A 40571-nucleotide genomic window follows, 5' to 3' on the forward strand; every position below is an offset into this window, starting at 1 on the left:
GCCTTCGTCGGCCTGGAGCAAGAGGCAGCTCGCCATGTGGGCGTTGAAGTTGCCGGTGAGGTAGCGCGGATCGTCGATCAGGAAGAAGTGGCTCTCGAACAGCTTGCCGACGATCTCGCCCACCAGCGTCTTGCCGGTGCCCATCTTCCCGCGCAGCACCAGCGCGGTGCCGAGCCGCTCGCGAGGCCGCTGCACGATGTGCGCGAACCACCCGAACACCCAGGCGTAGAGGGGCTTCGAGCCGCTGCAGACGTTGTTGAGCAGGTGGTCGCGGAACACCGCGTAGCCGTTCGTCTTCGCCCGCGGCGTGACGGTGAAGCCCTGCCACAGGTTGAAATAGCCTTCCGTGTTCGGCGCACTGCCCGGATCGGGGAAGAACTCGATGCCGCGATACTGGCGCCGCTCGCGCGACACCAGCCAGCGAGCCGCCCAGGTGACGCGCTTGATCTTGCCGTCGCGGTCGAGGATCTCGGTCGGCCGGTTCATCATCCACGCCTTGAAGGCGTCGATCGTGAGCATCTTGACCCGGTCCTCGATCGGACCTTCCGACTGCTGCTGCAGGATCGCGGCCTTCGAGCCCATCAGGACGAGCGCGAACTCCCGGTTCATGCGGCCGATGTCGTAACCGAGCGGCCGAGGCTCGCGGGGGCCTTCGCCGTCGCCAGTCTCGGTCGCGTCGCCGGCCTCGGCCGAGAGGTCGGCATCCGCCTCCGCGCCGTCGTCGACCGCCCCGTCAAAGGCGGCGCCTTCCGCCTCCTCGAGGTCGGCGGGCTCGGCCGCGCTCTCGATGGCAGCGGCGATGCGGGCCTTGGGATCGTCGATGCTCACGGCGTTACTCACACGAGGAGAGGCTGGATCGAACCGTCGGGGAAGACGGCATCGAGCGGCGTGTCGGCGGTCGGCTCGTCGCCGTCCCAGCGGTCCGGCCAGGTACCGGCGGCGATGAGGTGGCGGATGCGGGCTTCCTCCTCGGCGTTGAGGAGGTTGAGGCGGGGTCGGCCCTGCGCGTCGGCCGCGGCGTTCACCTCGGCCTGGATCGCCAGGATCTCGCCGAGGGCCCAAAGCCGGGCCTCGAAAGTGAGTGGGCCCATGCGCTGCTGGTTCTTCACCAGAACCCGCTCGCCCTTGCGCTTGCCCTTCCGGGTCTCGCCACCGGGCTTGCGCAGACGGTTCCGGGGCAGGCGCAGCGCGCGGTAGATCGGCTTGAGACGCTTCAGCGGCGCGAGGTAGGCCCACGCCGGCATCGCCAGCACGATGTCGAGGGCGACGTCCTTCGAGGCGAGCGGGCAGCCGATGCAGCCGGTGCGCGAGTTCAGGTCCTCGGCATCATCACCGCCGTAGGCGTCGGCGATGCCCCTGGTCGCCCAGCCGCCGTAGGCCGGCATCGGCGCGAAGATCTTCAGCCAGTCCCAGACGTTGCAGACCCGCCAGTGCAGGATCGGCGCGAGCGTCGCGATCCGGCCGCGGATCCCGCGCGCCTCGGGCAGCACCCTCTGATACCAGCCCTGGCCGCACTCGGCGCCGTCCTTCGAGCAGCTCATCTCGATGCGCCGGTCGCGCATCGCGCTCTCGCCCTGGCGCACGCCCGTGATCATCAGGACGGGGCCGTCCAGCTCACGCTCGGCCAGATCCGCCTCGATCGCGGCCGCCATCGGGTCGACCTTGATCTGGCGGGTGCACCAGCGGAGCGTGTTGTTGTTGGGCGGCGGCACGCCCCGGCCGAGAATGTAGACCAGGAAGCGCTTGTCGAGCGGCGCGGTCACCACCCGCAGGCGGATCCAGGGGAAGCGCGCGAGCTGCGCCATGATCTCGGCCGCGGCGAGCGCGAGCGGCGTCAGCTCCTGGCGTGTGTCGGCGTAGTAGACCGTCAGCGTCTCCGGCCGGGCGAGCTGTCCGGTCTCGATCAGGTGGATCACGAGCGTCAGCGTCGCCGTGCTGTCCTTGCCCCCCGACCACGCGATGCACCAGTGCGGGTGCGTCGGGCCGTAGGACTGGAGCGAGGCGAGCGTGAAGGCGACCGCGTCGTCGTAGACGAGGCGCTGGGCGCCGGCCGCGAAGAGGTCGGGGCGCATCGCCTCACTCCGCCGCGATCGGGGCAGGCTCGGCCGCGAGGACGTCGAAGAGGGAGGGCGTCGGGACGCCCTCGGCCTGAGCGCGGACGTAGGCGAGCCCGTCGCGGAAGTAGCCGTGCGCCAGCTCGATCCCGATCCCGGCTCGGCCGAGCTTCAGCGCCCGCAGCGGCACGGTCATCAGGCCGGCGAAGGGGTCGAGCACCGTCTCGCCGGGCTGCGACAGTTGCGCGATGGCGCGATCGACGAAGTCGAACTGCAAGGGACAGAGATGTGCCTCGCGCCCAGCCTGCGCCTGCAGCGTGTTCATCGTCTGCATGCGCGTGATGTCCGTCCACACGTCCGGATGCCAGGAATGGGGCGGCAGGAGCATGAAGGTGGGCGGCAGGCGGCCGATCGCGTCGAGGTCTTCGGCGATCCGCACGTGGTGCTCGAAATCGTAGATCGCTTGGAGGCTCTCGGCCTTCCAGACCTTGTAGATCCGCTCGGCCGAGAAGCTCGCCATCTCGGCCTGCGTCATCAGGCGGTTGCCGGCCGAGCGCGCGAAGCCGTGCGCGTCGAGCTGCCAGCGCCCGCGCGAGTAGCCGGTGCCGGGCACGGGGCGGCGCCGCTCGTCCTGACCCTTGCGCACGCCCGCGCCCCAGGCGACCGGGCCGGCGTCGAGGTCGAGGACGTCGGGCTTACCCTTCACCACCGGCACGTCGGCGTAGCCGTCGGACAGGTCGGACGGGGGCTTGCGGAACAGGAGCCCGTACTCGGGCAGGCCGCAGCCCATGCGGCTCCCGTCCTTGCACTGTTCCGACCAGCCGAGCCGGTAGGTCTGGTTGTTCTCCCGCACCACATCGGTGGTGACGGTCTTGCGGGCCAGGAAGGCGAAGCCGTGGGCCTGGAACGCCCGGACGCAGTCGTCGGAGAAGGGGTAGACCGTCTGGAAGCCGAGCTTGTTGATGCCGCCCGGCACGATCCGATCCTTGACGTGGATCATCGCGCAGCGGCCGGGTTTAAGCACCCGCAGGAGCTGCGGGACCAGATAGTCCATCTGGCGCCAGAAGTGGGCCGCGTTGTCGGTGTGGCCGAAATCTGCGTAGTTCGGCGAATACTCGTACTGCTCCCCGAACGGGATCGAGGTGACGATCAGATCGACGCTGTTCTCGGCGTGCGATTCCAGCTCCTTCACGCAGTCGTTGTTGATGCAGCGATAGCGCTCGCCCGCGACCTCGATCCGCTCGACGCCGATGGCGCGCGTCAGCATCGCGGCCATGGCGGCATCCGTCAGGCCGTACTCCCGGATCAGCGCGGTCATCGTGGCGACAAGCTCCTCGTGCTGGGCCCACTTGCGTTCCAGGGCCGCGCGCACGTCGCGCTCGGCCTCGGAGTAGATCAGGTCGATGCGGACAGTGTCTTTCGGCTGTCCGAACCGGCGCGTGCGGTGGATTGCTTGGATGAAGTCCGCGAACTTAAAGCCGATGCCGAGGAAGACTTCCCAGGCGCAGTAGGGCTGTAGATTCGTCCCGGCCCCCAGCATCACGGGCTTGGCGGCCAGATCGTTGATCTTGCCCTCCGCGAAATCGGCGACGGCCGCCTCCCGCGCGTCGAGGTCCTGGGCGCCGTAGACGCTGACCGCGGAGGGGAGCGCCGCCTCGATCGCGCGGCGCTCATCCTCCAGGTCGTGCCAGATCAGCCGGTTGGCGGCGGGGTCCTCGGCGCGGATCTCCAGCATCTTGGCGACGCGGTCACCGAGGCTGTCCCGCTTGACCTGCGCGGCCTGCGACACGCCGATCGCGGCGCTGGCGAAGAGCCGCCCTTGCCCGTCGCGCTCGGGCGCGACCGCGACGCGGGTGGCCGGCAGTTCGTGCCAGCGCACGTCGAGCGCCGGCAGATCGTAGCCAGCGTCCCAGATTTCACATTGCTGACACGAGATCTCCGAACATGCGCTCGACAGGCCATCCGTATTTGTAGCGTGAGTACAATTTCCAGTAGCTGACGCCGAACTCTTCTGCCCAGGCGGCAAGGGATTGCTGCCGTCCGTCAAAGGAGAGGACGACATTGCGCCGGGTGTTGCGGGCTTGTTGCTTTCGGTCTGCCCACTGACAATTGCCGGGCTCATAGCCGCGGTCGTTTTCAATCCGGTCGAGTGTGTATCCGGGCTCGGGCTGGCCCATGTCGGCGAGGAAGTTCGTGAAGGATTTCCAGCGCTCGCAGACGGTGATGCCGCGGTCCGAATAGTTGCGCTGATCGCGGTCGATCCTGTCGAGCATGCAGCGCCACGCTCTGTACGCAAGGGTGTGCTTTTGTCCGTGACGGGGGCGGAGGCATCCGCAGCTTCGAATGCGGCCGGCGAGCAGGTGATTAGATGTCGCGAGCCGCTCGTTTCCGCAATCGCATCGGCACATCCAGGCGCCACCACGTTGGGCGCCGGGGATCCACTCGACAGCTTCGAGTGATCCGAAGCGAATTCCCTGAATCTCTTTCCGACGTGGCATTGGCAGTCGCAGATGTCGCTCGGTTTCTGAATAAACAACGCCCAAGAAGCGACCCAGAGCCAAAATTCTTTCTGCTTGTGCGGGTGGAGCGTGAGGGTGTCAGCCTTCTCGGAGTTGCGCTTGAAGAACCGGGTCTTGGCCTGCCCCACGTCCATCACACCGAGGAAGGCGGCGTAGGCCAACAGCTCGATATGCTCGTTGGGTGAGGGGGTCGCGGTCGCCACGAACCGGAAGGGCACGCGCCCCCCGCCCGTGTCGGCATCGAACAGGCGCATGAACTCGCGGAAGGTCTTCGAGCCGCCGAAGCCGCGCAGGCAGGCCGCCTCGTCGAGCGACACGCCCGCGAACAGGCCCGGGTCGAGCTTGCCGTCGCGGATCGTCTCGTAGTTCGTCAGGTGGATCGTGCCGGGCTCGATCTCGTCGGCGCGCCGGATGAAGCGGGTACGCACCGCGTGCGGGCCGTGAAAGCGCCGCTCGGCCTCCCGGGTGAATTCCTGGCGCACGCCAAGCGGCAGGATGATCAGCGTCGGGCCGCCCGTCTCCGTGCCAACGAGGCGCATGGCCTCAAGCTGCGTCGCGGTCTTGTGGAGCCCGAAGCTCGCGAACCACGCGCGCCGACCGCCCTTCAGGCCCCAGCGCACCATCAGACGAGTGTGGGGCTTGAGCGCCGGGTTGAGTGCGGCCGGATCGACGTCGAAGCCGAGGCTCGGCGCGACGCAGGCCTTGGCCTCAAGGAAGGCCTGATAGGAGAGCGGCTCAGACACCGGCGCCCTCCGTCAGGACGGTCTCAAGCGCGACCTCGCGCCCGATCAGGGCGAGCAGCAGGTCGGCGATGGCGCCGGCCCGCTCGGCCCGCGCCCGCGCCTCGGGCAGGAAGCGGGCGGCAAAGTCCGCGGGCGTCAGGCCGTAGAGGTCCGGATCGCCGTAGGAGCGGCCGGCGGCCAGCCCCTCGATGTGGTCGCGCATGTCGGCGGCCTCGGCGGCGACGCGTAATGCGTCGATGCGCAACTCGGAGAGCAGGAAGGCGCGGGTGACCCGGGCGAGCCTCGGGCAGGCCGGCAGAGACGCCACTGCCACGGGCTCGCACTGCGGCAGAACGGGCGCGACGGGGGCAAGAGTGGCCAAGCGCTTGGCGTCGAGGGCGGCGCGGGCCTGCCGGATCGCGTCGGCGGCGACGAGGCGGATCGGCACGCCATCGACGGAGAAGGGGGGCGGAGCGGGCATCGGGAGGGCGGCCATCATCAGGCAGCTCCGCGCAGGGCCGGCGCGGCGGCAGGCAGATCGGCCGGGGACGCGGAGGCGCCCCGCAGCATGTCGTTGAAGTCCTGACCCCGCTCCGCCCAGGCGATGCGGACGGTGCGGCCGGGGACGCGGTAGCGGGCCTGCGCCCGGCGCAGCGCAACTTCCGTCTCGAACGGGTCGGAATCGCCGTCGCCGAGGAGCCAGAGTTCGGTGACGCTCTCCGGGATCGGGAGCGCGACGCTCGCCGGATCCGGCTGCGTGCCCGGCACGAGCTTGCGGCGGACCCGGTTGAGGCTGTCCGTGATGGTGATCGTCGGGTGGCGCACCCGGTCGAGCGCGCGCCCGCACAGGTTGCCGAGCGACACGCTCGACCACACCGCCATGCCGTCCACCAGCGGCGAGTTCGCCCAGACGAGGGCGAGGTAGGCGGAGAGGCACGTCTCGATGCCCTCGCCGACGATCATTCGGGTCGGGTGCTCGACGCGCACCAGCTCGATCCGGCCGCCGTGGACGGAGCCGCGCACCTTCTTGGCCGGCACGATCTCGCCCGTCTTCGGGTCGGCGACGCGCGCCTTGCCGCCCGGATCGGAGAGGTCGATCCAGGTCTGATGCACGCCCGCGAAGTGGCCGTCGGGCGCGATGATGCCGGCGATGAGTGCCGGGCCGGAATGGGCGCTGACGTAGCGCTTGCGCCCCGAGGCATCGTGCTCGGTGCGCCAGAGCGTGTGGTCGGCGCGGAAGCGCAGGTGCGCGCCGCGGGGCGCGGCGAGCCCGCGCAGGCGCAGGTAGGCATCGGCCGGGGTGCCGGCGATCTCGCGGCGGGCCTTGTCCCAGATCTGCCACGCCGCGTTCCGCTCGGTGCGGCGATAGTCGGCCTCGACGCGGGCTTGGCGCGCCGCCTCGCGGTTGACGGCATCCGCTCGGGCGGCGAGCCGGCGCTCGCGCTCGGCCCGCTCCTCGGGCGTCTCGTCGGCGTCGTCGCGCCCCGGGGCCGGCCGGCCGGTGAGCCGGGCGCAGGCGGCGATGAAGTCCAAGTCCTCGACGTACTGTACGAGGGCGATGACGTCGCCGCCCCGGCCGGCTTTCCGGCAGTGCCAGACGTTCTTCCGGATGGAGACGGAGAAGCGGTCGTTGCCGCCGCAGGACGGGCAGGGCCCGACCCACTCCGATCCGGTGCAGCGCAGGCGCGGCTGGATCTGGCGCGCGTGGGCGACGAGCGGGACGGCACGGGCGTCGGCGACCCAGGCATCGAAGGCGTGGTTGTGGCGCAGGTCAGCCATGGCGGGCCGCCTCCAGCGCGATGGCGAGGCGGGCGGCGTCGAGGCGGGCGTCGTCGAGCGCCACCTCCAGCGCGGCGATCCGCGCGCGGAGCTTGGCGTTGGCGCCGTCCCGGTCGCGACGCCCGTCGGCGTAGGCCGCCTGCTCGGCCGCGACCTGGGCGGCGCGCGACAGCGGCGCGTCCTCCGGCACGGTCCGGCCGGTCTGCGCGAGGCGCGAGCGGCTGGCGGTGGCGTCGAGGGCCCGCTCGCGGGCGCGCACGACCTCGGGCCGCTCGACGCGCTCGACGTATCCGCTGAAGCCCGATTGCCGGATGCCCATGAGATGTGCCCTCGTGATCGGCGACCTCGGGAGCGGGCCGGGACGCACAGGGACGCCGCCCGCCGGCCGGGAGGGGCCGCGGGGCGCCGCGATGCGCGTCTCTGGGTTCGCCCCCGAGGACATCGACGCTGCGTTGACGTGGCAGCGGACGTCGGCCTGACCGGTGCTCCGGTTCTCACGGCCCGTGGTGTGGGCGGGGGCTCAGTCGCCGTCCGCCGGGAAGCGAGGCGCGGGCGGGCCCGTACCGGGGCGCAGGGTTCGGTCGCGCACGTCCCGGGCGCGGGCGTCGAGGGCGCGGGCCCCCGCGAGGATGGGGCCGGCGATCAGGCCGATGCCGATGAAGGGCAGCGACAGCTTGCGCAGCGCCGCGGCGCCGATCCGGAGCAGGCGATAACGCACCATCACAGGTCGCCCATGGCAGCGGAGAACTGGCGCCGGAACTTGGCGACCTGCGCTTCAAGCCTCGCCTGCGCGACGATGCGGGCGGCCTCGCGCAAGACCTCCGGCGCCGTGTCGGGTGACACGAAGACGGGCAGGTCGGGATACGCCTTGATCAGGCGGTGATAGGCGGCGCCGGACGGGCTCGACGCCCCTTCCAGCCATTTCGCGACCGTCTTGGCCGAGATGTTCGTGTCCGCCTCGACGCAGGTTGCAGTCTTGGCCGGGTGCAACGTGCGCAAGAAATCTGCCACACGCGCTCCGAAGACCAGCGGCGCCAGCACGCTGGATTGGGAAAGATCTCTCCCAATCGATAGGCCGGTCTCCCCAGACTTTCGCATGGCCTTCTCCGATGCTGTGTGCATCGAAGAACGGCGTGTGGCGCCGAGGAGAGGAGAGAGCGGGATGGTGCCGGCGGCCATTTTAAGACAGGCCTCCGGGAACGGGCGCACCGGCCGCACCTTGGCGGGCGAGGGCCGGGGCGCATGGGAACGGGAGGGCGGCGCACTCTGGGGAGAGGGGCGCCGCCCGCTCGCGTTGGAAATCGGTGGTGGCCGTGGCGCTCTGTGGCGCCCGGAGCTGGCCGGCGGCTGGACCTCGACGGCGCTCAACTCCCGAAAGGGGCCGGAGCCCGAAGGCCCCGGCCAGTCTCGGGAGGAAACGCCCATGGAGGGCCTCCCGCACGCGACGCCAGACGCGGGCGGGAGCGGTAACGAGCCGGCTCAGGCGGCTCGAAACGGAACGGGCGGCCGGGATGCTTGAGGGGCGATCCACCCCGGCCGCCGTCTCGCTGCGGGCGGAACAAGGTCCGGAACCGTCCGCGGCGAAGGTAGGGCTGATGCACAGGGTCGCCATTTCAGCGGCCTCCCGCGATCAGCGTGAAGGGTGCCGGGCTTTCTTGACCCGCGCCCGGCGGGCAGGGACCGCGCAGGGGGGCGACGGGCTCATTCCCGTGCCGACCCAGCTCAAGAGCGGAGGCGCCGAAGCGCGAAAGGGTGCCGGGTTCCTCTCCACCCGGCGAAGTCACGCCTGCATGTTCCCCGTTGGCCTTGCGGCGGGTCGGGTTCGCGTATCCGGCGTTCGATTGCGGCCGGTCTCTGCCGGCTGTCACGGGTGTTTCGACCGTCGCGAGGGCAGCGCACTGCCGACCGACCGGCGGGTTTCCGTCCCCGGCGCTGCGTGTTCCCGTTTGCGTGGTCGGCGCGGCAGCGCTCGCCGTCACTCCACCCGTGGACGCCCGTTCGGGCGAATTACTGCCCGTCGCCATGACTGCGACGGGGCCGGCCGCCGACATCGGGCCGTCGCCCTCCGCCGTTGCAGCCGGCGCGACCTTCTCAACGGACTGGCTCGGTGCTGCCGTCGCAGCCTCCACACCGTCCCCCTGGTCGCCTCGGGGCGCCTCGTGCGCACCGGCCACGAGCCAGTGCGGATGCGTGTTCAGGAAATGCGCGACCCGGCCCTGCAGCAGGTGCCAGGGCCCGCGCTGATGCTCGGCGCAGAACAGCGGCAGCAGCTCGCGCAACGAGAGGAACGCGTGCGGCGCCACCGCGACGAGGTGCAACGGCACGAGGCTCTGCGCGTCGAGGCGGGCGGCGAGCGCCTGGGGGCGCCAGCTCGCCAGAACCGCGACGGCGTCGGTCGAGCCGGCGCGCAGGAAGAGGATGCGGGGGCCGATCATCACTCGCCCCCGCCGCAGGAGCCGCCATCCGAGCCGGCGCTCGCCGACGTGTCGCCCGCGTCGCAGGCCGACCACGAGGGGCCGTCGATCGCCACGGGCGCGCAGGCCTGCCACGCGACCGCGTCGGCCGGCGTCGGCGATCCCGCCCCGCCAGAGGGTCCGCGCCCGAAGGCGACCGCCCGCTGCGCTCGGCGACGGGCATGCGCGGCGGCGCGTTCGCGATCCTCGCGGCGCTCGGCCCGCCACTCATTGAAGGCCACGGCGAGGCCGATCAGGATCGCGGAGAGCGCGAGCGTCACGATCAGAATGTCGGCGAGGCTGAGCGATGCGGCCATCACGCCTGCCCTCCGTGCGCGCTAACCCGGAAGAGCGAGCCGACCCGATGCCGAAGGGCGCGTTGCCCCCGCTGGCCGCCTGCTACGGTGCGCCCTGCGCCCCGGAGGCTGAGCCGCACCGTGAAGCCCGCCGACCTCGACGACCTGATCGCGGAACAGGCCGCGCAGCAGCAGGTGCTGCTGATGGCGCTGCGCCGGCTCGCCGCGCTCAGCCGGGCGATGGGGCAGGACCCGGAGGCCGTGCGCGCGCGCTGGCGGCTCGTCGGACACGCGGCCATGGACCGGGCGAAGCTGACGGTGGCCGCGGGGCACCAAGAGACGGTGCGAGCGGACGCCAAGGCTCGGATCGACGCGATCATCGAGATTGGCTTCCAGTAACGCCCGGATGCAGGCCGGTGTTGTCGGGGCGGTGGACGGTGAGGGGGACCTCGCGGGCGAGGGTGTCTTGCGAAGTCTCCCGCCCCACGACAGGGGCAGACAGATGGCTCGGCGTCGCAAGGCAGTCATTCTCCGCCTCGACCGCAATGAGCCTCTCAAGTGTCAGGCCGGGGAATGCTTGGATGATTTCAGGCCATGCCTCACGCGGGAGCTTGTTCCTATGCTTCCACAGCCGAACAGCGCCCGGCTTCCGCCCAACCTTCTCCGCGAAGGCGGCTGGGCCACCGTTCTCGTCAATGATCTGCGCGGCTGAGTGCGACATGGCTACACGTTACCAATGGTAACGCAGACGCACAAGGGGGAAATTACACGCGGTAACGCCGCCGCACGTAACGTCCCGCCCATGGGTAAGTACGTCGCGAGCGAAGAGGTCCGGGAGGGGTGGCGTGCCGCGCTCCACCCCTGGGAGCGACTACGTTGGGCGCGTATGCATTGGCAGGCTCAAATTGAGACTTTAACGCCCACCGCTAAGCATGCTGCCGAAGCTTTAGGCATAAATCCGAATACCTACCGCGCACTCGAAAGGGCCCCTGATGGCTCGAAGCGCATTGAACTCGACCATCAGCGCGCAATGCAGTTTGCCCGCAAGTTTAAGATAAGTTGGCGATGGCTTTTGCTTTCTCACGGAACGCCCTTTGACGACGAATTACCTGAGTCACAGGAGCGGGTCTTAAAGATTATGTCGGGCATGGATGAAGCACGACAGAAGGCCCTGGCTGACATGATTGAAAGCTTGACCGGCGGAGCCGCCACTCCCCCACCTTCACAGCCCGCCAAAAAGGCAAGCTGATCTTGTAGTCATTTCAACAGCCGAGTATGAGATGAAGGCCTATATCGCCATCGTGTCCACAGCAGCAATCATACTCATTGGGGTCCCTGCTTATGCTCAACAGTACCAGCACAAGGCACTGGCTGAAAATGTTGGGGCGCTGGCTGTCGCAAAACGTTGGTGCGATGATTACCAGGTAGACCTTGAGAGCGGTATTCGCTTGGCTGTCAGTAATGGTGTCAACCCGCTCAAAGGGAAGTTCAACCTTATTGTCGAAGAGACTAAAGAAAAGCTCGAACTTGCAATGGCCAATCTCGGTTCCGCTAAGTTTTGTGCGATTACCTACGAACGTTATCGCCCCGGCGGGCCTGTTCCCGGGTTCATGGTTCGCAAATAGAAGCTCCACGGTGTCCGGGCCGATTGAGGGACAGCCACCCTGTCCCTCAATCAAGATACTGCTACGGATCTACTATCTCAAAATGGTATCTCTAACTCGATTTTTTCGGGTGTCTCGCCGTATTTTGCGAGCGTGACTGATTGAGAAGCCCCATCAAAATCACCACTCGTCGTCTCAGCCAGTGCTACGGCTCCGGCTGCCCGACCCGTCGCCACGGAGCGCTCTGCTAGGCCTCTAGCCTCCTCTACAGAACCACACGGGCGCCATCGGCTTGTAGTGAGTTCGCCCAGCTTGTTGCGTCGAAAGCTTTGCATTGCATAGTGGGTGCGCTGCGCCATCTGCCTCTCCCTAGACCCACGTAGGGTTGTGTATGGCGCGGAACAAATCAAGAACGTTATGGGAGCACTGTGGAGAGCTGTGGATAAGGTGTGTTTGGTCGAACAGGCGCGGGCTGTCAGCCGGCCCGACAGCTTGCCGGGAACAGGCCCGCGTTACCATTCGTAACTTATATCTTGCGCGCCGCGTTACCTGTGGTAACGTGCAATCATCGCCTCCCCGCGATGGAGCCCGCCATGTACGACCCGACCGGCCATCAGCCGGGCGCTGTGCCGTCCCGTGTCCTCACCGCCCTGCGGGGTGAGACGAAGCGTCTAGACGCCCCGGCCGTGACGGCCGCCCAGTCGGCCGACGCCTGGCGCGCCCGCCTCGCGCCCACCGCCGCCGAGCGCGCCCAGGATCGGGCCGAGACCTGCCTCTCCGATCTCACCGCCGTCATGCTCTCCCGCGGGATGGCCCCGGCCGCTCACGCCCAGCGAATGGCCGTGGCGACCCACGCCGCCGCGCAGGCGCTGCTCTCGGCCTACGTGCTGTGGCGGGCCGAGGCCGAGGCAGGCGGGCACGGTGTGCCAGTGCCGCCGCTCGCGCCCCTGTACGATGCCGAGCGGTGCGCGTGATGATCGTGAAGCGCGCCCACACGCCCGTCTTCGCAGACGTGCCGCCGCCGAGCCCCTCCCGCTTCGTTGATCGCACCGGCCGTCGCGACGCCGACCGCGCCCTCAACACCGCCTCCGACCTGATGATCGGGCTGGTGATGACGCGCGAGGCGCAGTTCGAAGCCGACACTCCGGCCAACGCCGCTGCTCTCGCCGAGCGGGCGCGGGACATCGTCACCCAGCTTCAAGTCGCCATCGGGCGTCTAGACGCCCGCGCGGAGGGCTGCTGAGGTGGTCCGCGCTCTCGCCCTGCTTTCTGTGTTCGGCTCCCTCGCGGCCTGCGGCCCGCAGGAGCCCCGCTGCATCGAGCACGACACATCGGCCGCCGAGCGCATGTTCGCTGCCTGTGTGTCGACCTCGGCGGGCTGGAATGCCTACCGCTCCGCCCGCGATTGCCGAGCTGAGGTCGAGCGGCTGTCCTGCAGGCGTCGGGAGGCCCGCTGACATGGCCTTCGCCTGCACCGACGTTGGCACCACGCCCCGCACCCGCCTGACCGACAGCGAGAAGCTGGCACTTTACGAGGCGCAAGAGGGCATCTGCCCGCTCTGCACCCGCCCGATGGTCCAGGGCGAGGCCCTGACCGACGAGCACCTGCGCGCCCTCGGGCTCGGCGGATCGAATGATCTGGCCAACCGCGCCATCGTCCACCGGGATTGCGCGCTCGCCAAGACGGCCGGGCCCGAGGGCGACACCGCCCAGATTGCCCGGGCCAAGCGCCAGAAGCGCCGCGGGCTCGGCTTCATCACCCCGAAGCGCCCCATGCCCGGCTCCAAGGCCACCGATGTCAGCCGCGGCATGGACGGTCTCACCCGCTGCCGGATCACCGGCCGCATCCTCTCCCGCCCCTCTGTGATCGACGTGAGGTCGCTGTGAACGGCGTCAGCCATTGCCTCGTGCGCGTCCCCGACCTCGCGCCCGTCACCCTCGCGACCTTCCTGATCGAGCACGCCGTCACCGACGCGATCGGACGTGACCTCGCCCTCGCGCTGCTGTCGCAGGGCACGAGTGTCGCCTGCGACCTGCGCGACGGGCGCTCGGTCCTGCTGGAGCGGCGCGGCCTCTTCGTCGTCGGCGAGCTGCTGCCCGCGTGCGACCCGATGCGCGAGGCCTGCCTCGACGCGATCGGGCACCGGATGGTCGACTGCACCATCCCCGGCGGCACGGTCGACGTCTGGCTCGCCCCTGTGTCGACGGGCGCGCTCGTCAGCCTGATGGCCGAGCCCTGCCGGCGCTGGCCCGAAATCCTGTTCGCGGTCGTCGGCGCCGCCCGCGGGGCCGGACCCGACCCGGTGCAGGATCTCTACACGGCCGACCGCACGGGCGTGGCGCAGAGCTTCTACGCCGAGGCGACGCTGATGGCCTGGGCTACCTGCGTGCGGGCCGGGGAGTACCTGGCCGCCGGCTACCCGGCCCTGGCGCAGGACGGATTGCGCGCCTTCACCCGCCTGCTGCGCGAGCTGCCGCCCGCCATCGGCGAGCGCTTCGCGCCCCGCCTCGACGCCCTCTGGGCGCAGGCCGAGGCGCTGCAGGCCCGCCTCTCCGCGAACGAGGTGGCGTGATGACGTGGATGCCCACCGTCACCGGTCTGCCTGTCGACCTCGTCCACCCGAAGGCCCACGAGGTCGACTTCGCCGAGATCGCGCACGCGCTGAGCCACATCAACCGCTCGGCCGGCAACAGCCGCGAGCCGGTGTCGGTCGGCCTGCACACTCTGATCGGCCTCGACTTCTGCCCGACCGCATCCTTACGCGCGAAGTGGCTCCTGCACGATGCCCACGAGGCCCGGCTCGGCGACGCCACGAGCCCGTTCAAGGCGGCCCTGACGGCGGTGGCGATCGAACTCTACGGGCCCGAGGTCGCCGACCAGCTCGCGGTGGTCCGCCACGAGCTGGAGGCGCGCCACGACGGGGCGATCTACGCCGCCGCGCACCTGCCGTTCCCCGACGCGCTGGAGGCCCAGGCGCTCAAGCACGCGGACCTGCGCGCGCTCGCGACCGAGCGGCGCGACTTCTACACGCGCGGGCCCGCGCCCCGACCCTGGGCGATCGACGATCCGGCGCTGGGCATCCGCCCCGGCCCGAAGGTCTGGCGCTTCCTGCCCCCGATCGAGGTCGAGGAGCGCCTGCTCGCCTGCTTCCGCACCCACCTGCCGGCGCTGCAGCGCGGCCGGCGCGCGTCCTGAGTAACCGGAGACCGTCCCCGTGGCCCAACCGATCCTTCGCCGCTTCACCGATCTCATCGGCGTGCTCAACCGCGGGCGCTTCGTCGAGAAGTGCGACACGCACCTCGCCGACGCGATGGAGAAGCTCGCGGGCCTCCCCGACGAGAAGGGCACCGTCACGCTCACCGTCACGCTGACCATCGCCTACCAAGAGGGTCGGATCGAGGTGAAGCCGGCGGTCAAGTCCAAGCTCCCCGAGGAGAAGGGCTTCTCCGGCACGCCGTTCTGGTCCGTCGATGGCGGCTTCTCCGTCCAGCACCCCTCTCAGGCCGACATGTTCGCCGGTCCGCGCGACGCCGCCGAGCGTCAGCGCGACCGCGACGTCGGCTGATCCCGTCCCGTCCACGGTCCAACAGGAGAGACCACCATGGGGGCTACACCGACCACCGGCAGCGGCGTGCGACCGCCGCCCGTTCCGATCGGCGGCGACGCCGAGGCGATCCAGAAGATCGCGGATCTCACCATCCAGGGCGTGAAGCCCGAGGTCCGTGAGATCCAGATCAAAGGCCTCGGCGGCGGATTGCCGGAATCCGTTCCGGTGCTCTTCCGCCCCGGCGAGGAGGGCGGCTCGGCCGAGAGCGTCAAGCACCTGATCGAGGCCTACCGCCTGATGCCGGACCGCCGGAAGGGGACGGCTTCTGTGACCACGCTCGCGAGCTTCATCGACCTCGTGAACCGCCACAAGGACGACGGGTCCGCGATCTTCGCCAAGACGGACTGGCCGCGGCCCGCACTCACGGCGGTGATCGACTATCACGACCTCGAGCGGAGCCCGCGGCACGGCGAGCATCGGGTGCTCTACACCTTCCCGGTGACGCCCGAGTTCCAGGCCTGGATCGACCAGGTCGGCAAGCCGATGTCGCAAGGCGACTTCGCGGCCTTCCTGGAGGATCACGCGGCCGAGCTCGCCTCGCCGGACGACGGCGAGCGCACCGAGTTCGAGCGGCTGTTCAAGGCGAAGTTCGCCTCGCCCAACGAGCTGATCGACCTCGCCCGGACGCTGGAGATCTGCGTCGGCCAGTCCTTCAAGCAGGCGGTGCGGCTCCAGTCCGGCGAGGCCGAGATGGTGTTCCGCGAGGAGCACACCAACGGCGCGGGCGAGAAGGTGACGGTGCCCGGCATCTTCATGATCGCGCTGCCCGCCTTCGTCGACGGCGAGCGCGTCCGGATCCCGGCACGCCTGCGCTACCGGGCGGCGGGCGGGGCCGTGACGTGGTTCTACGACCTCTACCGCTGGCAGGACGCGCTGCGCCTGCGCGTGGCCGAGGACCTTGCGACGGCGGGCCGTGAGACCGGCCTGCCCACCTACGAGGGCGCGCCGGAAGGCGGCCGCGGCGGCCTCTGAGGAAGCCCGCGGGCGCTGCCGCCGCGGCGCCCGCGATCCCCGTCTAGACGCCCCTTCCGCGAGTGCTTCGATGTCCCGCAGTCCTGTCGAGGCGATGGTCGCGCTCAACGCATTCCATGAGCGCATCGGCCTCCGCCCAAACGCTGGTTTCGTCGTCGCTACGACCGAACCTGATCCGCGGGATGCGAGCGTCACCATTCAGGTGAGCGACGTCGGGTGCTCGCCCCTGTGCCTGATCTCGCTGGCGAACGAGTGCCTGACGATCGCCAGCGAGCGGCTGTCCGACCTGTCGAGCGCTGCCGATGTCGCCGAGTTGCTGGCCGCGGTCGAGCAGGCGCGCGCCGCGCTCGCGCTCACCTCCGACGTCGAGCGCGTGTCGTGAGCGAGCCCGAGCCCTTCCCCTTCGTCAGCCTTGGCGAGGCGGCGGTGCGCGCGGTCGATGCCTGCGCCCGCGCTTTCCAGACCGACGGCCGGGACTGCCCGGCCGACGCCGACGATCCGGCCCTTTGGCCGCCCGTGTTCGATGCCCCGCCGGAGTACGAGTGAGATGAGCACCGGATCCTCAACCTTGCCCGACGCGATGATCGACCTCGTCGATCGCCTCATCGACGCGGCCGACCGGCGCGGCTGGCGCCGCCGTGGCAAGAGCGTGGGAGGCCTGCGAGACGCGCAGGAAGAACTCGTGATGCGGCGCGCCGCACTCATCGCCGCGCTCGACGTCCCGGCCGCGTGGCGCGACGTGGCGATCGAGCGGCGCCGGCAGATTGACGCCGAGGGCTTCGACGCCGCGCATGACGATCAGATCGGACACGCCTTCGGCGCCCTCGCCAGAGCGGGCGCGGCCTACGCGTTCTGCTCGGCCCTCGACCCCCGCCAGCGGGCGCGCATCGCCGACACCAGCCGCTGGGACGAGTTCGATTGGCTCACAGATATCGTGCGCCCGCTGTGGCAGTTCGACCGAGCGCTGTTCAAGCTGGTCGATCCGCGCCGCGATCTCGAACGCGCCGGCGCGCTCATTCTTGCCGACATGGAGCGCCGCGACCGCGCCGCCGCCCGCGCGGCCGCGCCGCCGGACCCCGTGCCGTCCGACCCGACATCGCTTCCGCCCCAGGCCGCCGCCGCGATCGCCGCGGCGCGCGCGGCCGACTGACCCTTCGCCTCACCCCGTCACCGGAGTTCTTAGCGTCATGGCCGCCCCATCCAAGGTCGCCGCTGCCCTCAAAGCCCCCGACCGCGCGATTCGGACCGAGATCATGGCCGACGTCATGCGGCGCCATGAGGCGTCGGACGGCGCCTGCACCTTCGCCCAGATCGCCGCCGCCGGCTTCTCTGAGGCCGAGATCGAGGCCTACCGGGACGACGCTCGCGGGCTCGCCTGCGGTCGTGTCGAGCCCGTGCTCACGGTGCCTGCCGGACGCGTCGAGGGCGTCGCCCTGGTGCGCGAGGCCCGCGCCATCCGGGCACGGCAGGCGGAGGCGCGGGTATGATCGCCACCCGCAATCCCATCTCGGCCAAGCCCGAGACCTACCGCGACATGCTGATCGCGCTGGCGGACGAGGTCGACTGCTTCGCCGCGCATGCCGAGCCCGGCGCGGAGGTCATGATCGCCTTCACGCCGCAGGAACTGAAGGCGATCTCCTCCAGCCTGCGCGCCGATATTCAGCGCGTCCCCGCGACCCCGGCCGCGGAGACCTTCGCCACCATCTCCGCCTGGGCGGAGGCCACCTTCGGACCGATCACGCCCGAGCGGACCGTCGCCCGCGCCGACGAGGAGATGGTCGAGCTGCGCGCCGAGCCCGACAGCGTCGAGGAAGCGGCCGACGTCGTCATCTGCCTCGCCCGCTATGCCGGCCTCTGGGCCGCCGTCGAGCGGAAGATGGCGGTCAACCGGACGCGGCAGTGGCGGCGGGTCGGCGACGGCACGGGCTACCACATCAAGCCCGGGGCGACGCAGGATCCGGCGCCGCTCCCGCCCGTGCAATCCGAGGCCGAGCTGCAGGCCTTCGTGGAAGGCACGGCCGAGCAGACGCGCGAGTTCATGGCCGAGTGCAATGCGCTCGAGACGGAAGTCGCAGCCAAGCCGTTCTTTCGCGCAGGCGACCACGTCTTACACAGCCCCTCCGGCGAGACGTGGGTGGTCGCCTGGGCCGATCCGGTGACCGGCGACCTCGGGTGGTGTGGCTGGCCGGACGGCGTCGCCCGCATCAGCGACTGCACCCTCGTGAAGGCCGCGAGCGATGCCGAGCATCAGCAGAAGCTCCGCGAGCTGAAGGCCTCCGGCGGCTCCCGCGCCGCCAAGGCGGTGCGCCTCTACGGCGAGCCGGCGGAGGCTTGAGCGATGGCCGTCTACGTCGATCAGCCGATCTTTCCTTTCGGCCGCATGATGATGTGCCACCTCTGGGCGGACAGCCTCGAAGAGCTGCTCGCCATGGCCGATCGGATCGGCGTGCAGCGGAAGTGGATCCAGGGGCACCCGACCCTGTCCTTCGGCAAGCACCGCGACGCGTCGTGGGTCCATTTCGACATCGCCAAGGGCAAGCGCGCGCTCGCCCTCGCGGCCGGTGCGCTGGAGACCGACCGCTACGGCGCCTCCTACTTCGACGCGAAGCAGCGCGGGCGGACCGCGATGGTCGAGCGGATCGAGGAGATCCGCCGCAGCGCAGGCCGCGCGATCGACGGGATCCTTACTCCGGGCGCCTCGCCCGTAGCTGACGCCCGTCTAGACGGCCCTTTGCAGGATGAGGAGAGCGGCCGGGACGAGGTTCTGGAGGCGGCCCTGTACGCCCATCAGCACAGCGACGAGGAGGCCTGAGCCATGGCCGATCACACCGCCATCGAGTGGACGGACGCGACCTGGTCGCCGTTGCGCGCCCGCAACCGGGCCACGGGCGCGGTCGGCTGGCACTGCGAGCACGTCTCCCCGGGTTGCCAGCGCTGCTACGCCGAGGCGTTCAACGCCCAGCGGCTCGGCACGCGGCTGCCGTTCAAGCCCGGCCACCGGGCGGATGTCGAGCACTTCCTCGACTCGCGGATGCTCGTCGAGCCCCTGCGCTGGCGCCGCCCGCGCCGGATCTTCGTGTGCTCCATGACCGATCTGTTCGGCGCGTGGGTGCCGGATGCGATGATCGACCAGGTGTTCGCCGTCATGGCGCTTAGCCCGCGGCACACGTTCCAGGTGCTGACGAAGCGGTCGGCGCGGATGCGCGACTACTGCGCACGGCGCGACGAGCGCGGTCGGCACCCGTCCATGACCGACGCCGCCCTGATGGCGGCGACGGGATGCTGGAACACCCCGGCGCTCGACCTGCGCGCATGGCCGCTGCCGAACGTCTGGCTCGGCGTCTCGGCCGAGGATCAGGCCCGCGCGAACGAGCGCGTGCCGGATCTTCTCGCGACGCCGGCCGCCGTGCGCTTCGTCTCGGCCGAGCCGCTGCTCGGGCCGATCGATTTCGAGGCGATGCCTTTTGCCGAAGGCGATCCGCGGCACAGGTGGAGCGCTTTGACGGGGCAGGCGATCCTCCACGCCACCGGCTCGTTCGGGCGCCCAGACTTCACGGTCCGGATGTGCTCGCCCCTCAAGCCCCATCTGGACTGGATCATCGTCGGCGGGGAGAGCGGCCCGAAGGCCCGCCCGATGCACCCGGTTTGGCCGCGCCGGATCGGCGACGCCTGCGCCGCGACCGGGGTCGCCTTCCTGTTCAAGCAATGGGGCGCCTGGGTGCCTCGCGGGCCGGAGAGCCGGGGCTATCCCCTCGTTGAGGGCGTTCCGACGCTTCGTCTGACCGATGCAGGCGCGGATGGCAGCGTCCTCGGCGCTGCCGGCGACAACCCCGTGTGGATGCAGCGCATCGGCAAGAAGGCCGCCGGGCGGCGTCTAGACGGGCGACTGCACGATGCGATGCCGGAGGTGCGGCCGTGAGCTACAGCGTCACGAACCTCTACAGCTACCGCCGGGACTGGGAGGTCTACAGCGTCGTCGAGGACGGCGTGATCATCGTGCGCGCCCGGCCGCGCGGGGCCCGCGACGCGAGCTACCAGCCGATCGTCGGCACGGAGATCACGCGCCTGGACTGGCGGGGCCACCTCCATGCCCCGGCCGAGCCGCTGCACGATTCCATCCTGCAGCTCATCGGACGCCGCATGGAAGAGCTGGTGCGCGAGGCCTACGCGCACGGCTACCTGCACGCGCAGGCCGACATCCGGAAGGCGCTCGGCCTATGACGCCCCGCCAGCGCGACCTCGCCCGGCACGCCCTCGGCCTGCCGAATCGCAACCGCCGCTCCTACCGCAACCGCTTCCTCACGGGCGGGGCCTGCCCGGACTGGCGGGCCATGGAGGCCGCAGGCCTCGCCCGGAGCCAGCCGACCGACAAGCTCGGGCGCGCGTGGTTCCATCTCACCCGGGCCGGGGCCGAGGCCGCCCTGGAGCGGGGCGAGCGCCTGTGCCGTGAGGATTTCCCGCCACCGCCGCGCCCGCGGGATGCGCGCGGCCGGTACGTGTCTGAAGCTGCAGAGGGGATTGCCGCGTGACCCTCTCGATTCCCTGCCCACACTGCGCCGACGGCTTCACCACGCAAGGCGATCGGCACGCCCGCACCGCCAAGGACGTCTGCGGCCATTGCGGCGGCACCCATCGGGCGCCCGCCCGCACGGGCGAGACGGCCGCGACCTCCTACGATCCGCGGGCCGGTTCGCCCGAGGTCGCGGCCGAGGCGTGGCACGCGCTCGCCGAGATCAGTGCGTTGCTAGCGCTGGTCGCCGATGATCTGGGCGGTCCGGTAGAGGCGGCCTTCACGCTGGCCGAGGACGCGCTCGCTGAAGGCCGTCAGAGCGGGGCGATCGCCCATGGCTGAGACCCTCCGCCCGAGCGCGCACGCCATCGTCTGCGACGCACCCTACGGCACTCATCCGGACGGCGGCCACGGCCTGCACATCCCGGCCGGGCGCGTGATCGCCTGGGGCCACGCCTTCTGCTCGGTCCGCGGCTACCGCGTGATGCTGCGCTTCACCGACAGCGTGGCGCACAACACCATGGCGCCCGACACCGCCCGGTGGATCGCCGACCACGACCTTGATCCAAGAGCGCCCGAGGCCGCGCAGCTTGCCGCCATCCTGCGCGAGATGGCGGATCAGGCGGACGTGCTGACCCGCGCCTGGATCCTGGCGGGTCGCAAGCCTTTGCCGCTCGACGCCGAACCTGCGGGGACAGCATGAGCGCGCCCCGTCTAGACGCCCCGGCCGGGGTCACGATCACCTGCACCGAGCCCCGTCTAGACGGGGCCGCGCCCAGCCTGCTCGACCGCACCTGCTTGTGGTGCGGGCAGGCCTATCTCAGCCCCGCGCCTGAAACCGAGTTCTGCGGATCGCCCTGTCGCAAAGCCTTCAACAACCTGCGCGCCATGCGCGGCGCCGAGCTCTACGACCTGTTCATGGCGCTGCGCCACGACCGGGCGGTGGCGACGGCCTTCAAGGTCTGGCGGGCGTTGAACCGGCTGGCCGCGGGCTTCCGCTTCGAAGACCGGGTCGAGCGGGCCGGGCGCCGGTCCTGGCGGCATCCGGGCGTGATCCTGGCGCGCCGGCCGTACCTCGGCTCGGACGCGCCGCACGTCGACCTCCGGCGCAAGGCGGAGGGCTGAGCCGATGGCGAAGGCACGCTCAGAGGCCTCCCTTCCGGCGGTCATGCCGATCACGCCGCCGCGTGGCCTGTCGCGGCTGGAATCGGCGCGCCACATCGGCGTGTCGGCAACCTTCTTCGATCAGATGGTGAGGGACGGCCGTATGCCCCAGCCCAAGCGCGTCGGCGCGCGCGTGATCTGGGACCGGGTAAAGCTCGAGGCCTATTTCGAGGCCCTGCCCGAGGAGGCGGAGGTGGACGCGCCGGGCCGGGGCTGGGAGGATTGGCGGTGAGCCGTATCCGCCTCGCCTACGTCGATCATTTCACCGACCGGCACGGGCACGTGCGCTACTACTTTCGCCGGCCGGGCGGCAAGCGCACGCGTCTGCCCGGCGCGCCCGGCAGCCCTGAGTTCATGGCGGCCTATGCGGCGGCCGTCGATGAGAAGCCCCGCGAACCGGAGGCGAAGGAACGTGGCGAGCCCGGGAGCTTCGACCGTCTGCTCTCGCTCTACTTCGCGAGCACCGAGTTCAAGACCCTGAAGGCCCCGACCCAACGGGCCTATCGCTTGGCGATGGAGCGGCTGGTCCGTCTTGAGGACATGGGCAGGCGCCCCGTGAAAGGCCTGACGCGGCAGGTCGTCAAGGCGATCATGGCCAAGCGTGTCGATCGGCCCTCGGCCGCCAACGACGCGCTGAAGAAGCTGCGGATCCTGATCAAGTTCGCGCTCGATCTGGGCTGGCGCGCGGACGATCCGACCATCCGCATCTCCAAGCTCAAGGAGGGCGAGCACCACACCTGGACCGACGCGGAGATCGCCGCCTTCGAGGCGCGCTGGCCGATCGGCTCGCAACAGCGCACCCTCTTCGCGCTGCTGCTCTACACCGGTCAGCGCGTGTCGGACGTCGCCCCCATGTCCTGGCGGGACGTCAGCCTCGACGGACGGCGTATCCGGGTCACGCAGGAAAAGACGCAGACGAAGCTCGACCTCGCGCTCCACGACGACCTGCTCCACGTGCTGGCGAGTTGGCCGAAGGGCGAGGGTGCGATCGTGCCGACCGCTTGGGGACGCCCGTTCAGCGTGAAGGGGCTCGGCAACAAGATGGCCGACGCGATCGAGGCGGCGGGCCTGCCGGAGGCCTGCGTCACGCACGGGCTGCGCAAGGCCGCCGCGCGCCGCTTGGCGGAGGCCGGCTGTACCGCCCATGAGATCGCGAGCATCACGGGACACAGGTCGCTGGCCGAGGTCGAGCGCTACACGCGCGCGGTCGCCCAGCGGCTCTTGGCCGACGCCGCCAATTCCAAGCTGGTGCCGCGCCTGCTTCCTAACCTGCGACCGGAAATTCCCAACCCGGAGGAGAAAGCGTAATGTTTTCAGAGGTTGGATTAAGAGAGTGGAGGCCTCGCCCGGAATCGAACCGGGGTGCAAGGATTTGCAGTCCAGTGCATACAACCTGAATTGCTACCACATAGCAGAACGTATGTCACTGAGATATCGAGCGAATCACCGGTTTAGGCGCCCCGATTACTCCCATTTGATAGCAACCCGTTTGCACTCGGGGAGTAGTTTCCACCCAAAATTGAGGCAAAATCGAAGGCTCTGACGGTCCTTACAGCCGCTAGCTGCTATGCCATACGAGAAGCTATGTTATTGTAAATTAAGCACAAAATCAGGCGACGCCCCTCATACGAAGCACCACGGGATAGCAGCGGAGGGCCATCTTGAAGGGTAGAGTCCTCCAGCGTGGCGGGTTCTCCGTGCCATCCATCCTGTCACGGGGGCTGAGCTGCAGCGCCGTGGTACAATTTTTCAGCCTGTCACGCGGACACAGCCATGATGTCGCATAGGCAACCGATGGCCGTGCTTTGGCTCTCCGACTGAAGACCTGCTGTCACCTTTTAGTAAGGAAGAGGCTGGACCATGGTTCAAAGCGCGCCGTCCCCCTGAACCTTTGTGTCTTAATAGGACAAAAAGCTTCTGGAGTCCCAGAGGTTTATGCTTTCGGACCGATCGTTTGGTCCTCACTTGGTTGCGGAGGCAACGAAACATCCGCGCCTCAGCTAGGCAGCAATGAGCTGAGAAGCTAGCTCAGGTTCGCCGTAGACGGCCTTAAGCTCGACAATCAGCTCCACTCCCAGGACATCTCTCGAAGCCGCTGTGAGAGTATCCTTGGCGATCTGAGCCTTGCTCCGCGCCACCATCAGCCCGTCGTGAAATGGCAGACCGACCACCCCTTCATCCTTCAGCCGTTCCAAGGCACTCAGGAGGATGCAAGACTCCTTGAACATGATCGCGAAGCCTACGGCCACTTCCCCAGCCTTGGCCCTCTCGTAAAACACCTCGAACCCGGGGTGCTTCTCGAAGATCGCCGCTCGGACCTTAGCCGCAGTGGTGCCCGCAGGTAGGGGTGCGAGGATGCCGGGCTTACCCGTCCGTTGGTTGATGCCTCGGCTCCCCCCGGCGCCCCCGTTAAGGCATGCAGCGAACGCCTGTTTGATCGCCCTACGGTGGTCTCGATTGCTATGATCGTACCCGGGTAGAAGTCCGCTGAGGTCATAAAGGTCCCCCGAGGGAGGCTCCTGACCCAACAGGGCGTATCCGATGCGAGGCCCCAGGTTGACGAAGTCGAGGTCAGCCACCGGCTCACCATCGATCCTGAGACCGCTCCGGCGCTCTGAGGCGAGGTTCAGCCAGAAGGTTTGGCCGTAAAGCCTGCCACCCTGATCGAGGCGGATATCCTGGCCCCCCCGGATCGTGAAGGTTCTGACGAGGGTCCGGTAGTGGGCCGTATCGACCTGTGGGATAAGACCATCATCGATAAAGCTCAGGTCCGCATCCTTCAGGAAGGCGTTGAGGCCGGCAATCTGATCGGACATAGCCCGCACTTCCGGGCTGAAGGGGAGGGGCACTGGATCGCGCCTAGGCTTCTGCGGCCTGCCCTGTCCCTCGACCTTGGTAACACGCTTCAGAACCACCAGGGCGTCTTCGGGCTCGCGGCGGAAGCTCCCGAAGCTGAGTACCTGGCCCCGGATCATGCTTAGAAGGGCCGGGGTCGGTTCGATGGTGGTAGTCCGCCCCCCCTCAGCGCCGAGCTTCTGATCCACAAGGCCGGAGAGAATCAAGGCATCCAGACAGCTCAGGAATGTCTTTACCGGAAGGTTCCTAGTGTTTCTGTCCCGAGTGCACCCCTTTTTCCGAGACACAACCAAAGGCCTTGGATCATTCCATTTGACTATCACATACGACAGATTGGAAACTAGATTATCGAGAGCAAGCAGGAAACTCGCTTCATCCTTAGGCCTCCTTGCCCTCTGTCGCAAACCTGAAGCACGCTCCGCTCTGTCCACCAAGCACGCTACAGTTGACACTAGGCCTTGAAGCTCACCCGGACCTGAGAAGAGCCTGTAGTCGTACCAAGTGTGATCTTTGTGCTCCTTCTTATCATCGCCATTTAGTTCATCATCAAAGGCATCATCCATAGCGTTCTCTAGGTCCACTCCTACAGTTGTGATTGCTTGCGTTAATGATAGAGGTCACTTAGGACATGCCTCAGATGCCGGAAGTTGACCTTGTATCCGCGGCTCCCCTCAGGTCCTCTATAGAGGGGCCCGTAAGGAAAGGGGGGCCAGGATGACCTTCGCGACGCACCTCGGCTTTTTGGCCGATGCAGCCCTGATCCTCCCCCGGCCCCTCAGCGCAGTCCCTGGATGGTCCGAGCTTGAGCGCTGAGCCTCGCCAACAAACCAGCCGCTCTGGGATGCACCATCGTGGGCGCCGGCCGTCTGGGGCTTCCTGATCCGCCCATGAAGGCCTCCTGAGCCCCGGCCTGTCCGTGTGCCTGACTCTGGATCAGAGCCGCCGCTGTCCTCTCCGCCTGCTCCCTCTTCGTGGCAGCCTCAACGATGGCGTGAAGCTCTGCCTGAGATGTCTCGTTGTCGTTCTGAGCTTGAGCATCAGCCTGAGCCCTTCCTGCCCGAGGATCAGGACCAAGGCGCATCAGGCCATCGGTGCCATCGTTGAGGAGCACTGCCTCGGGGTTGGCCCCTAGGAAGCCCGTGACGCCACCAGCGAACCCACTCATCGACGGCAGGAACGAGGCTTCCGGATTGCGCCCAACGAAAGAGACCCGTGGTCCACTCCCACGTGTCGCCGAGATCAGCGGTGACGGTGTGTCCGCTTTACGTGTCGGCATCATGCCTCAGCCCCATTGGTGAAGACCTTCATCATCTCCACGAGGAGCATCGGATTGCTGGGGCGACCACCAAGGCGTTCGGTGGCGACCTCAAGGGCACGCTTCATCAACTCCCGGTCGGCTCCAGATAGCCTGACGTAGAAGCCATATTCGGCCTGATCCGAGTGGAGCCCACGGGGCTCCCGGTATCGGCGTGTGATCATGTTGTGTGTCCTTCGTGACAACAAAAAAGGAGCCCGAAGGCCCCTGGCTGAATGAGTGGATTGGGAGGACCGTAGAGGCCCGCGAGAAGGCGCGTTTGACGCTCCGTCTCTCTAGAGGGGAGGCTATTCGGCCCCGAACCGGGGCTACCCCATTGGAATCACGGGAGAACCAAGCGATTCCGAGTGGGTGCTTCGTTAGCCCCTGGCCCACCCCGTTTCTCTAGAAGGGAGATAATTCGACCCTCAATCGAAGCTATCCCACTGGTAACACGGGCAAACCGAGTGATTCTGGCTAGGCCCCTGAGCGCCCCCGCTCTCTAGAGGAGGGTAAAATTCGCCCTCTGATCGTGGTTATCCCTCTGACGCCACAGGCAAACCGAGCGATCCTGCTGCGAGCCGCCTCTAACCGTCTGTCTTGTAAGCTCGGAGGCCAGGAGAGCCGATCCGTCCTCCCCGATGAAGACCGGGGGATGGTTCGCGGTGTCACACAAGGGTGTGCCCGTACGCGACATGACCGCTGTTACGCTTCGAGCGTCACAATAGGCTTGCAGTCAGCCTCGTGTTACGTCATCAAGTTCGGGTTGACCCATATGTGACATTGAGGCCCCTTATGACGCGCATCGGATACGCCCGCGTCTCTACCGCGGATCAGGACCACGCCACGCAGGTTGCTCGGCTGAAGGAAGCGGGATGCTCCATCGTCCGCACCGAGAAGGCCAGCGGCAAGACCCGAGAGGGCAGGGATGAGCTAGCGGACATCATGAGCTTCATCCGGGACGGTGATGAGCTTATGGTGGTGAAGCTGGATCGCCTCGGTCGCTCCACTCGTGACGTGCTCAACCTTGTCCATGAACTAGAGGGCAGGGGGGCCTTCCTGTCGGTCTTGGAACCGGCGTTCTCCACCAAGGATGCCACTGGGCACATGCTGGTCACGGTGCTCGGCATGGTCGCCGAGATGGAGCGCAAGTTCATCAGGGAGCGCCAGCAGGCCGGCATTGAAGCCATCAAGAGTGGCGACGAGCGAGAGAGGAAGAAGAAGTACCCGGGACGCAAGCCGACCGTGAAGCCCGAAGTGATTCGAGAGATGCATGCGGCTGGCTCCGGCCCCTCGGCCATCGCTAAGGCTCTCGGGATCAGCCGCATGAGTGTTCACCGGGTGTTGAACCCCAAGGCCGCCGCCGAGGTCACTGAGGCTGTCTAAGGGCTCCAAGATACTGTGGTTCATATCCTTCGTTGTGACAGCCTTCTTCATGAGACTGAGCGACAAGGCTTGGGGCAATCGCCTGGCATTCCTCGGGGTTGGCTACCTTGGCCTCTGCTTCGCTCTGATGGGCAGCGTAGTGGTGAAGGCGTCGGCCTGGTGAGGGGCCCTCGGTCCTACACGGGCATCCTCGCGTTCCTGAGGCCCAATGTCCGGGACGAACGGAGAAGACACCCCGGCCATATGTGATGGACACTCGCTGAGTGCGCCACGCAGGGCCACGGCCAGGCCCTGAGGCAGGCTGGCGGGGTACGCAGGGGAGGTGGCCTGGGACTCCACGGGTCCCTCTGCCGTTCGCTTTCTCGGACGAGGCTCACGCCACCCAATTTCAAAATCTGGGGTAAAAGGTCGTGTTGTTGTTCGACCTCGTACGCCTGAGCATACTCTCTCACACGAAACTACGGCGGTATGCACCGCCAAAACTACATATCATTCGCCACCGAGCAAGAAATCAGCAGATCCGATGCTTTAAATTTGCGCCCCACATGCTGAATCGACTTTAGGTGGCACCTTCATCAGATGCACCGGAAGAACTAGGCATGACCTCAGCAAGCTGAAGCTAAAATCTCCAGACCTGCCGAGGACGAAGCCATCATGAACGACAAACTTAACGATGCGCTTCCGCAGTAGCTCACGCTCATTCTTGATCTAGGAACTTCCTTTGCCGCGCAACCTCACCTTTGGGGTCCTTGAGATAGGCTACTAAATCTTTCAGTATTATCGCTTCAAATGCATGATTACCAGAAACAGAGTGGGTAAAGGAATGGGTCGTGCCATGTATCTGACGATGATGCGTGTTATCCTCATCGAACAAGCAGACAGCATCGAACATTTGGCGCCACTTATCATGCATTTCCCAAGTGACGACCAAACCGATGTCTTCCACGGCCTTCACGCCAGATTGGAACTCTTCCACCAGAGAGTCTAATGAGTGTTTATACTCAAGCACCTTGATTTTTGAGATGTACGGCTCGTCTGAATTGAAAAATTCACCTTCGATGCCTAGAGGGTTGGCGGAACCGAGGATGAATTTGTCAAACGGCGGGTCCATCCTGACCCTATAGAGACCGTCGTATTGGTTGAATTGTGAACTTGATATCAACTGGATACCGCGGACCAGGCCAGATGAAAGCATCTGGTTAAAGAGTGCAACGACATCTTGCTCAACCCTCGGCTCAGAACGAATGGGCAACTCCTCCGTGGGCAAGAACAAGCCCGCCCCCGTGATAGTCAAGGCATGATCCTTTTCGTGCTCCTCTTGATTTCTAATCCACTGCTCAATCTTAATTTCGCCGCCAAATATCTTTGCAGCGCCAGGCTTTCTCAGGAGACTGTATCGCTTTCTGAATGCCGTAACGGCGGAAACGGAAATCTTTTCGGCAAGCTGCGTGAATTCAGGCTGGAATCCTTTGCGGCCTAGATCGGGTTCTGCGTTGTCAAAGTGGACGATAACGTGAGCTAGGTTCTGGAATCCTATGTTATTGGTCATCGGGATTGTTAAGGTTGGCCCCTGAGGCATATGACGAGTAGAAAGCTGTAATCCACCATGGAGAAACCGGCTTCCTTTTCGTAATTTCAACTGCGTATCGTTAAAACCGTCGTACAGATCTGTGGAGAAAGCCAGATATAGGTAAATTGACAACTGAGCTTCTTTGGCCAATTGCCTTTCTGAGCTATCAAGTCGAAGTTGTATCGGGCAGTTACTGGGCACCTCCCCGAGCAGCTCAGCAGCACTCCAAGCTCCCCACAAACCATTCAAGCGCGTAAACTTTGCTGGAATTTTCGTTGCATCATTGCCTTTTTTAATCGTCTGTGTCTGCCAATCGATAAAATCTCCCAGCGCTACACTCTTCGCTATATTTTCATGCGGATAGAGGTAGTTAGGATTGTCCAGTCCATCCTCACTCGGTTCTCCGCTTTGGTTTATGACTTTAATATGAATTTTAATCTTGGGAGCAGTCGTGCCCGCCAAATATATTCCACCGATTGGTGTCATAATGCGGAGCAATGCAAGCCACTGACTCGCGGTACTCGCCTGATTCCAGGCCAGACTTTTCGGCCGTATGTTGGAACCTGAGAGTTTTACAGTGATAGATGTGCCGCGATCCAAGGCATTGAACGGACCTTCCATAGGGGGACGGTGAATAATGCGCGGCCTCGGAATCGTGCCCGTCGTGTCCTCCACCCAAGCCCGGCCGTTCTCGATCAAGCCGGAGTAGATCTTGTCGCCAATACGCGTGCTGATATGCAAGTGATTGAAACCGTAACCAAGGTAGGTAGCCCCAACCCCCTTGCTGCCACGCGAAATCGGTCCCGATTTGAACGAGAAATTTGGCCTTAGGAATTGCTTAAATTGGGCCTCATCCATACCGCAACCATTATCGGTCACAGTCACGATTTGCTGCTTTAAATCAACAGAAACCCATACCTGGCCGTCTAAATATCCATCTTGTTCCACTCTTTTCTCAACTGCGTCCAAAGCATTTTGAATCAACTCGGCAAAAAGGTCGTAGTAACCAGTGTAGCTTTTGAGAATATTTGATATTTCACGTTTCTGAGCGCTGATGACAATCCCAGGATCAGCACCGCTAGTTGAGTCGAGCGGGTCCCATGCATCGAAGATTTGAATATCGGCGGTGCCCAAGATTCGTCCTCATGATCCACTAACTCTTGCTATTTTAAGTATGAGCCCTGCCATCCCGTCAACCGCTGCCGTTGCGCCACGCCCTTGAGCGTGCGGCTCCACTCTAAGCTTGGCGTTCAGAACCGATTGACCAGATGGTCGCCCAACTTGACTGACGGCACCACGGACCTTAGGTGGGTGTATCCCATATGCATCCTCGTATCCTGGGGCCCAATGATGAGTGCCAGCTCGAGCACGCTTAGGCCGAGCTAAGTCTCCGCCACATCCTCCTGACCGCCGCGGGCGCATCGGAGAGGAACGCAGTTCAGATCGAGCCTCGCTTGATGACCATGGATGCCTGCTTTCTCCAAATGCCTCGGCTTGAGTAGGTGCGCGTGGGTGAACGGCTTGTGGTGGTTCCTCAGTGAGTTCTCGTGTCCGGCAACGATGCCCTTGCCCTGGCCGAGAGCATCACCTAGGGGCTAAGTCGATGAAATGGCTTTTACTTATCGTCATTTTGAACGGACAGGGGGAGGTCATCGGTCCCACCATGATCCCCGAGGCCTACACTAAGGCCGAATGCGAGCGCGATATTGACGACCCAAAGCTGACGGCCAGCCGCAACGCTGGCGCGGTCAAGCGGTTCGGACCCGGCGCCTCGGCCCGGGGGTACTGCGTGCCTCTAGATGCTGAGGACCGCGAAGCCCTCCGACTCACGCTGGCCGACTAAGGGAGAGACCAGATCCATTACGCAATCCTCGTGACCATGGTACTCACCGCGCCCGGTGGTGCCCCCTCGGTCCGCTCCTACGACATTGCCGCCCATAGCCGCCTCTGGGACCAGAAGAAGTGCGAGGCCTACGCGGAGCATCTACGGAAGAATGAGGAAGCTGGGGGTCTCGCTCAGGCGTCCCGGTGCCTCATCCTCACCCGCGATGAAGCCCGCAAGCTGGCCCTCAGCATCCTTGAGGAAACAAAGGAGTGACCCAAGGCCGCCCGTGTGGCTGCCCTGGGCCCTCGTCCAGCTACGCGGTGGGTTCCTCCTCATAGCCCTTCTGACCGGCTCATGAGAGCGCAGAGGGTGCAGAGGAGTTCAGGTCCTTTGACTACTCCCCGCGGAGTACTCTTGGTAGTGAATGGGGGTCAAAAACGGGTATGCGGGCCGCATCCCATAGCAGCCCGTATAACCTAAGTGTTTGATTTGTAAGTAAATTTGGAGGCCTCGGAGGGAATCGAACCCCCGTGCAAGGATTTGCAGTCCTCTGCGTAACCACTCCGCCACGAGGCCTTCGGCGTGCGCCCCCGTGCGGAGGCTTCGCGCACCCGCGCCGGGCGGCCGGCTCGGGGTGGCCGGTGTCTAGCAAGGCGACGGGCGCGACGCAACGGGACACGTGCAGGTTCTGCACCGAAGCCGACGCGGGGGGTCAGCCCTGCCAGACTCGGGGCACCGGCAGCGCGCGGTAGCCTTCGAGGAAGCGCACCGCGAGGGCGCGCAACGGACCGATTCCCGGCGCCAGCATGCGCACCGCGAGATGACCGTTCCAGGCGCTCGCGCCGGCCTCGACGCCGAGAGCCCCGGCGCCGTCGAGCAGGCCGCGCGCCGCGTCGAGACGGCTCTCGGCCCCGGGCGACAGGTCGAGCAGGGTGGCGCAGGCGGCCGCTCCGCCCCCGATCGCCGGGCGTGCGAGCAGCGCGCCGACCGGCCCCTCGAACCGGAGCGTATCCGCGTAGACGAGGCGGCCGCCGCGACGCACCCGCCAGATATCCTCGAACAGGGCTTCGCTCAGCACCTCGCCGCGGGCGGTCCGGCCGAAGACCACCGCCTCGAAGATGAGCAGCCCGGCATCAGGCGCGAGGTCGGCCTCGAAGCGCCGCCGGACCCGCGCCCGATCGAACAGGATCGTCTCCTGCGGCAGCCAGGCGAGGTGTGCGCCCGCCGCGAGCCGGACCCGGTTCTCGATCCGGCTGACCGGACCGTCCGAGCGGTAGACCTTCTCCGCCGCCGTGCTGGTGAAGCAGAGGCGGGCGCCCGCGCCGAGATCGACCGCGACGCCGAACCGGTCGCCGCAGGCGACGCCGCCCGCGGTGTTGACCAGCACGGCCTCGGTCTCCGCCGCGCCGTGGCGCCTGGGAAAGCGCAGGCGCAGGGGGCCTGCCTCGGCGAGGTCCCGCAAGCGCGCCGGCCCCGGCCCCTCCGCCACGAGCGCGACGCGGCCGACCGAGCGCTGGCGCGCGGGTGCGGGGGGCGGAACCGCCTCGTTCATGTCCGGCCGCGCTCCTGTCCGCCCGCGTCGCGGGCAACGTCCGCGCCGCCGTCGCCTAGCAGGGCGCGGACCGGATGGCGACGCTGGACATCCATCGTCACGCGAAGAGCGCGTGCGAGGGTCGAGCCCCTTTGCGCGCCACATGCCCAATCTGCAAGCATATCTGGACGCTGCGCGGCATCGCACCTGCCGCTGGAGCGAGCCACCTGTTCATTCGGCACGCAGATCCGTGCCCGCGGCTTCCTGGCATGCACGTTGCTTGAGCGCTGCCGCCGCGGAAAGCGGCCGGGGAACGGCATGATGACAAGACTGAAGACCTGGGTTTCCGCCGCGGCGCTCGCCGGCGGCGTGGCGCTGGCCTCACTGGGCGCCGGCACGGCACGGGCGCAGGAGACCATCAAGGTCGGCATCCTGCACTCGCTCTCGGGGACCATGGCGATCTCCGAGACGACGCTGAAGGACGCGATGCTGATGCTCATCGCGGAGCAGAACAAGAAGGGCGGCGTGCTCGGCAAGAAGCTGGAGCCGGTGGTGGTCGATCCGGCCTCGAACTGGCCGCTGTTTGCCGAGAAGGCCCGCGAGCTGATCGCCAAGGACAAGGTCTCGGCCGTGTTCGGTTGCTGGACCAGCGTCTCGCGCAAATCCGTGCTGCCGGTGTTCAAGGAACTGAACTCGATCCTGTTCTACCCCGTCCAGTACGAGGGCGAGGAGAGCGAGCGGAACGTGTTCTACACCGGCGCCGCGCCGAACCAGCAGGCGATTCCCGCCGTCGATTACCTGATGAAGGAGGAGAAGGTCGAGCGCTGGGTGCTGGAGGGCACCGACTACGTCTATCCGCGCACCACGAACAAGATCCTCGAAGCCTACCTCACGGCCAAGGGCGTGAAGCCCGAGGACATCTCGATCAATTACACGCCCTTCGGCCAGGCCGACTGGCAGACCCGCGTCGCAGCGATCAAGAGCTTCGGTTCGGCCGGCAAGAAGACGGCCGTGGTCTCGACTATCAACGGCGACGCCAACGTGCCGTTCTACAAGGAACTCGCCAACCAGGGCATCAAGGCGACCGACATCCCGGTCGTGGCCTTCTCGGTCGGCGAGGAGGAACTGGCCGGCATCGACACGAAGCCGCTCGTCGGCCATCTCGCGGCGTGGAACTACTTCGAGTCGATCGACACGCCCGAGAACAAGGCCTTCATCCAGCAGTGGCAGGCCTACAAGAAGAACCCCAAGGCCGTCACCAACGACCCGATGGAGGCGCACTACATCGGCTTCAACATGTGGGTGAAGGCCGTCGAGAAGGCCGGCACCGTCGATCCCGACAAGGTCATCGCCGCGCTGCCGGGCACCGAGCAGAAGAACCTCACCGGCGGCACCTCCCAGATGCTGCCGAACCACCACATCACGAAGCCGGTCTTCATCGGTGAGATCAAGGACGACGGCCAGTTCGACGTCGTGAACAAGACCGAGGGCCTGATTCCGGGCGAGGCGTGGTCGAAGCAGCTCGAGGGCTCGAAGGACCTCGAGGCCGACTGGGTCAAGCTCAACTGCGGCAACTACAACACCAAGACAAAGAAGTGCGGAGGCGCCTGAGCCGAAGCCTTCGATAGCGCTGGTGCCATCCCGGGCCCGCCCTGGCGGATCCGGGATGACGCCGTGATGCCGGACGCACCGCACATCTGCAGATCCCTCCGAGACGGCGCGTGTCGGCGCGACCGCGGGGACCCGAGTTCCATGATCCGCATCATCATCCTCTCGCTTCTGCTCGGCCTTGCCGCGCCGGCCGTGGCGCAGGACGCAGTCCCGGCCGACGCCTACACGCGGCTCGCCAGCGACAGCTACGGCGACATCGAGGCCGGCATCGCCGCGCTCGCCGCGAGCGGCGACCCGCGCGCGGGCGCGGTGCTCTCCGCCCTGGGCGAGGGCCGGCTGCTCTACCGACCCGCCGACAAGGCGCTCTTCATCAAGCAGGGCGACGCCCTCGCCGATGCCCGCACGGGTGCGCCGGCCCAGGCCGAGGGGCTGAAGCCGGTCCGCGCCAACAACAAGATCCGCCGTGCACTCGACGCCGCGCAGGGTCAGCTCAATCTCGCCAGCCCCGACGCGGCCCGGCGCCGAGAGGCGGCCGACGCGGTCTTCAAGGCGCGCGATCCCGTGGCGCTCCCCGCGCTCGACGCGGCGCTCGCCCGGGAATCCGATGCGGGCGTGAAGCGCGCGCTCGCCGCCGCCCGCGCCGCCGTGCTGCTGGCTAAGCCCGGCACGCCGGACGCCGAGCGGCTCGCCGCCCTGCCGTCGATCCAGGCGCGGGGCGACGGCGACGCCATCGCGATCCTGCGCACCGTCGCGGCCAGCGATCCGAACGAGACCGTGAAGGCGGCCGCCGGCCGCGGCATCCAGCAGGTCGAGACCCGGCTCGCCATCGCGGCGGCCGCACAGAACGTCTGGTACGGCGTGTCGCTCGGCTCCGTGCTGCTGCTCGCCGCGATCGGGCTCGCCATCACCTTCGGGGTGATGGGCATCATCAACATGGCGCACGGCGAGATGGTGATGCTCGGCGCCTACACGACCTACCTCGTGCAGGACGCGATCCGGGCGCACGCGCCCGGCCTGTTCGACTGGTCGCTCGCCATCAGCATCCCGTGCGCCTTCCTTGTCGCGGGCGCGGTCGGCGTCGCGATCGAGCGCGGCATCATCCGGTTCCTCTACGGGCGCCCGCTGGAGACCCTGCTCGCGACCTTCGGCGTGAGCCTGATCCTGCAGCAGGCCGTGCGCTCGATCTTCGGGCCGACGAACCGCGAGGTCGGCTCGCCGGGCTTCATGTCGGGCGCCTTCGACCTGTTCGGCCTCTCGATCACCTGGGGCCGGCTCTGGATCGTGCTGTTCTCGCTCGCCGTCTTCCTCGGACTGCTCTTCGTGCTGCGCAAGACGGCGTTCGGCCTGAAGACCCGTGCGGTCACCCAGAACCGCCGCATGGCCGCCGCCATGGGCATCCGTACCCCTTGGGTCGACGCGATGACCTTCGGTTTGGGCTCAGGCATCGCCGGCATCGCGGGCGTGGCGCTGTCGCAGATCGACAACGTCTCGCCGAACCTCGGCCAGGGCTACATCATCGACTCGTTCCTGGTGGTGGTGTTCGGCGGCGTCGGCAACCTCTGGGGCACGCTGGTGGCCGCGCTGACGCTGGGCGTCGCCAACAAGCTGTTCGAGCCGTATTTCGGCGCCGTGCTCGCGAAGATCGCGCTCCTCGTCTTCATCATCCTGTTCATCCAGAAGCGCCCGCGCGGCCTGTTCGCGCTCAAGGGCCGGGCGGTGGAGTCCTGAGCATGACCCGCACCCGCCTCATCGACCCCAAGGGCTGGATCTTCCTCGCCGCCCTGGCCGCCTTCTGCCTCGTGGTGCCGCTCCTGAACCTCGGGGTCGCCGAGGGGTCCGGGCTGCACCTGCCGACCTATCTGGTCTCGCTCTTCGGCAAGTACCTCGCCTTCGCGCTGCTCGCGCTCAGCCTCGACCTCGTCTGGGGCTATTGCGGCATCCTCTCGCTCGGCCACGGCGCCTTCTTCGGGCTCGGCGGCTACGCGATGGGCATGTATCTGATGCGCCAGATCGGCCCGCGCGGCGTCTACGGCAACCCGGTCCTGCCCGACTTCATGGTGTTCCTGAACTACAAGGAACTGCCCTGGTACTGGCTCGGCTTCGACCACTTCGCCTTCGCGGCGCTGATGGTCCTGGCGGTGCCGGGCTTGCTCGCCTTCGTGTTCGGCTGGCTCGCCTTCCGCTCGCGGGTGACGGGCGTCTACCTGTCGATCATCACGCAGGCGATGACCTTCGCGCTGATGCTGGCCTTCTTCCGCAACGACATGGGGCTCGGGGGCAACAACGGGCTCACCGACTTCAAGGACATCCTCGGCTTCCCCGTCCAGGCGCAGGGCACGCGCGTGGCGCTCTTCGTGGCGACCGGGATCGCGCTCGCGCTCGGCTACCTGGTCGCCCGCTTCATGACGGTCTCGGCCTACGGCAAGATCCTGATCGCGGTGCGGGATGCCGAACCGCGCACGCGCTTCCTCGGCTACCGCCCGGAGCACTACAAGACGCTGGCCTTCACGGTCTCGGCCATGATGGCGGGCGTCGCCGGGGCCCTCTACGTGCCGCAGGTCGGCATCATCAACCCGGGCGAGTTCGCGCCCACCAACTCCATCGAGGCCGTGATCTGGGTCGCGGTCGGTGGGCGCGGCACGCTGGTCGGCGCGGCGCTCGGCGCGGTCATCGTCAACTATGCCAAGACCGTACTCACCGGCGCGATGCCCGACGCGTGGCTCTTCGCGCTGGGGGCGCTCTTCGTCGTTGTGACGCTGTTCATGCCCAAGGGCATCGTCGGCAGCCTGATCGAGCGCTTCGGCAGTCCCCGCGCGAAGGCCAAGCTGCCGCCCGAGCCCGAGATCGCGCCGAAACTCGCCGAAGAGGGGCAGGGCTGATGAGCGATGCCGACCTCCTGGCGCCGGTCAGCGCCACCGCGACCGGCCGGCCCGACGACGGCCACGCCCCGGCCCAGACCAAGCGCGTCACCGACGCCCTGCTCTATCTCGACGACCTGCGGGTGACCTTCGACGGCTACCGGGCGCTGCGCGGCCTCTCGCTCACCCTCGACCGGGGCGAGATGCGGGCGATCATCGGCCCGAACGGGGCCGGCAAGACCACGATGATGGATTGCATCACCGGCAAGACGCGGCCCGATACGGGCATCGCGCTCTTCGACGGCGTGCACGACCTCACGAAGCTCGACGAGCCGGCGATCGCCGACCTCGGCATCGGCCGCAAGTTCCAGAAGCCGACCGTGTTCGAGAGCCACACGGTGGCCGACAACGTCCTGCTGGCGCTCAAGGGTCCGCGCTCGGGGCTGGCCTCGCTGTTCGGCTGGCGCAACCGGGTCGAGGCCGAGCGGATCGACGCGCTGCTGGTGAAGGTCGGGCTGATCGCCCACCGGGGGAGGCCGGCCGCCGATCTCTCGCACGGACAGAAGCAGTGGCTGGAGATCGGCATGCTGCTGGCCCAGGACCCCAAGCTCCTGCTGGTGGACGAGCCGGTGGCCGGCATGACCGATGCCGAGACCGCCGAGACCGCGACGCTGCTCCGCGAGATCGCCCGTGACCACGCGGTGATCGTGGTGGAGCACGACATGCACTTCGTGCGCGCGCTCCAGTGCCGCGTCACCTGCCTGCACGAGGGCGCGGTGCTGGCCGAGGGCTCGATCGACGCGGTCTCGGCCGACCCGCGGGTGGTCGAAGTCTATCTGGGGCGCTGAGCACCGTGCCGGCGCCCTGCCAAGTCATGGTTTCGAAAGGTCGAGACCTTTCGCGGGTGCAGGGCAGAGCCCTGCGGCGAAGCCCTCTGTCCGGCTGTGCCGGGCAGAGGGCTTCCCACCCGGGGCTGCGCGCCCCGGACCCCGCCAAAGGGCCTGAGGCCCTTTGGGATCCCCGGATTTGCATGGAACGGGCTGACAACCGATGCTGACGGTCGACTCCATCGATCTGTACTACGGGGCCGCCAAGGCCCTGCGCGGCGTCTCGCTCACCGCGGAGCCCGGCCGCGTCACGGCCGTGCTCGGCCGCAACGGCGTCGGCAAGACCTCGCTGATGCGCGCCATCGTCGGCCAGCAGCCGATCGCCAAGGGCTCGATCCGCCTCGGCGACACGGTGCTGTCGGGCCTCGCCCCCTACGACCGGGCGCGGGCGGGCGTCGCCTTCGTGCCGCAGGGCCGCGAGATCTTCCCCCTGCTCACCGTAAAGGAGAACCTCGAGACGGGCTTCTCCCCCTGCAAGCGGGCCGACCGCTACGTGCCGGGCGAGATCTACGACCTGTTCCCGGTGCTGAAGGACATGCTGCACCGGCGCGGCGGCGACCTCTCGGGCGGCCAGCAGCAGCAGCTCGCCATCGCGCGGGCCCTGGTGACGCGGCCGAAGCTCCTCGTCCTCGACGAGCCGACCGAGGGCATCCAGCCCTCGATCATCAAGGATATCGGCCGGGCCATCACCTATCTCCGGGCCAAGGGCGAGATGGCGATCGTGCTGGTGGAGCAGTATTTCGAGTGGGCGCGCGACCTCTGCGACAGCTACGCGGTGATGGACCGCGGGCAGGTGGTCGATGCGGGGCCGCGGGCCGACATGGACGAGGCCCAGGTGCTGCGCTGGCTGTCGGTTTGAGGCGAGACCGGACGGCCCGCACTTCTCCCTCCCCCGCAGAGGGGGGAGGGGGGAGCGCGGCGGGAGCGCCCTTACTCCGCCACGGCCTCGGCGACGCTGACGCGGCCCGAATCCTCGACGATCGCGGCCGCGGCCGCCTGGGCGAGCAGCGCGTAGCCGCCGTCGGCCATGTGCAGGCCGTCCGCCGCGAAGAGCTGCTTGCGGGTCAGCTTCCCCTCGCGGATCCAGTCCTGCATCAGGTCGGCGCGGCGGATCACCGGCACGCCGAGCTCGTCGCCGATCTCGCGGACCGCGTCGCGGAAGCGGTAGGAGCCGGGCGTGGCGTCGAGCGCCGGGCACCATTGCGGCTCCATCAGCACCACGTCGATGCCGGCCTCTTGCAGGCGCTTGACGGCGCCGACCGTGGCCTCGCGAAAGTGGTCGAGGGAGACGCCGCGCAGCGGATCGTTGCTGCCGGTCTGCCAGATCACGAGCTGGGGTTCGGCAGCGATCACGTCCCGGTCCAGGCGCTTGAGCATGTCGTCCACGTGCTCGCCGCCGATGCCGCGGTTGAGCACCGTGACGCCGCCGAGCTGCGGGTAGAGCTTGCGCAGCGAGGCTTCGAGCAGCGGCGGGTAGGCCTTGGTCGGGCTGCTGGCGCCGATGCCCTCCGTCGAGGAGGAGCCGAAGGCGACGATGCGCAGCGGCGCGCCGATGGCGATCTGGCGGGCGACGTGGGGCAGGTCCGGCTGCTCGTCTGAGCCGAGGCCCAGGACGTCGAGGTTGAGCGGGGCCGGGAGCAGGTCGGCGTAGGCCAGCACGGCGGACGGGACCACCATCAGGCCCGCGAGAAGGGCGAGCGTGCGGGCGGACTTCGTGGCGGCGCGGAGACGGGTGAAGGCTGGCACGACCGGAACCATGAATCTGTCGTTCGAGGCAGATAGAGAGTGCAGTGCGGCCCCGGAAGACCGGGTTCCGCCCGACACTCAAATCCCGGGTCGATTCGTAACTCAAAATTAAGGCTGGAATGAAGCGTGCCACACGCGCCCTCCCTGTGATCCACAGGAACGGCGCGTGCGGGATCACGCGCTCTCGAGCGCGCCCCGGATTTGTCCGTCCTTGAAGGCGGAAGCGGCCTCCTCCGCGCGCCAGCAGGCGGCCTGATGGCCGTCGCCGACGGCGCCGAGCGGCGGGCGCTCGCGGCGGCAGCGCTCCTCGGCCAGGAAGCAGCGCGGCGCGAAAGGGCAGCCGGCCGGGCGGTTCGCGAGGTCCGGCGGACTGCCGGGGATCGTCTGGAGCCGTCCGCCGCGGTCCATCGCCCCCTCGGCGCGGCTGCGCAGCAGGCCGACCGTGTAGGGGTGGTGGGGGTCGCGCACGATCTGCCGGGCCGAGCCGGTCTCCACGATATGGCCCGCATACATCACGCTGATCCGGTCGGCGACCTCGACCGCCGCGCCGAGATCGTGCGTGACCAGGATGATCGAGAGGCCCAGGTCGCGCTGCAACTCGCGCAGCAGCAGCAGGATCTGGATCTGCACCGTGGCGTCGAGCGCCGTGGTCGGCTCGTCGGCAAGCAGCACCTGAGGCCGGCAGGCCAGCGCCAGGGCGATCATCGCGCGCTGGCGCATGCCGCCCGACATCTCGTGCGGGAAGTTGTCGAGCCGCCGCTCCGGGCTCGGGATGCGCACCCGCTCGAACAGCGCGAGGGCCCGGGCTCGGGCCTCCGCCTGCGAGACCCCCTCGTGGCGCAGGATCGCCTCGGTGATCTGCCGGCCCACCGTGTAGACCGGGTCGAAGGCGAGCAGCGGCTCCTGGAAGATCATCGAGACCTCGCGGCCGCGGTAGTCGGCCAGCTCGCGCTTGGAGAGGCCCAGCACATCGCGGCCGCCGACCGCGACCGTGCCGGTGATCCGGCTACGCCCCTCGGGAAAGAGGCGCAGGATGGCGCGCAGCGTCACGCTCTTGCCGGAGCCCGATTCGCCGATCAGCGCCATGGCTTGGCCGCGCTCCAGCGTCAGGTCGACCCCATCGACCACCTGGACCTTGCCGAAGGCGACCTTCAGGTCCCTCAGCATCACGGCGGGGGTGTCGGTCATGCTCGTCTCTCCCGCGCTCATGCGGCAGCCTGGACGGAGGGCGCGTCCGGGTGGCCGGAGCCGGGCTGGCGCGCGAGGCAGGCGGCGCGGTGGGCGGGGCCCACCGCATCGAGGGGCGGTTCCTTGCCCGAGCAGACC

General features: G+C 67.6%; 47 protein-coding genes and 1 tRNA gene. 31 read left to right on the forward strand and 17 right to left on the reverse strand.

Annotation, left to right across the window (positions count from 1 at the left end):
- From AX737_RS01390 to AX737_RS01440, 10 genes are all read right to left on the reverse strand, one after another.
- A partial coding sequence (locus AX737_RS01390) for a primase-helicase family protein (RefSeq protein WP_348626793.1) occupies positions 1-828 on the reverse strand: 828 nt, incomplete at its 3' end.
- Positions 829-836: 8 nt separating this feature from the next.
- Positions 837-2072 carry a phosphoadenosine phosphosulfate reductase family protein gene (locus AX737_RS01395; RefSeq protein WP_066918383.1) on the reverse strand — a complete coding sequence of 412 codons (1236 nt, stop codon included), beginning with the start codon at positions 2070-2072 and terminating at the stop codon, positions 837-839.
- 4 nt (positions 2073-2076) lie between these two features.
- Positions 2077-5316 (reverse strand): DNA methyltransferase, encoded by a 3240-nt coding sequence (locus AX737_RS35275; RefSeq protein ID WP_245293377.1) that lies wholly within the window; start codon positions 5314-5316, stop codon positions 2077-2079.
- Complete coding sequence (locus tag AX737_RS01410) at positions 5309-5794, reverse strand: hypothetical protein (RefSeq protein WP_066918389.1); 486 nt, start codon at positions 5792-5794, stop codon at positions 5309-5311. The genes AX737_RS35275 and AX737_RS01410 overlap by 8 nt, the downstream gene beginning before the upstream one ends.
- Positions 5794-7074, reverse strand: coding sequence for a CHC2 zinc finger domain-containing protein (locus AX737_RS01415; RefSeq protein ID WP_066918391.1), 1281 nt, complete (start codon positions 7072-7074; stop codon positions 5794-5796). The genes AX737_RS01410 and AX737_RS01415 overlap by 1 nt, the downstream gene beginning before the upstream one ends.
- Positions 7067-7393 carry a hypothetical protein gene (locus AX737_RS01420; RefSeq protein ID WP_066918393.1) on the reverse strand — a complete coding sequence of 109 codons (327 nt, stop codon included), beginning with the start codon at positions 7391-7393 and terminating at the stop codon, positions 7067-7069. The genes AX737_RS01415 and AX737_RS01420 overlap by 8 nt, the downstream gene beginning before the upstream one ends.
- A gap of 201 nt (positions 7394-7594) precedes the next feature.
- Positions 7595-7795, reverse strand: coding sequence for a hypothetical protein (locus AX737_RS01425; protein WP_066918395.1), 201 nt, complete (start codon positions 7793-7795; stop codon positions 7595-7597).
- A complete protein-coding gene (locus AX737_RS01430) occupies positions 7795-8253 on the reverse strand; it encodes a hypothetical protein (protein ID WP_156453457.1) in 459 nt (152 codons plus the stop codon). Before AX737_RS01430 ends, AX737_RS01425 begins: the two co-directional genes overlap by 1 nt.
- A 434-nt stretch (positions 8254-8687) precedes the next feature.
- A complete protein-coding gene (locus AX737_RS01435) occupies positions 8688-9509 on the reverse strand; it encodes a hypothetical protein (RefSeq protein WP_066918399.1) in 822 nt (273 codons plus the stop codon).
- Positions 9509-9844: a hypothetical protein gene (locus tag AX737_RS01440; RefSeq protein ID WP_066918401.1), complete on the reverse strand. Its 336-nt coding sequence runs from the start codon at positions 9842-9844 to the stop codon at positions 9509-9511. Before AX737_RS01440 ends, AX737_RS01435 begins: the two co-directional genes overlap by 1 nt.
- 120 nt (positions 9845-9964) lie before the next feature.
- Between AX737_RS01440 and AX737_RS01445 the strand changes: the two genes are divergently transcribed.
- The 25 genes from AX737_RS01445 to AX737_RS01550 all read left to right on the forward strand — a co-directional run bounded on the left by AX737_RS01445 (position 9965) and on the right by AX737_RS01550 (position 22989).
- Positions 9965-10222: a hypothetical protein gene (locus tag AX737_RS01445; RefSeq protein ID WP_066918403.1), complete on the forward strand. Its 258-nt coding sequence runs from the start codon at positions 9965-9967 to the stop codon at positions 10220-10222.
- A gap of 403 nt (positions 10223-10625) precedes the next feature.
- Positions 10626-11072 (forward strand): hypothetical protein, encoded by a 447-nt coding sequence (locus AX737_RS32815; protein WP_156453458.1) that lies wholly within the window; start codon positions 10626-10628, stop codon positions 11070-11072.
- 31 nt (positions 11073-11103) lie between these two features.
- Positions 11104-11448: a hypothetical protein gene (locus tag AX737_RS32820; protein WP_156453459.1), complete on the forward strand. Its 345-nt coding sequence runs from the start codon at positions 11104-11106 to the stop codon at positions 11446-11448.
- Between the two features lie 572 nt (positions 11449-12020).
- Positions 12021-12401 (forward strand): hypothetical protein, encoded by a 381-nt coding sequence (locus AX737_RS01450; protein ID WP_066918405.1) that lies wholly within the window; start codon positions 12021-12023, stop codon positions 12399-12401.
- Complete coding sequence (locus AX737_RS01455; protein ID WP_066918406.1) at positions 12392-12670, forward strand: hypothetical protein; 279 nt, start codon at positions 12392-12394, stop codon at positions 12668-12670. Before AX737_RS01450 ends, AX737_RS01455 begins: the two co-directional genes overlap by 10 nt.
- Position 12671: 1 nt before the next feature.
- Complete coding sequence (locus tag AX737_RS01460) at positions 12672-12884, forward strand: hypothetical protein (protein WP_066918408.1); 213 nt, start codon at positions 12672-12674, stop codon at positions 12882-12884.
- A 1-nt stretch (position 12885) separates the two neighbouring features.
- Positions 12886-13314 (forward strand): hypothetical protein, encoded by a 429-nt coding sequence (locus AX737_RS01465; RefSeq protein ID WP_066918410.1) that lies wholly within the window; start codon positions 12886-12888, stop codon positions 13312-13314.
- Positions 13311-14000 carry a hypothetical protein gene (locus tag AX737_RS01470; RefSeq protein ID WP_066918412.1) on the forward strand — a complete coding sequence of 230 codons (690 nt, stop codon included), beginning with the start codon at positions 13311-13313 and terminating at the stop codon, positions 13998-14000. The genes AX737_RS01465 and AX737_RS01470 overlap by 4 nt, the downstream gene beginning before the upstream one ends.
- Positions 14000-14623: a hypothetical protein gene (locus tag AX737_RS01475; protein WP_066918413.1), complete on the forward strand. Its 624-nt coding sequence runs from the start codon at positions 14000-14002 to the stop codon at positions 14621-14623. The genes AX737_RS01470 and AX737_RS01475 overlap by 1 nt, the downstream gene beginning before the upstream one ends.
- 19 nt (positions 14624-14642) lie before the next feature.
- Positions 14643-14993 (forward strand): hypothetical protein, encoded by a 351-nt coding sequence (locus tag AX737_RS01480; RefSeq protein ID WP_066918415.1) that lies wholly within the window; start codon positions 14643-14645, stop codon positions 14991-14993.
- A 36-nt stretch (positions 14994-15029) separates the two neighbouring features.
- Positions 15030-16007, forward strand: a complete 978-nt coding sequence (locus tag AX737_RS01485; RefSeq protein ID WP_066918417.1) for a DUF2303 family protein — start codon at positions 15030-15032, stop codon at positions 16005-16007.
- A gap of 94 nt (positions 16008-16101) precedes the next feature.
- Positions 16102-16389, forward strand: a complete 288-nt coding sequence (locus AX737_RS01490; protein WP_066918419.1) for a hypothetical protein — start codon at positions 16102-16104, stop codon at positions 16387-16389.
- Entirely contained in the window at positions 16386-16553 is a 168-nt protein-coding gene (locus AX737_RS32825) for a hypothetical protein (protein WP_156453460.1), read from the forward strand. The genes AX737_RS01490 and AX737_RS32825 overlap by 4 nt, the downstream gene beginning before the upstream one ends.
- Position 16554: 1 nt before the next feature.
- Positions 16555-17157 carry a hypothetical protein gene (locus AX737_RS01495; protein ID WP_156453461.1) on the forward strand — a complete coding sequence of 201 codons (603 nt, stop codon included), beginning with the start codon at positions 16555-16557 and terminating at the stop codon, positions 17155-17157.
- A 37-nt stretch (positions 17158-17194) separates the two neighbouring features.
- Positions 17195-17494, forward strand: coding sequence for a hypothetical protein (locus AX737_RS01500; RefSeq protein WP_066918423.1), 300 nt, complete (start codon positions 17195-17197; stop codon positions 17492-17494).
- Positions 17491-18342, forward strand: coding sequence for a dATP/dGTP pyrophosphohydrolase domain-containing protein (locus tag AX737_RS01505; protein WP_066918425.1), 852 nt, complete (start codon positions 17491-17493; stop codon positions 18340-18342). Before AX737_RS01500 ends, AX737_RS01505 begins: the two co-directional genes overlap by 4 nt.
- A gap of 3 nt (positions 18343-18345) precedes the next feature.
- Positions 18346-18819 (forward strand): DUF4031 domain-containing protein, encoded by a 474-nt coding sequence (locus AX737_RS01510; protein WP_082772808.1) that lies wholly within the window; start codon positions 18346-18348, stop codon positions 18817-18819.
- A gap of 3 nt (positions 18820-18822) precedes the next feature.
- On the forward strand, positions 18823-19926 hold the full coding sequence (locus AX737_RS01515; protein ID WP_066918427.1) for a phage Gp37/Gp68 family protein: 1104 nt from the start codon (positions 18823-18825) through the stop codon (positions 19924-19926).
- The gene (locus AX737_RS01520) at positions 19923-20228 is read left to right on the forward strand and encodes a hypothetical protein (protein ID WP_066918430.1); all 306 of its coding nucleotides are present in this window, start codon (positions 19923-19925) and stop codon (positions 20226-20228) included. The genes AX737_RS01515 and AX737_RS01520 overlap by 4 nt, the downstream gene beginning before the upstream one ends.
- A complete protein-coding gene (locus AX737_RS01525) occupies positions 20225-20536 on the forward strand; it encodes a hypothetical protein (protein WP_197430415.1) in 312 nt (103 codons plus the stop codon). The genes AX737_RS01520 and AX737_RS01525 overlap by 4 nt, the downstream gene beginning before the upstream one ends.
- Complete coding sequence (locus AX737_RS01530; protein ID WP_066918432.1) at positions 20533-20859, forward strand: hypothetical protein; 327 nt, start codon at positions 20533-20535, stop codon at positions 20857-20859. Before AX737_RS01525 ends, AX737_RS01530 begins: the two co-directional genes overlap by 4 nt.
- Positions 20852-21220 (forward strand): hypothetical protein, encoded by a 369-nt coding sequence (locus AX737_RS01535; protein WP_066918433.1) that lies wholly within the window; start codon positions 20852-20854, stop codon positions 21218-21220. The genes AX737_RS01530 and AX737_RS01535 overlap by 8 nt, the downstream gene beginning before the upstream one ends.
- On the forward strand, positions 21217-21642 hold the full coding sequence (locus AX737_RS01540; protein ID WP_082772809.1) for a hypothetical protein: 426 nt from the start codon (positions 21217-21219) through the stop codon (positions 21640-21642). The genes AX737_RS01535 and AX737_RS01540 overlap by 4 nt, the downstream gene beginning before the upstream one ends.
- 4 nt (positions 21643-21646) lie before the next feature.
- Complete coding sequence (locus AX737_RS01545) at positions 21647-21913, forward strand: hypothetical protein (protein ID WP_066918435.1); 267 nt, start codon at positions 21647-21649, stop codon at positions 21911-21913.
- The gene (locus AX737_RS01550; RefSeq protein WP_156453462.1) at positions 21910-22989 is read left to right on the forward strand and encodes a tyrosine-type recombinase/integrase; all 1080 of its coding nucleotides are present in this window, start codon (positions 21910-21912) and stop codon (positions 22987-22989) included. The genes AX737_RS01545 and AX737_RS01550 overlap by 4 nt, the downstream gene beginning before the upstream one ends.
- A gap of 692 nt (positions 22990-23681) precedes the next feature.
- Here the strand turns inward: AX737_RS01550 and AX737_RS01555 are convergent.
- Entirely contained in the window at positions 23682-25100 is a 1419-nt protein-coding gene (locus AX737_RS01555; RefSeq protein WP_156453463.1) for a hypothetical protein, read from the reverse strand.
- Positions 25101-25812: 712 nt separating this feature from the next.
- Entirely contained in the window at positions 25813-26016 is a 204-nt protein-coding gene (locus AX737_RS01560; RefSeq protein WP_066918441.1) for a hypothetical protein, read from the reverse strand.
- Between the two features lie 610 nt (positions 26017-26626).
- Between AX737_RS01560 and AX737_RS01565 the strand changes: the two genes are divergently transcribed.
- Positions 26627-27217, forward strand: coding sequence for a recombinase family protein (locus AX737_RS01565; protein WP_066918442.1), 591 nt, complete (start codon positions 26627-26629; stop codon positions 27215-27217).
- A 697-nt stretch (positions 27218-27914) separates the two neighbouring features.
- On the opposite strand, the gene AX737_RS31690 is transcribed toward AX737_RS01565, so the two are convergent.
- The 3 genes from AX737_RS31690 to AX737_RS01585 form a co-directional block, all read right to left on the reverse strand.
- Positions 27915-29921 carry an ATP-binding protein gene (locus AX737_RS31690; RefSeq protein WP_197430416.1) on the reverse strand — a complete coding sequence of 669 codons (2007 nt, stop codon included), beginning with the start codon at positions 29919-29921 and terminating at the stop codon, positions 27915-27917.
- A gap of 1193 nt (positions 29922-31114) precedes the next feature.
- Positions 31115-31188 (reverse strand) — tRNA-Cys (locus AX737_RS01580).
- A 136-nt stretch (positions 31189-31324) separates the two neighbouring features.
- Positions 31325-32164 (reverse strand): urease accessory protein UreD, encoded by an 840-nt coding sequence (locus AX737_RS01585; RefSeq protein ID WP_066918449.1) that lies wholly within the window; start codon positions 32162-32164, stop codon positions 31325-31327.
- A 300-nt stretch (positions 32165-32464) separates the two neighbouring features.
- Here AX737_RS01585 and urtA point away from each other — a divergent pair, with 300 nt between their 5' ends.
- The 5 genes from urtA (at position 32465) to urtE (ending at position 38358) form a co-directional block, all read left to right on the forward strand.
- Positions 32465-33754, forward strand: coding sequence for an urea ABC transporter substrate-binding protein (gene urtA, locus AX737_RS01590; RefSeq protein ID WP_066918463.1), 1290 nt, complete (start codon positions 32465-32467; stop codon positions 33752-33754).
- A 141-nt stretch (positions 33755-33895) separates the two neighbouring features.
- On the forward strand, positions 33896-35482 hold the full coding sequence (gene urtB / locus AX737_RS01595) for an urea ABC transporter permease subunit UrtB (RefSeq protein WP_066918451.1): 1587 nt from the start codon (positions 33896-33898) through the stop codon (positions 35480-35482).
- Positions 35483-35484: 2 nt separating this feature from the next.
- Positions 35485-36633: an urea ABC transporter permease subunit UrtC gene (gene urtC / locus AX737_RS01600; protein WP_066918453.1), complete on the forward strand. Its 1149-nt coding sequence runs from the start codon at positions 35485-35487 to the stop codon at positions 36631-36633.
- On the forward strand, positions 36633-37460 hold the full coding sequence (gene urtD / locus AX737_RS01605) for an urea ABC transporter ATP-binding protein UrtD (protein ID WP_082772811.1): 828 nt from the start codon (positions 36633-36635) through the stop codon (positions 37458-37460). The genes urtC and urtD overlap by 1 nt, the downstream gene beginning before the upstream one ends.
- Positions 37461-37662: 202 nt before the next feature.
- Positions 37663-38358: an urea ABC transporter ATP-binding subunit UrtE gene (gene urtE / locus AX737_RS01610; protein ID WP_066918455.1), complete on the forward strand. Its 696-nt coding sequence runs from the start codon at positions 37663-37665 to the stop codon at positions 38356-38358.
- 71 nt (positions 38359-38429) lie between these two features.
- Here urtE and AX737_RS01615 read toward each other — a convergent pair whose 3' ends face one another.
- Positions 38430-39257 carry a GDSL-type esterase/lipase family protein gene (locus AX737_RS01615; protein WP_066918457.1) on the reverse strand — a complete coding sequence of 276 codons (828 nt, stop codon included), beginning with the start codon at positions 39255-39257 and terminating at the stop codon, positions 38430-38432.
- A gap of 162 nt (positions 39258-39419) precedes the next feature.
- Positions 39420-40433, reverse strand: a complete 1014-nt coding sequence (locus tag AX737_RS01620; protein WP_156453464.1) for an ABC transporter ATP-binding protein — start codon at positions 40431-40433, stop codon at positions 39420-39422.
- Positions 40434-40571 lie beyond the last annotated feature (138 nt).

The organism is Methylobacterium sp. CCH5-D2 (assembly GCF_001556475.1).
Lineage (GTDB): Bacteria > Pseudomonadota > Alphaproteobacteria > Rhizobiales > Beijerinckiaceae > Methylobacterium > Methylobacterium hispanicum.

Excerpts from the sequence above, each read along its gene's own strand:
- AX737_RS01395 (WP_066918383.1), bottom strand. The coding sequence starts at position 2,072 with ATGCGCCCCGACCTCTTCGCGGCCGGCGCCCAGCGCCTCGTCTACGAC.
- AX737_RS01410 (WP_066918389.1), bottom strand. The coding sequence starts at position 5,794 with ATGATGGCCGCCCTCCCGATGCCCGCTCCGCCCCCCTTCTCCGTCGAT.
- AX737_RS01415 (WP_066918391.1), bottom strand. The coding sequence starts at position 7,074 with ATGGCTGACCTGCGCCACAACCACGCCTTCGATGCCTGGGTCGCCGAC.
- AX737_RS01420 (WP_066918393.1), bottom strand. The coding sequence starts at position 7,393 with ATGGGCATCCGGCAATCGGGCTTCAGCGGATACGTCGAGCGCGTCGAG.
- AX737_RS01425 (WP_066918395.1), bottom strand. The coding sequence starts at position 7,795 with ATGGTGCGTTATCGCCTGCTCCGGATCGGCGCCGCGGCGCTGCGCAAG.
- AX737_RS01430 (WP_156453457.1), bottom strand. The coding sequence starts at position 8,253 with ATGGCCGCCGGCACCATCCCGCTCTCTCCTCTCCTCGGCGCCACACGC.
- AX737_RS01435 (WP_066918399.1), bottom strand. The coding sequence starts at position 9,509 with ATGATCGGCCCCCGCATCCTCTTCCTGCGCGCCGGCTCGACCGACGCC.
- AX737_RS01440 (WP_066918401.1), bottom strand. The coding sequence starts at position 9,844 with ATGGCCGCATCGCTCAGCCTCGCCGACATTCTGATCGTGACGCTCGCG.
- AX737_RS32815 (WP_156453458.1), top strand. The coding sequence starts at position 10,626 with ATGGGTAAGTACGTCGCGAGCGAAGAGGTCCGGGAGGGGTGGCGTGCC.
- AX737_RS32820 (WP_156453459.1), top strand. The coding sequence starts at position 11,104 with ATGAAGGCCTATATCGCCATCGTGTCCACAGCAGCAATCATACTCATT.
- AX737_RS01450 (WP_066918405.1), top strand. The coding sequence starts at position 12,021 with ATGTACGACCCGACCGGCCATCAGCCGGGCGCTGTGCCGTCCCGTGTC.
- AX737_RS01465 (WP_066918410.1), top strand. The coding sequence starts at position 12,886 with ATGGCCTTCGCCTGCACCGACGTTGGCACCACGCCCCGCACCCGCCTG.
- AX737_RS01475 (WP_066918413.1), top strand. The coding sequence starts at position 14,000 with ATGACGTGGATGCCCACCGTCACCGGTCTGCCTGTCGACCTCGTCCAC.
- AX737_RS01485 (WP_066918417.1), top strand. The coding sequence starts at position 15,030 with ATGGGGGCTACACCGACCACCGGCAGCGGCGTGCGACCGCCGCCCGTT.
- AX737_RS01490 (WP_066918419.1), top strand. The coding sequence starts at position 16,102 with ATGGTCGCGCTCAACGCATTCCATGAGCGCATCGGCCTCCGCCCAAAC.
- AX737_RS01495 (WP_156453461.1), top strand. The coding sequence starts at position 16,555 with ATGAGCACCGGATCCTCAACCTTGCCCGACGCGATGATCGACCTCGTC.
- AX737_RS01500 (WP_066918423.1), top strand. The coding sequence starts at position 17,195 with ATGGCCGCCCCATCCAAGGTCGCCGCTGCCCTCAAAGCCCCCGACCGC.
- AX737_RS01505 (WP_066918425.1), top strand. The coding sequence starts at position 17,491 with ATGATCGCCACCCGCAATCCCATCTCGGCCAAGCCCGAGACCTACCGC.
- AX737_RS01510 (WP_082772808.1), top strand. The coding sequence starts at position 18,346 with ATGGCCGTCTACGTCGATCAGCCGATCTTTCCTTTCGGCCGCATGATG.
- AX737_RS01515 (WP_066918427.1), top strand. The coding sequence starts at position 18,823 with ATGGCCGATCACACCGCCATCGAGTGGACGGACGCGACCTGGTCGCCG.
- AX737_RS01525 (WP_197430415.1), top strand. The coding sequence starts at position 20,225 with ATGACGCCCCGCCAGCGCGACCTCGCCCGGCACGCCCTCGGCCTGCCG.
- AX737_RS01535 (WP_066918433.1), top strand. The coding sequence starts at position 20,852 with ATGGCTGAGACCCTCCGCCCGAGCGCGCACGCCATCGTCTGCGACGCA.
- AX737_RS01540 (WP_082772809.1), top strand. The coding sequence starts at position 21,217 with ATGAGCGCGCCCCGTCTAGACGCCCCGGCCGGGGTCACGATCACCTGC.
- AX737_RS01545 (WP_066918435.1), top strand. The coding sequence starts at position 21,647 with ATGGCGAAGGCACGCTCAGAGGCCTCCCTTCCGGCGGTCATGCCGATC.
- AX737_RS01555 (WP_156453463.1), bottom strand. The coding sequence starts at position 25,100 with ATGGATGATGCCTTTGATGATGAACTAAATGGCGATGATAAGAAGGAG.
- AX737_RS01560 (WP_066918441.1), bottom strand. The coding sequence starts at position 26,016 with ATGATCACACGCCGATACCGGGAGCCCCGTGGGCTCCACTCGGATCAG.
- AX737_RS01565 (WP_066918442.1), top strand. The coding sequence starts at position 26,627 with ATGACGCGCATCGGATACGCCCGCGTCTCTACCGCGGATCAGGACCAC.
- AX737_RS01585 (WP_066918449.1), bottom strand. The coding sequence starts at position 32,164 with ATGAACGAGGCGGTTCCGCCCCCCGCACCCGCGCGCCAGCGCTCGGTC.
- urtA (WP_066918463.1), top strand. The coding sequence starts at position 32,465 with ATGACAAGACTGAAGACCTGGGTTTCCGCCGCGGCGCTCGCCGGCGGC.
- urtB (WP_066918451.1), top strand. The coding sequence starts at position 33,896 with ATGATCCGCATCATCATCCTCTCGCTTCTGCTCGGCCTTGCCGCGCCG.
- urtC (WP_066918453.1), top strand. The coding sequence starts at position 35,485 with ATGACCCGCACCCGCCTCATCGACCCCAAGGGCTGGATCTTCCTCGCC.
- urtD (WP_082772811.1), top strand. The coding sequence starts at position 36,633 with ATGAGCGATGCCGACCTCCTGGCGCCGGTCAGCGCCACCGCGACCGGC.
- urtE (WP_066918455.1), top strand. The coding sequence starts at position 37,663 with ATGCTGACGGTCGACTCCATCGATCTGTACTACGGGGCCGCCAAGGCC.
- AX737_RS01615 (WP_066918457.1), bottom strand. The coding sequence starts at position 39,257 with ATGGTTCCGGTCGTGCCAGCCTTCACCCGTCTCCGCGCCGCCACGAAG.
- AX737_RS01620 (WP_156453464.1), bottom strand. The coding sequence starts at position 40,433 with ATGACCGACACCCCCGCCGTGATGCTGAGGGACCTGAAGGTCGCCTTC.